57 protein-coding genes and 1 pseudogene (2 of these 58 running past the window's edge) are annotated in these 54500 nt (G+C 73.6%); 27 read left to right on the top strand and 31 right to left on the bottom strand.

Annotated features, from left to right (window positions below; genetic code table 11):
* The 5 genes from ABGB11_RS11735 to ABGB11_RS11715 all read left to right on the top strand — a co-directional run.
* On the top strand, positions 1 to 126 hold the end of the coding sequence (locus ABGB11_RS11735; RefSeq protein WP_347631766.1) for a gamma carbonic anhydrase family protein. 396 nt of this gene lie to the left of the window's left edge; only the last 126 of its 522 coding nucleotides appear in the window; the start codon falls outside the window, past its left edge; it ends in the stop codon at positions 124 to 126.
* A 75-nt stretch (positions 127 to 201) separates the two neighbouring features.
* On the top strand, positions 202 to 1059 hold the full coding sequence (locus ABGB11_RS11730) for an amidohydrolase family protein (RefSeq protein WP_347631764.1): 858 nt from the start codon (positions 202 to 204) through the stop codon (positions 1057 to 1059).
* Positions 1060 to 1086: 27 nt separating this feature from the next.
* Complete coding sequence (locus ABGB11_RS11725) at positions 1087 to 1404, top strand: DUF2470 domain-containing protein (protein WP_347631762.1); 318 nt, start codon at positions 1087 to 1089, stop codon at positions 1402 to 1404.
* Between the two features lie 14 nt (positions 1405 to 1418).
* Positions 1419 to 2075, top strand: coding sequence for a biliverdin-producing heme oxygenase (locus ABGB11_RS11720; RefSeq protein ID WP_347631760.1), 657 nt, complete (start codon positions 1419 to 1421; stop codon positions 2073 to 2075).
* Between the two features lie 130 nt (positions 2076 to 2205).
* Entirely contained in the window at positions 2206 to 2391 is a 186-nt protein-coding gene (locus tag ABGB11_RS11715) for a hypothetical protein (RefSeq protein WP_075022437.1), read from the top strand.
* 12 nt (positions 2392 to 2403) lie between these two features.
* Here ABGB11_RS11715 and ABGB11_RS11710 read toward each other — a convergent pair whose 3' ends face one another.
* The 3 genes from ABGB11_RS11710 to ABGB11_RS11700 form a co-directional block, all read right to left on the bottom strand.
* Entirely contained in the window at positions 2404 to 3822 is a 1419-nt protein-coding gene (locus ABGB11_RS11710) for an RNB domain-containing ribonuclease (RefSeq protein ID WP_347631758.1), read from the bottom strand.
* A gap of 120 nt (positions 3823 to 3942) precedes the next feature.
* Complete coding sequence (locus ABGB11_RS11705; RefSeq protein ID WP_347631756.1) at positions 3943 to 4668, bottom strand: Crp/Fnr family transcriptional regulator; 726 nt, start codon at positions 4666 to 4668, stop codon at positions 3943 to 3945.
* Positions 4669 to 4876: 208 nt separating this feature from the next.
* On the bottom strand, positions 4877 to 5797 hold the full coding sequence (locus ABGB11_RS11700; RefSeq protein WP_347631754.1) for a 5'-3' exonuclease: 921 nt from the start codon (positions 5795 to 5797) through the stop codon (positions 4877 to 4879).
* A gap of 116 nt (positions 5798 to 5913) precedes the next feature.
* Here ABGB11_RS11700 and ABGB11_RS11695 point away from each other — a divergent pair, with 116 nt between their 5' ends.
* The 5 genes from ABGB11_RS11695 (at position 5914) to ABGB11_RS11675 (ending at position 12179) form a co-directional block, all read left to right on the top strand.
* Positions 5914 to 7023, top strand: a complete 1110-nt coding sequence (locus ABGB11_RS11695) for a Xaa-Pro peptidase family protein (RefSeq protein ID WP_347631753.1) — start codon at positions 5914 to 5916, stop codon at positions 7021 to 7023.
* 247 nt (positions 7024 to 7270) lie between these two features.
* Positions 7271 to 8500, top strand: coding sequence for a sn-glycerol-3-phosphate ABC transporter ATP-binding protein UgpC (gene ugpC / locus ABGB11_RS11690; protein WP_347631751.1), 1230 nt, complete (start codon positions 7271 to 7273; stop codon positions 8498 to 8500).
* Positions 8497 to 9813: an extracellular solute-binding protein gene (locus ABGB11_RS11685; RefSeq protein WP_347631750.1), complete on the top strand. Its 1317-nt coding sequence runs from the start codon at positions 8497 to 8499 to the stop codon at positions 9811 to 9813. Before ugpC (ABGB11_RS11690) ends, ABGB11_RS11685 begins: the two co-directional genes overlap by 4 nt.
* A gap of 24 nt (positions 9814 to 9837) precedes the next feature.
* On the top strand, positions 9838 to 11226 hold the full coding sequence (locus ABGB11_RS11680; RefSeq protein WP_347631748.1) for a sugar ABC transporter permease: 1389 nt from the start codon (positions 9838 to 9840) through the stop codon (positions 11224 to 11226).
* A complete protein-coding gene (locus ABGB11_RS11675) occupies positions 11223 to 12179 on the top strand; it encodes a carbohydrate ABC transporter permease (RefSeq protein WP_347631747.1) in 957 nt (318 codons plus the stop codon). The genes ABGB11_RS11680 and ABGB11_RS11675 overlap by 4 nt, the downstream gene beginning before the upstream one ends.
* 73 nt (positions 12180 to 12252) lie before the next feature.
* Here ABGB11_RS11675 and ugpC (ABGB11_RS11670) read toward each other — a convergent pair whose 3' ends face one another.
* Entirely contained in the window at positions 12253 to 13500 is a 1248-nt protein-coding gene (gene ugpC, locus ABGB11_RS11670; RefSeq protein ID WP_347631745.1) for a sn-glycerol-3-phosphate ABC transporter ATP-binding protein UgpC, read from the bottom strand.
* 149 nt (positions 13501 to 13649) lie between these two features.
* Between ugpC (ABGB11_RS11670) and ABGB11_RS11665 the strand changes: the two genes are divergently transcribed.
* Positions 13650 to 14672 carry a LacI family DNA-binding transcriptional regulator gene (locus tag ABGB11_RS11665; RefSeq protein WP_347631744.1) on the top strand — a complete coding sequence of 341 codons (1023 nt, stop codon included), beginning with the start codon at positions 13650 to 13652 and terminating at the stop codon, positions 14670 to 14672.
* A gap of 72 nt (positions 14673 to 14744) precedes the next feature.
* Positions 14745 to 15185 (top strand): Lrp/AsnC family transcriptional regulator, encoded by a 441-nt coding sequence (locus ABGB11_RS11660; protein ID WP_024935923.1) that lies wholly within the window; start codon positions 14745 to 14747, stop codon positions 15183 to 15185.
* Here ABGB11_RS11660 and ABGB11_RS11655 read toward each other — a convergent pair.
* The 7 genes from ABGB11_RS11655 to ABGB11_RS11625 form a co-directional block, all read right to left on the bottom strand.
* A complete protein-coding gene (locus ABGB11_RS11655; RefSeq protein ID WP_347631743.1) occupies positions 15182 to 16108 on the bottom strand; it encodes a TIGR03619 family F420-dependent LLM class oxidoreductase in 927 nt (308 codons plus the stop codon). The genes ABGB11_RS11660 and ABGB11_RS11655 overlap by 4 nt on opposite strands.
* A gap of 61 nt (positions 16109 to 16169) precedes the next feature.
* Positions 16170 to 16943 (bottom strand): metallophosphoesterase, encoded by a 774-nt coding sequence (locus ABGB11_RS11650; RefSeq protein ID WP_347631741.1) that lies wholly within the window; start codon positions 16941 to 16943, stop codon positions 16170 to 16172.
* Between the two features lie 67 nt (positions 16944 to 17010).
* The gene (locus ABGB11_RS11645) at positions 17011 to 17550 is read right to left on the bottom strand and encodes a DUF1707 and FHA domain-containing protein (protein WP_347631740.1); all 540 of its coding nucleotides are present in this window, start codon (positions 17548 to 17550) and stop codon (positions 17011 to 17013) included.
* A 145-nt stretch (positions 17551 to 17695) separates the two neighbouring features.
* Positions 17696 to 18901 carry an acyl-CoA dehydrogenase family protein gene (locus ABGB11_RS11640; protein ID WP_347631738.1) on the bottom strand — a complete coding sequence of 402 codons (1206 nt, stop codon included), beginning with the start codon at positions 18899 to 18901 and terminating at the stop codon, positions 17696 to 17698.
* A gap of 67 nt (positions 18902 to 18968) precedes the next feature.
* Positions 18969 to 20060, bottom strand: a complete 1092-nt coding sequence (locus tag ABGB11_RS11635) for a DUF3616 domain-containing protein (RefSeq protein ID WP_347631736.1) — start codon at positions 20058 to 20060, stop codon at positions 18969 to 18971.
* A 64-nt stretch (positions 20061 to 20124) separates the two neighbouring features.
* Positions 20125 to 21270 carry a cytochrome P450 gene (locus ABGB11_RS11630; RefSeq protein WP_347631734.1) on the bottom strand — a complete coding sequence of 382 codons (1146 nt, stop codon included), beginning with the start codon at positions 21268 to 21270 and terminating at the stop codon, positions 20125 to 20127.
* 64 nt (positions 21271 to 21334) lie between these two features.
* Positions 21335 to 22714 carry a lysine 2,3-aminomutase gene (locus ABGB11_RS11625; RefSeq protein ID WP_347631732.1) on the bottom strand — a complete coding sequence of 460 codons (1380 nt, stop codon included), beginning with the start codon at positions 22712 to 22714 and terminating at the stop codon, positions 21335 to 21337.
* Between the two features lie 142 nt (positions 22715 to 22856).
* Between ABGB11_RS11625 and ABGB11_RS11620 the strand changes: the two genes are divergently transcribed.
* Both ABGB11_RS11620 and ABGB11_RS11615 read left to right on the top strand, forming a co-directional pair.
* Positions 22857 to 23903, top strand: a complete 1047-nt coding sequence (locus tag ABGB11_RS11620; RefSeq protein ID WP_347631730.1) for an L-erythro-3,5-diaminohexanoate dehydrogenase — start codon at positions 22857 to 22859, stop codon at positions 23901 to 23903.
* Positions 23904 to 23953: 50 nt separating this feature from the next.
* Complete coding sequence (locus ABGB11_RS11615) at positions 23954 to 25285, top strand: DUF2252 domain-containing protein (protein ID WP_347631728.1); 1332 nt, start codon at positions 23954 to 23956, stop codon at positions 25283 to 25285.
* Between the two features lie 25 nt (positions 25286 to 25310).
* Here ABGB11_RS11615 and ABGB11_RS11610 read toward each other — a convergent pair whose 3' ends face one another.
* Positions 25311 to 26921 carry a PP2C family protein-serine/threonine phosphatase gene (locus tag ABGB11_RS11610; protein WP_347631726.1) on the bottom strand — a complete coding sequence of 537 codons (1611 nt, stop codon included), beginning with the start codon at positions 26919 to 26921 and terminating at the stop codon, positions 25311 to 25313.
* Between the two features lie 97 nt (positions 26922 to 27018).
* Between ABGB11_RS11610 and ABGB11_RS11605 the strand changes: the two genes are divergently transcribed.
* Positions 27019 to 27819 (top strand): SAM-dependent methyltransferase, encoded by an 801-nt coding sequence (locus ABGB11_RS11605; protein WP_347631724.1) that lies wholly within the window; start codon positions 27019 to 27021, stop codon positions 27817 to 27819.
* Between the two features lie 6 nt (positions 27820 to 27825).
* Here the strand turns inward: ABGB11_RS11605 and ABGB11_RS11600 are convergent, their stop codons facing one another.
* Together ABGB11_RS11600 and ABGB11_RS11595 are read right to left on the bottom strand one after the other, a co-directional pair.
* On the bottom strand, positions 27826 to 28401 hold the full coding sequence (locus ABGB11_RS11600) for a hypothetical protein (protein WP_347631722.1): 576 nt from the start codon (positions 28399 to 28401) through the stop codon (positions 27826 to 27828).
* Positions 28402 to 28403: 2 nt separating this feature from the next.
* Positions 28404 to 29171, bottom strand: coding sequence for a hypothetical protein (locus tag ABGB11_RS11595; protein ID WP_347631720.1), 768 nt, complete (start codon positions 29169 to 29171; stop codon positions 28404 to 28406).
* A 281-nt stretch (positions 29172 to 29452) separates the two neighbouring features.
* Here ABGB11_RS11595 and ABGB11_RS11590 point away from each other — a divergent pair, with 281 nt between their 5' ends.
* From ABGB11_RS11590 to ABGB11_RS11565, 6 genes are all read left to right on the top strand, one after another.
* Positions 29453 to 31069, top strand: a complete 1617-nt coding sequence (locus ABGB11_RS11590) for a lysine 5,6-aminomutase subunit alpha (protein WP_347631718.1) — start codon at positions 29453 to 29455, stop codon at positions 31067 to 31069.
* Positions 31066 to 31902, top strand: coding sequence for an OAM dimerization domain-containing protein (locus ABGB11_RS11585; RefSeq protein WP_347631716.1), 837 nt, complete (start codon positions 31066 to 31068; stop codon positions 31900 to 31902). The genes ABGB11_RS11590 and ABGB11_RS11585 overlap by 4 nt, the downstream gene beginning before the upstream one ends.
* Complete coding sequence (locus ABGB11_RS11580; protein WP_347631714.1) at positions 31895 to 32335, top strand: hotdog fold domain-containing protein; 441 nt, start codon at positions 31895 to 31897, stop codon at positions 32333 to 32335. The genes ABGB11_RS11585 and ABGB11_RS11580 overlap by 8 nt, the downstream gene beginning before the upstream one ends.
* A gap of 504 nt (positions 32336 to 32839) precedes the next feature.
* The gene (lnt, locus tag ABGB11_RS11575) at positions 32840 to 34555 is read left to right on the top strand and encodes an apolipoprotein N-acyltransferase (RefSeq protein ID WP_347631712.1); all 1716 of its coding nucleotides are present in this window, start codon (positions 32840 to 32842) and stop codon (positions 34553 to 34555) included.
* 5 nt (positions 34556 to 34560) lie between these two features.
* Positions 34561 to 35307 (top strand): polyprenol monophosphomannose synthase, encoded by a 747-nt coding sequence (locus tag ABGB11_RS11570; protein WP_347631710.1) that lies wholly within the window; start codon positions 34561 to 34563, stop codon positions 35305 to 35307.
* A gap of 85 nt (positions 35308 to 35392) precedes the next feature.
* Positions 35393 to 35926, top strand: coding sequence for an FxsA family protein (locus ABGB11_RS11565; protein WP_347631708.1), 534 nt, complete (start codon positions 35393 to 35395; stop codon positions 35924 to 35926).
* A gap of 6 nt (positions 35927 to 35932) precedes the next feature.
* Here ABGB11_RS11565 and ABGB11_RS11560 read toward each other — a convergent pair whose 3' ends face one another.
* From ABGB11_RS11560 to ABGB11_RS11550, 3 genes are read right to left on the bottom strand one after another with little or no spacing between them, the layout of a single operon-like run.
* Positions 35933 to 36742: an ABC transporter permease subunit gene (locus ABGB11_RS11560; protein WP_347631706.1), complete on the bottom strand. Its 810-nt coding sequence runs from the start codon at positions 36740 to 36742 to the stop codon at positions 35933 to 35935.
* Positions 36743 to 36759: 17 nt separating this feature from the next.
* Entirely contained in the window at positions 36760 to 38199 is a 1440-nt protein-coding gene (locus tag ABGB11_RS11555) for an ABC transporter permease subunit (protein WP_347631704.1), read from the bottom strand.
* Entirely contained in the window at positions 38196 to 39125 is a 930-nt protein-coding gene (locus tag ABGB11_RS11550; RefSeq protein WP_347631702.1) for an ATP-binding cassette domain-containing protein, read from the bottom strand. The genes ABGB11_RS11555 and ABGB11_RS11550 overlap by 4 nt, the downstream gene beginning before the upstream one ends.
* Positions 39126 to 39259: 134 nt before the next feature.
* On the opposite strand from ABGB11_RS11550, the gene ABGB11_RS11545 reads away from it, so the two are divergent.
* Together ABGB11_RS11545 and ABGB11_RS11540 are read left to right on the top strand one after the other, a co-directional pair.
* Complete coding sequence (locus tag ABGB11_RS11545) at positions 39260 to 40294, top strand: histidine kinase (protein WP_347631700.1); 1035 nt, start codon at positions 39260 to 39262, stop codon at positions 40292 to 40294.
* Entirely contained in the window at positions 40291 to 40953 is a 663-nt protein-coding gene (locus ABGB11_RS11540; RefSeq protein ID WP_347631698.1) for a response regulator transcription factor, read from the top strand. The genes ABGB11_RS11545 and ABGB11_RS11540 overlap by 4 nt, the downstream gene beginning before the upstream one ends.
* 72 nt (positions 40954 to 41025) lie before the next feature.
* On the opposite strand, the gene ABGB11_RS11535 is transcribed toward ABGB11_RS11540, so the two are convergent.
* From ABGB11_RS11535 to ABGB11_RS11525, 3 genes are all read right to left on the bottom strand, one after another.
* Positions 41026 to 41370: an RNA polymerase-binding protein RbpA gene (locus ABGB11_RS11535; protein ID WP_347631968.1), complete on the bottom strand. Its 345-nt coding sequence runs from the start codon at positions 41368 to 41370 to the stop codon at positions 41026 to 41028.
* A 129-nt stretch (positions 41371 to 41499) separates the two neighbouring features.
* A complete protein-coding gene (locus tag ABGB11_RS11530; RefSeq protein WP_347631696.1) occupies positions 41500 to 42105 on the bottom strand; it encodes an ATP-dependent Clp protease proteolytic subunit in 606 nt (201 codons plus the stop codon).
* On the bottom strand, positions 42102 to 42665 hold the full coding sequence (locus ABGB11_RS11525) for an ATP-dependent Clp protease proteolytic subunit (RefSeq protein WP_347631966.1): 564 nt from the start codon (positions 42663 to 42665) through the stop codon (positions 42102 to 42104). The genes ABGB11_RS11530 and ABGB11_RS11525 overlap by 4 nt, the downstream gene beginning before the upstream one ends.
* 195 nt (positions 42666 to 42860) lie before the next feature.
* On the opposite strand from ABGB11_RS11525, the gene ABGB11_RS11520 reads away from it, so the two are divergent.
* A complete protein-coding gene (locus tag ABGB11_RS11520) occupies positions 42861 to 43148 on the top strand; it encodes a type II toxin-antitoxin system Phd/YefM family antitoxin (RefSeq protein WP_347631694.1) in 288 nt (95 codons plus the stop codon).
* 88 nt (positions 43149 to 43236) lie between these two features.
* Here ABGB11_RS11520 and ABGB11_RS11515 read toward each other — a convergent pair whose 3' ends face one another.
* A complete protein-coding gene (locus ABGB11_RS11515) occupies positions 43237 to 44109 on the bottom strand; it encodes a hypothetical protein (RefSeq protein WP_347631692.1) in 873 nt (290 codons plus the stop codon).
* 230 nt (positions 44110 to 44339) lie between these two features.
* On the bottom strand, positions 44340 to 45149 hold the full coding sequence (locus ABGB11_RS11510; RefSeq protein ID WP_347631690.1) for a glycerophosphodiester phosphodiesterase: 810 nt from the start codon (positions 45147 to 45149) through the stop codon (positions 44340 to 44342).
* Positions 45150 to 45265: 116 nt separating this feature from the next.
* Here ABGB11_RS11510 and ABGB11_RS11505 point away from each other — a divergent pair, with 116 nt between their 5' ends.
* Entirely contained in the window at positions 45266 to 45487 is a 222-nt protein-coding gene (locus ABGB11_RS11505) for an EF-hand domain-containing protein (protein ID WP_347631688.1), read from the top strand.
* Positions 45488 to 45522: 35 nt separating this feature from the next.
* Here the strand turns inward: ABGB11_RS11505 and ABGB11_RS11500 are convergent, their stop codons facing one another.
* From ABGB11_RS11500 to ABGB11_RS11475, 6 genes are all read right to left on the bottom strand, one after another.
* Complete coding sequence (locus ABGB11_RS11500; RefSeq protein ID WP_347631686.1) at positions 45523 to 47367, bottom strand: class I SAM-dependent methyltransferase; 1845 nt, start codon at positions 47365 to 47367, stop codon at positions 45523 to 45525.
* A 145-nt stretch (positions 47368 to 47512) separates the two neighbouring features.
* The gene (locus ABGB11_RS11495) at positions 47513 to 48298 is read right to left on the bottom strand and encodes a rod shape-determining protein (RefSeq protein ID WP_347631684.1); all 786 of its coding nucleotides are present in this window, start codon (positions 48296 to 48298) and stop codon (positions 47513 to 47515) included.
* A gap of 5 nt (positions 48299 to 48303) precedes the next feature.
* A complete protein-coding gene (locus ABGB11_RS11490; protein ID WP_347631682.1) occupies positions 48304 to 48642 on the bottom strand; it encodes a TraR/DksA C4-type zinc finger protein in 339 nt (112 codons plus the stop codon).
* Between the two features lie 115 nt (positions 48643 to 48757).
* Positions 48758 to 49309: a TrmH family RNA methyltransferase gene (locus ABGB11_RS11485; protein ID WP_347631680.1), complete on the bottom strand. Its 552-nt coding sequence runs from the start codon at positions 49307 to 49309 to the stop codon at positions 48758 to 48760.
* Positions 49306 to 49920 (bottom strand): methyltransferase, encoded by a 615-nt coding sequence (locus ABGB11_RS11480; protein ID WP_347631678.1) that lies wholly within the window; start codon positions 49918 to 49920, stop codon positions 49306 to 49308. The genes ABGB11_RS11485 and ABGB11_RS11480 overlap by 4 nt, the downstream gene beginning before the upstream one ends.
* 39 nt (positions 49921 to 49959) lie before the next feature.
* Positions 49960 to 50298, bottom strand: a complete 339-nt coding sequence (locus ABGB11_RS11475; protein WP_347631964.1) for a QsdR family transcriptional regulator — start codon at positions 50296 to 50298, stop codon at positions 49960 to 49962.
* Here ABGB11_RS11475 and ABGB11_RS11470 point away from each other — a divergent pair.
* Positions 50298 to 50756: pseudogene (locus ABGB11_RS11470) on the top strand (serine hydrolase); the annotation flags it as partial. The gene ABGB11_RS11475 and the pseudogene ABGB11_RS11470 overlap by 1 nt on opposite strands.
* Positions 50757 to 51044: 288 nt before the next feature.
* On the opposite strand, the gene ABGB11_RS11465 reads toward ABGB11_RS11470, so the two are convergent.
* The 3 genes from ABGB11_RS11465 to ABGB11_RS11455 are packed head-to-tail and all read right to left on the bottom strand — an operon-like array spanning position 51045 to position 54096.
* The gene (locus tag ABGB11_RS11465; RefSeq protein WP_347631676.1) at positions 51045 to 51992 is read right to left on the bottom strand and encodes a VWA domain-containing protein; all 948 of its coding nucleotides are present in this window, start codon (positions 51990 to 51992) and stop codon (positions 51045 to 51047) included.
* On the bottom strand, positions 51989 to 53083 hold the full coding sequence (locus tag ABGB11_RS11460) for a DUF58 domain-containing protein (RefSeq protein ID WP_347631674.1): 1095 nt from the start codon (positions 53081 to 53083) through the stop codon (positions 51989 to 51991). Before ABGB11_RS11460 ends, ABGB11_RS11465 begins: the two co-directional genes overlap by 4 nt.
* On the bottom strand, positions 53080 to 54096 hold the full coding sequence (locus ABGB11_RS11455) for an AAA family ATPase (RefSeq protein WP_347631672.1): 1017 nt from the start codon (positions 54094 to 54096) through the stop codon (positions 53080 to 53082). Before ABGB11_RS11455 ends, ABGB11_RS11460 begins: the two co-directional genes overlap by 4 nt.
* 204 nt (positions 54097 to 54300) lie before the next feature.
* Here ABGB11_RS11455 and ABGB11_RS11450 point away from each other — a divergent pair, with 204 nt between their 5' ends.
* On the top strand, positions 54301 to 54500 hold the 5' portion of the coding sequence (locus ABGB11_RS11450; protein WP_347631670.1) for a hypothetical protein. It continues 556 nt past the right edge of the window; the window shows 200 of its 756 coding nt (coding positions 1-200); its start codon is at positions 54301 to 54303; the stop codon falls past the right edge of the window.

Here is a 54500-nt window from a genome sequence, read left to right as displayed (position 1 = left end):
GCCCTCGGCATCCCCGCCCGCGCCCGCCCCGGCGGGATCGACGAGACATGGCACGCCGAGGCCGTCGCCATGTACGTCGGGAACGGCCGCCGCTACGCCGCCGAACTGACCCTGATCCAGCCCTGACACGGATCCAGCCCTGACACGGACCCGGTCCCGACACCGGCCCGGCCCGGCCCGGCCCCGAGACGGAAGGCGCTCATGCTCGACGGACGCCCGCTGGTCGACGCGCACGTGCACGCCGCCCGGCTGCCGACGCTGCCGCCGGCCTGGCGGCAGTGGGCCGAGGAGTTCGGGTCCTCGCACCCCTGGCAGGACCTCTACGACGCCGACGGCACCCTCGTGCCCGAGCGGGTCGACGCCTACTTCGAGGGCGAGGGCGTCGACATCGCCCTGCTGCTGTGCGAGTACAGCCCGAAGACCACCGGCACGCAGCCCATCGAGGACCTGGTGCCGCTCCTCAAGCACAACCCGCGGCGCTTCAAGCCCATCGCCAACGTCAACCCCCACCTGCACTACCCGATCGGCGACGAGGTCGAGCGGCAGCCGCGGTTCGGCGCCGCCGCGCTGAAGCTGCACCCGGTCCACGGGGGGTTCAGCGTCGCCGACCCGGAGCTCTACCCCGCCTACGAGGTGTGCCGCGACGCGGGCCTGCCCGTCGTCGTGCACTGCGGCACCAGCTCGTTCCCCGGCTCCGCCAACCGGTACGCCGACCCCACGCCGGTCGACGACGTGCTGCGGCTGTTCCCCGGCCTGACGTTCATCCTCGCGCACGGGGGGCGCGGCTGGTGGTACGACGCCGCCGCGTTCCTCGCGCTGTCCCGCGAGAACGTCTGGATCGAGCTGTCCGGGCTGCCGCCGCGCCGGCTCCCCGAGTACTACGCCCGCCACGACCTGGAGCGCCTGGCCCGCAAGTTCGTCTACGGCACCGACTGGCCCGGCGTCCCCGGCGTCGCCCGCAACGCCCGCGCCGTCGCCGCCCTCGGCCTCGCCGAGGAGACCCTGGCCCTCGTCCTCGGCGGCAACGCCCTCCGGGTCTACAAAGGCCTGTCGGTTTAGCCTCCGCCCACCGGAAAGGACACGCCCATGACCGACGCGGACCCCTTCGGCGACGACGTCGTGGAGCAGATCAAGCGGCACATGAACGACGACCACGCCGCCGACTGCCTCACGATCTGCCGCGCGCTCGGCGGCCGGTCCGGCGCGACCGCGGCCCGGATGACCGGAATGGACGCCGCCGGCATCGAGTTCGCCGTCACCGACGGCGGCGCCGAGCACCCCGTCCGGATCCCCTTCGCCGAGCGGCTCACCGAACGGCCGCAGGTGCGCCGCGAGGTGGTCCGCATGACCCATGAGGCGCGTGCGGCGCTCGGCGCCCCACTGGACGTTCCCGACGGAGCGTAGGTAACGTATCCGACATGGCGTCGGTAAACGCGTCGTTCTCCGCGCGGCTGCGGGCCGCCACCTGGAGCGACCACGGGGACAACGAGACCTCGGCCTACATGAGCGCCCTGGTCGAGGGCCGGCTCGGCGGCGACGAGTACGCCGCCCTGGTGGCCCAGCTGTACCCCGTCTACGACCTGCTGGAGCGAGCGGCCGACCGGATGGCCTCCGACCCGGTCGCCGGCCCGTTCGACCTTCCCGGCCTGCGCCGCCGCGACGCGCTGGAGGCCGACCTGGCCCACTTCTACGGGCCGCGCTGGCGCGCCCGTGTCAGGCCGAACGCGGCGACGGCCCGCTACTGCGACCGCCTCCGCGAGGTGTGCTTCGACTGGCCGGGCGGGTTCGTCGCGCACCACTACACCCGCTACCTGGGCGACCTGTCCGGCGGGCAGTACATCGGCGTCCAGGTGCGCAAGACCCTGGAGCTGTCGGCCGGCGAGGACGGCGTGCGCTTCTACCGCTTCCCCGGCAAGCCCAAGGCCTACAAGGACCGCTACCGCGCGCTGCTGGACGCCGCCCCCTGGGACGCCGCCGAGCAGGACCGCGTCATCCGCGAGGTCAAGGCCGCCTACCGGCTCAACGCCGCCGTCACCGCCGAACTCGGAGAGCACCTGCGCCTCGACGCCGCGTAGCGTCCCGGGGCGGCCGCCAGAGCGGAAAACGGGCGACCGAAACGCGCCGGCGGTTTGCGGGACGGGCCCGCGGAGATCCGGTAGGCAGCCGAGGGGCCCGTACCGGGGCCCCCGACCCACGGAGGCCCCCATGCTCGCGATCGTCGCCGCGATCGTCTTCGCCCTCGCCCTGCTCTTCGACCTGGCCGACTACGCGTCCGACGCCATCAACAACGGGACGCTGACCGTCCTCGGCCTGCTGCTCATCGCGCTGCACTTCGCCGGTGTCGGGACGAGCACGAACTGGCGCCCGCGCCGCTCCGGCCGCCGCCGCTGACCCGCCCCGCGGTCACGCCGCAGGGGAGAACAGGACGCGGCGCCGCGCCGGATCCGCCTCCTCCAGTCGCACCTTGACCTGCTCGCCGAGCGGCAGCCCCGCCCCCTCGCAGCGGCCGAACACCGGCGGCGCCACCAGTTGGACGCGCCCGCCGGAGCCGTCGGCGCTGACGTCCACCACCACCGCGTCGAACACCTCGCCGACGTGGTCGCGCAGCAGCAGCGCCTCCACCAGGTCGACGCACGCGTGGTCGACGTCGGCGCCCCGCCGCAGCGCCCGCTGCATCACCTCCGGCAGGTCCGGCAGCGCCTCCCGCGCCCAGCCCGGCACGGATCGTCCCGCCGCCAGCGCCAGGCAGACCTCGGTGGCGTACCGGTCCGCCAGCCGCCGGATCGGCGCCGTGACGTGCGCGTACGGCGCCGCGACCGCGGCGTGCACGGCCTGCTCGGGCGGCGCCCCGTCGAACGCGGTGTAGCCGGCGCCGCGCATCAGCGCCGCCGCGTCGTGCAGGAACGCCGCGTGCCGGGGCAGCGAAGGGTCGAGCGCGCGGACGATGTCCCCGTACGAGGCGTCCCCCGGCCAGGCGACGCCGAGCGCGCGGGCCGCCAGCCGCAGCCGCCCGACCGCCTCGGCGGGCGCGGGCGGCATCGTGCGCAGCAGCCCCACGCCGCCGTCCAGCATCAGCCGGGCCGCGGCCCGCCCGGTCAGCAGCGAGATCTGCGCGTTCCACGCCTCGGTCGCGAGGTCGCCGCGCAGCTTCAGCGTCCATCCGCCGCCGGCGTGCACGACCTCCTGCTCGGGCAGCGGCAGGCTCACCCCGCCGCGCGCCGCCTCCGCCGCGATCAGCCGCTCTCCGATCTCGCCGAGCAGCGCGATCCGCGCGTCGCCGTCGTCGTGCCGGGCGGTGGCGTAGTCGAGCCGGTCGCGGCTGCGGACGATCGCCCGCCGCACGTCCACGCCGGTGATCCGGCCCCCGTCGTCGATGTCGATCGTCCACGCCACGGCAGGGCGGTCCCGGCCCGGCAGCAGGCTCGCGCTGCCCTCCGACAGGGGGCGCGGATGCAGCGGCGAGTTCGCGTCCGGCAGGTAGAGCGTGACGCCGCGGGCGCGGGCCTCGGCGTCCAGCGCGCCGCCCGGCCGGACGAACCCGGCCACGTCCGCGATCGCGTACCGCACCCGGTGACCCGACCCTCGCCGCTCCAGGTGCATCGCCTGGTCCAGATCCATCGAGCCGGGCGGGTCCAGGGTGAAGAACGGCACGCCGCGCAGGTCGGCGCGGCCGTCGGCCGGCACGCCGGCCCCCGCGGCCTCGGCGAGGGCGGCGGGCGGGAACGCGCCGGGCACCGAGTACTCGGCGCGGATCCGGTCGAGCCCCGCACGGACCTCGGCGTCGGCCTCGGCGGTACGCAGTCGCAGCGGTCGGCGCGGCACAGAACCGAGCGTACGGGACGAACGCGCCGCCCTAATCCGAATCTACAATGTAAAGGCGTGCGCCCGGTGTGCACTCCACCCGCCCTCCGGCGCCGCGCGGACGGGCCCGATCCTGCGGGTTCACTCCTCGGAGCTCTGCGCGAACTCCCGCAAGCGCGGCGGATCCTCCACGGTGATCTTGCGCCAGCCGGTGCTGACCAGGCCCTCCCGCCGCAGCGTGGCCAGGGCCCGCGCCACGGTCTCGCGGGAGGCGTCCATCCAGCTGCCGAGCTCCTCCTGCGACAGCGGCGGGCCGATGGCGATCGCGCCGTCCGGCCCCGGCGGGGCGTGCCGGGCCGACAGCTCGGCGAGCCCGTCCAGCAGCAGCGCCAGCCGCCGCGCGCCCTGCGCCGACACGTGCGCCTGCAGCCTGCGGTCCGCGTCGTCGAGCCGCTGCACGAACGTGCCGCTGACCAGCAGCCACACGCGCGGATGGGCGTCCAGGAAGGCGGTGAACCGGGCCGCGGGGACCACCAGCGCCCGGACGTGGTCGAGCGCCTGCACGGTCGCCGACCGCTCCCGGCGGCCGAGCACCGCGCTCTCGCAGACCAGGTCGCCGGGCCCGCGCACGGCGAGCACCACCACGCGCCCGTCCTCGCCGGCGGAGGTGACCTTCGCCCAGCCCGACTCGATGATGATGATGTGGTCGGAATCGTCGCCCTGGTAGCACAGGGGCACCCGCGGGGCGTAGGTCCGCGACCGGCCGGCCGCGCGCAGCGCCGCGCGCTCCGGTACGTCCAGTGCGTCCCAGAATCCGCCGCCGGGGCTCGCGGCAGGACCGCCGCGGGGAATGGTCCGCTCACTCACGGCACGTCCGTCTCCGGTCCGGGGGTTCGGATGAACCGGCACCCGCGGCAGTTGGGGGGAGTGGGGCGGTGAGGCCCAGTGCCGCGGGTACCGGTCGCCTGCATGTGCCTATGAGAACCCCTCACTGTTCCGCATGCTGCACGCCGGGGAACGCGCTGTCTGCGTCTTCTGACACTTTTAGCGCAAATTGCAGCGAAATCCCGGGCGGTCAGCGGGCGAGGGCGTTCAGCAGGCGGTTGACGGGGCTGGAAAGGTTCCAGCGGTCGGCGAGCTCCACGAGGGCCGCGGCGTCGCGCGGCTCGGCGGGCAGCCGGTCGTCCAGCCCCGCCAGCTCGGGGGCGTCGATGTCGGTGACGACCCGGACCACCGTCTCGGCCGCGGCGAGGTACTCGCGGGCCGCCTCCATCCGCCGGCGGGCGCCCGCCGGGAACCCCTCGTCGGTGCCCGCGTCGAGCGCCGCGAGGATGCCGCCCACCGACCCGAACCGGGTGACCAGCGCCGCGGCGGTCTTGTCGCCGACGCCCGGCACCCCGGGCAGCCCGTCGCTCGGGTCGCCCCGCAGGGTGGCGTAGTCGCCGTAGCCGCGGCCCGGGATGCCGTACTTGGCCGCGACCTCCTTCTCGCCCATCACCTGCAGGTTCCGGATGCCCCGCGCCGTGTACAGGACGGCGACGGGACCGGCGTCGTCGACGAGCTGGAACAGGTCGCGGTCGCCGGTCACGATGTCGACCGGCCCTTCGGCCGCGCCCCGCACCGCCAGCGTCCCGATCACGTCGTCGGCCTCGTAGCCGGGGACGCCCGCGCGCGCCAGCCCGAACGCGTCCAGCACCTGGTCGATGATCGGCAGCTGCGCCTCCAGCGCGTCCGGCGTCTGGTCACCGCCGTCGTCGGCGACGCGGTGCGCCTTGTAGGACGGCAGCGCGGCCACCCGGAACGCGGGCCGCCAGTCGGCGTCCATGCAGCACACCAGGCGGTCGGGCCGCCGGTCCTGGACGAGCCGCGCGATCATGTCGATGAGGCCGCGCACCGCGTTCACCGGCGTCCCGTCGGGCGCCTTCACCGACTCGGGCACCCCGAAGAAGGCGCGGAAGTACAGCGACGGCGTGTCCAGCAGCATCAGCCCAGCCATGACGCACATGCTGCCACGCCGGTCCGACGCCGCGCCGCTCCGCCGCTCCTGCGATCCTGGAACCAGGCCATCGGACAGGGCCGGTCATCGGACAGGACAGAGGAACGGAGACGGGTGTGACGACGGAGTTGTATCCGCGGGAGCGTGTCGGGCTGGTACAGGAGGCGGTGGCGAAGGCGGGCCTCGGGGCCGTGCTGCTGACGCCCGGGCCCGACCTGCGCTACGTCACCGGCTACGACGCGAAGCAGCTGGAGCGGCTGACCTGCCTGGCGGTGCCCGCGGAGGGCGAGCCGTTCCTGGTCGTCCCGCGGCTGGAGGTCCCCGCTGCGCAGGCGTCGCCGGCCGGTGCGCTCGGGATCGAGCTGGTGCCCTGGGACGAGACCGAGGACCCCTACGCCCTGACGGCCTCCCGGCTGCCGCGCGGCCCGGTGAAGGTGGCCGTCGCGGACCGGATGTGGGCGGTGATGGCGCTGCGGTTCCGCGCCGCGCTGCCGGAGGCCGAGCAGGTCGCCGCGGGGCCGGTGCTGCGCGGCCTGCGGATCCGCAAGTCCGCCGCCGAGGTGGCGGCGCTGCGCGAGGCCGGCGCGGCGATCGACCGGGTGCACCGCCGCGTGCCGGACCTGCTGAGGGCCGGGCGCACCGAGCGGGAGGTCGGCCGCGACATCGCCGACGCGATCATCGCCGAGGGGCACGCCCAGGTCGACTTCGTGATCGTCGGGTCCGGACCGAACGGCGCGAACCCGCACGCCGAGCTCTCCGACCGCGTCATCCGGCCCGGCGAGCCCGTCGTGGTCGACATCGGCGGGACGATGCCGAGCGGCTACTGCTCGGACTCGACGCGCAACTACTGCGTGGGCGAGCCGCCCGCCGAGTACCTGGCGTACTACCGGGTGCTGGAGGAGGCGCAGCGGGCGTCGTCGGAGGCCGTCCGCCCGGGGGCCACGCCCGAGGCGGTGGACGCGGCGGGCCGCGACATCATCGCCGCCGCCGGCCACGGCGAGCACTTCTTCCACCGCACCGGGCACGGCATCGGGCTGGAGTCGCACGAGGACCCCTACATCGTCGCCGGCAACCGCGAGCCGCTGGAGCCCGGCATGGCGTTCTCGATCGAGCCGGGCATCTACCCCGGCCCGCACGGCGCCCGCATCGAGGACATCGTCGTCTGCACCGAGGACGGCCACGAGCCGCTGAACGTCACCGAGCGCGGCCTGGTCATCGTGGACTGACCTCCGCGGGGGAGAGCGGATCCCGCACGAGGGCGCGGACGGTTTTCGTTCCGCGCCCTCGCCGTGTTTTCGGACGTCGCAAAATGACCTGGAAACGGGTCGGTAACGATCTACGTACCAAATCCGTCAGCCCGCACCCTGCGTGTTGCGGTCCGGGCGGTCTGCCCTGTACCTCCTTATTGCACTGTTACGCGGGGGTTAATTCGTGTTCCTCCGCATCGACGTGCCGTGACGAAGAGGAGACGCCGTGGCAGAGGTCGACCTGATCGGCGTCGGGAAGGTTTATCCCGACGGCACGCGGGCCGTGACCGACCTGAACCTGCACATCGACGACGGGGAGTTCCTCGTCCTGGTCGGCCCGTCGGGCTGCGGCAAGACCACCGCCCTGCGGATGGTCGCCGGGCTGGAGGAGATCTCCGAGGGCGAGGTCACGATCGGCGGCCGGGTCGTCAACCGGGTGCCCGCCCGCGACCGCGACGTCGCGATGGTCTTCCAGAGCTACGCGCTCTACCCGCACCTGTCGGTCCGCGACAACATCGGGTTCGGGCTGTCGCTGCGCAAGCTGCCCAAGGCCGAGATCAGGGAGAAGGTGGACCGCGCCGCCGACATCCTCGGCCTCACCGAGCACCTGTCGCGCAAGCCCCGCAACCTGTCGGGCGGGCAGCGGCAGCGCGTCGCGATGGGCCGCGCGATCGTCCGCGAGCCGCAGGCGTTCCTCATGGACGAGCCGCTGTCCAACCTCGACGCCAAGCTGCGGGTCCAGATGCGCGCCGAGATCGCCCGCATCCAGCGCGACCTCGGCGTCACCACGATCTACGTCACCCACGACCAGACCGAGGCGATGACGCTCGGCGACCGCGTCGCGGTGATGAAGAAGGGCGAGCTGCAGCAGGTCGCCCCGCCGCAGGAGCTCTACGACCGGCCGGCGAACCTGTTCGTCGCCGGCTTCATCGGCTCCCCGGCCATGAACCTGATCCAGGGCACGCTGTCCGGCGACGCGGAGAACCCGCGCCTGGAGATCGGCGGCCAGACCCTGGCGCTGCCGGCCGCGGTGCTGACCGAGCGCCCGGCCCTCGCCTCCCGCCTCGGGAGCGACGTCGTCGTCGGCATCCGCCCCGAGGACATGGAGGACTCCGAGCTGGTGGACACCCCCGACGGGGCCGCGCTGACCTCCACCGCCGACCTCGTGGAGGCGATGGGCTCGGACGTGCTGGTCCACTTCGCGGTCGAGGCGTCCCAGGTCGTCACCGAGGACACCAAGGAACTCGCGCGCGACGCGGGCACCGACGTGCTGGGGCACCTGGAGAGCCCCCGCACGGACCTGGTCGCGCGGTTCAGCCCGCGCACCCGCGTGAAGGTGGGCGACCCGGTGACGATCCACGTCGACACCGGCCGCCTGCACTTCTTCGATATCGAGTCCGGCGCGTCGATCTGGGGATCCGACGACACCGGTCAGCTCAGGGAGGATGAGGAATGAGGCTCAGCAAGCTGACAGGAGTCGCCGTAACAGCGGCGATGCTCCTGTCCGCGGCCGCCGCGTGCGGCGGCGACGACGGCGACGAAGGCTCCGAGCCCGCCGGCGGGGGAGCGCTGAAGGGCACCACCATCGAGGTCGCGGCCAAGTGGACCGGCCCGGAGGAGACCAACTTCCGCAAGGTGCTGCAGGCGTTCGAGAAGAAGACCGGCGCGAAGGTCAACTACGCCTCCACCGGTGAGAACACCGACGCCTACCTCGGCCCGCGCATCGAGGCCAAGAACCCGCCGGACGTGGCGATCCTGCCGCAGCCCGGCCTGATGCAGCAGTACGCCGAGAAGGGGTCGCTCAAGCCCCTCGGCGACGACGTGGTGGCCGAGGTCGGCAAGAATTTCGCCCCGTACTGGAAGGAGCTCGGCTCCTCCGACGGCAAGACCTACGGCGTGATGGTCAAGGCCGCCTACAAGTCGATCCTGTGGTACCGGCCGCAGGTGTTCGACGACGCCGGCGTCCAGCCGCCCGCCACGTGGGCCGACCTGACCAAGGCCGCGGGCACCCTGCAGGACGCGGGCACCACGCCGATCACCCTGGCCGCCGGCCCGCAGGACTCCTGGACGCTGACCGACTGGTTCGAGAACGTCTACCTGTCGCAGGCCGGGCCCGAGAACTACGACAAGCTCGCCAAGCACGAGATCAAGTGGACCGACCCGACGGTCGGCAAGGCGCTGCAGACGCTCGCCGAGATCTGGGGCAAGCCCGACTTCCTGAACGGCGGCGTCGCCACCGCGACCAAGACCAAGTTCGACGAGTCGGTCACCCAGGTCTTCGGTCAGGACAAGGCCGCCATGGTCTACGGCGGCGACTTCGCCGCCGCCAACATCGCCACCACCAAGGCCAAGGTCGGCACCGACGCCAAGGTGTTCGCGTTCCCGCAGGCCGGCGACACCGCCCCGGCGATCCTCGGCGGCGACGTCGCGGTCGCGCTGAAGGACGGCAAGGGCGCCCAGGAGCTGATGAAGTTCCTCGCCTCCCCCGAGGCGGGCAAGGTGTGGGCCGGGCTCGGCGGCTACCTGACGCCGAACAAGAACGTCCCCTCCAGCGCCTACTCCGACCCGATCGCCAAGCAGCTGATCGAGCAGCTGCAGAAGTCCGGCGACGCGGCCCGCTACGACATGTCCGACCTGGCGCCCGCCGCGTTCGGCGCGACGCCCGGCAAGGGCGAGTGGGAGGCGCTGCGCCAGTTCGTGCAGAACCCCACGGACGTCAAGGGCACGCAGGCCAAGCTGGAGGCCGAGGCCGCCAAGGCCTACAAGTAGGGCCGACGAGTAGGGAATCCCTGGATGAAGGCTCCGAATGAGGAGGTGCCGCCGGCCGCGACGGCCGGCGGCGCCGCCGCCGCCGGCCCGCCGGCCGCGGCGTCCCCGGCCCGCCCCGGCCGCGAGCGGCTGAACCCGCCGTCGTGGCTGGCCATGCTGTTCCTGCTGCCGGCGCTCGTGCTGCTCGGCTTCCTCGTGGTTTACCCGATCGTGTACTCGGTGATCCGCAGCCTGTTCGACGCCTCGGGCGACACCTTCGTCGGCGTCGACAACTACACCGGGGTCTTCAAGGGACACGACAACCTCGTCGCGGTGCGCAACACCGCGATCTGGGTCGTGGTCGCGCCCACCGTGGTGACCATCATCGGCCTGCTGTTCGCCGTGCTCACCGAGCGGATCCGGTGGGCCACGGTGTTCAAGCTCGTGGTGTTCATGCCGATGGCGATCTCGTTCCTCGCCTCCGGCGTGATCTTCCGGCTGGTGTACCAGCAGGACCCCGACAAGGGCATCGCCAACGCCGCGATGGTCGCGATCCACGACACGTTCGCCAAGGACACGACCTACCCCGGCGCGGGACCGCGCAGCGGCGGCAACGCCGTCGTCCGGCAGGACGAGGACGGCTCCGTCGGCTCGGTGCGGTCGTACTCGGCGGGCCAGACCGCGCTCCTCCCGCTGCTGAAGGTCAAGCCCGAGTACCTGCCGGAGGACGCCAAGCCCGCCGCGCAGCCGCCCGCGGCCAAGCCGGGGCAGCTCACCGGCACGGTCTGGTTCGACTTCACCAAGGGCGGCGGCGGCCAGCAGAACGTCCCGAACGCCGGCGAGTCCGGCCTGCCCGGGATCAAGGTCGAGGTCGTGCAGAACGGCAAGGTGGTCGCCAAGGCCACCACGGGCGCCGACGGCACCTTCACGATGAAGGACGTGCCGGACGGAACGTTCATGATCCGGCTGCCCAAGGACAACTTCACCGCCGCCTACCGCGGCGCGGAGTGGCTCGGCGGCACGCTCATCACCCCGGCGATCATCGGGTCGTACCTGTGGGTGTGGTCCGGGTTCGCGATGGTGCTGATCGCCGCCGGGCTCGCCGCCATCCCGCGGGACGCGCTGGAGGCGGCCCGCGTCGACGGCGCCACCGAGTGGCAGGTGTTCCGGCGGGTGACGATCCCGCTGCTCGCGCCCGTCCTGATGGTCGTGCTGGTGACGCTGGTCATCAACGTCCTGAAGGTGTTCGACCTCGTCTACATCATCGGCGGCGGCGATCCCGACGCCAGCGTCCTGGCGCTGCAGATGTGGACCGAGTCGTTCGGCGGCGGCAACGACCAGGGCGCCGGCAGCGCCATTGCCGTGCTGCTGTTCGTGCTCGTGCTGCCCGCCATGCTGTTCAACATCCGGCGACTTCGGCAGGAGCGCTCATGAGCACCGCGGAGAAGGAGGCCGGGGCGCCGTCCCCGGCGTCCGGCGGGAACGGGGGCAAGGGCGGCAACGGCGCGGCGGGCGCGCCCCGGCGCGGCGTGGCCGCCCGGATCGTCGGCAGGCTCGGCGGCGGCGCCGCCCAGTCGCTGCTCGTCCTGATCGCGCTGTTCTGGCTGGTGCCGACCCTCGGCCTGCTGGTCGCCTCGCTGCGCTCCAACGAGGACAACAGCGCGGGCGGCTGGTGGCAGGTCTTCACCAAGCCGACGCAGCTGACCGCCGAGTCCTACAGCGCGCTGCTGGACAAGAGCGACTTCGTCGACTCGTTCTGGAACACCGTGCTGATCACCGTTCCGGCGACGGTGCTGGTGGTCGCGATCGCCGCGCTGGCCGCCTACGCGTTCGCGTGGATGGAGTTCCCGGGCCGGGACTGGCTGTTCATGGTCGTCGTCGCGCTGCTGGTCGTGCCCGTCCAGGTGGCGCTGATCCCGGTCGCCAAGCTGTACGGCAAGATCGATTTCGGCGGGTTCCAGATGTTCGGGTCGGTCACCGGCGTGGTGCTGTTCCACGTCGCGTTCGGCCTGCCGTTCGCCATCTTCCTGCTCCGCAACTTCTTCGCGGCGATCCCCCGGGACCTGCTGGAGGCGGCGCGGATGGACGGCGGCTCGGAATGGACGATCTTCCGCAGGGTGATCTTCCCGCTGGGCGGGCCGGCGATCGCCTCGCTCGGCATCTTCCAGTTCCTGTGGGTGTGGAACGACCTGCTGGTCGCGCTGGTGTTCGCCGACACCGAGGCGCAGCCGATGACCAAGTGGCTGCAGTCGCAGATGCGGCAGTTCACCGGCAACATCGACATCCTCGCGCCCGGCGCGTTCCTGTCGCTGATCGTCCCGCTGGCCGTGTTCTTCGCCTTCCAGCGCTACTTCGTCCAGGGCGTCCTCGCCGGCTCGGTGAAGTAGCCCAGGACCCCCAGGACGCCGAAACGGTGCCCACGGCCTTCTCCAGGCCGTGGGCACCGCCCGTTTCAGCGGGTCAGCCGGACTTGCGCAGCCCGGCGGCGCCCTGCCGGCCGGCGGTGTCGGGGTGCCCGATGGCCAGGCCGCTCGACGGGTCGAAGAAGTGCAGCCGGCGGGTGTCGACGGCGAGGTTCACGTCCTGGCCCGGCCGCACGTGCGAGCGGGAGTTGACGCGGGCCGTCCACAGCGCCTTGTTGTCGATCAGCGGGATCGCCATCTCGCCCTCGCCCTCGGCGGCGTCCTCGGCGAGGTCGGCGGTGTCCTTGTGCTCCACCGGCGGCGCGTCGATCGTGAAGATCACGTTGATCTCGCTGCCGAGCTCCTCGGTGACGCTGCTGCGCACCGCCATCGGCGCCCACTCGGAGTCGGCGTGCGCGGCGTCCTCGAAGTCCGACGGGCGGATGCCGAGGATCACCTGGCGGCCGAGGTAGTCCGACAGGCCCGGCCTGCCGTCCAGCACCGCGGCCGGCACCGGCAGGGCGTACCCGGCGAACGACACCTGCGGGCCGCCGTCGCCCGAGGTCAGGTCGGCCAGGACGAAGTTCATCGCCGGCGAGCCGATGAACCCGGCCACGAACAGGTTGACGGGGTTGTCGAAGAGCCGCTGCGGCGTGTCGACCTGCTGCAGCTTGCCCTCCCGCAGCACGCACACCCGGGACCCGAGCGTCATGGCCTCGATCTGGTCGTGGGTGACGTAGACGGTGGTGACGCCGAGCCGCTCGTGCAGCTGGCTGAGCGAGGCGCGCATGGACACGCGGAGCTTGGCGTCCAGGTTCGACAGCGGCTCGTCCATCAGGAACGCCTGCGGCTGGCGGACGATCGCGCGGCCCATCGCGACGCGCTGCCGCTGCCCGCCCGACAGCGCGGCCGGCTTGCGGGACAGGTACTGCTCCAGGCCGAGCATCTTGGCGGCCTCGTGGACCTTCCGCTTGATCTCCGACTTCGGCGTGCCGCGCAGCTTGAGGCCGAACGCCAGGTTCTGCTCGACCGTCATGTGCGGGTAGAGGGCGTAGTTCTGGAACACCATCGCGATGTCGCGGTCCTTCGGCGCCAGGTCGTTGACGACCTGGTCGCCGATGGAGATCTTCCCGCCGCTGATCTCCTCCAGGCCGGCGATCATCCGCAGCGCGGTGGACTTGCCGCAGCCGGACGGCCCGACCAGCACCATGAACTCGCCGTCGCGGACCTCCAGGTCGAGGCCGTCCACGGCCTTCACGCCGCCGCTGTACACCTTGTCGACCCGGTCGAGCACGATCTTGGCCATCCGGCACCCCTTGTTGGAAACGTTTCCCTTACGCTCTGCCGAGCAGGGCTCTTACTGCATTGGCTGGAGTAAACATCATGGAATCGTTTCCAGGGGAGAGGGGGCCGTGAGAAGATGATCGGGACGCGCCAGGGAAGGACGGTCCGGGGATGACGGCACGGCGGCCCGCGACGATCAAGGACGTGGCCGCGGCGGCGGGCGTCGGCATCGCCACGGTGTCGCGGGTGTTCTCCGGGACGGGCTCGGTCAGCGCCGCCACCCGCGAGCGCGTGCTGGCCGCCGCCGCCGGGCTGGACTACCGCCCGAGCGCCCTCGGCCGGGGGCTGAAGCTGCGCCGCACCGGCGGCATCGGCCTGGTCGTCCCCGACGTCACCGACCCGTTCTGCGCCGAGCTCGTCGCGGGCGTCCTGACCTGCGCCCGCAGCCTCGGCGAGCACGTCATCGTGGACGCCGCGCACGGCGACCCGGCCCGCGAGGCCGAGATCGTCGAGCGGCTCGTCGAGCAGCGGGTCGACGGGATCATCGCTCTCCCCGCCGGGGACGCGGCCGACTGGGCCGCCGCCGCCCGCGTCTGCTCCAGCGTCGTGTTCGCCGACCGCGTGCTGCCGGGGCTGCCGGACATCCCGTCCGTCCTCGCCGACGACGCGGGCGGCGTCCGGTCCCTCACCGAGTACCTGGCCGGCCTCGGCCACCGCCGCATCGGGTTCCTCGGCGGCGCCCCGGGGCGCCCGTCCGGGGTGCGGGAGCGCGCGTTCCGCGAGACGCTCGCCCAGCTCGGCGTCCCGGTGGAGGAGGATCTGGTCGTCGCCGCCCGCCCCGCTCGCGACGCCGCCTACGCGGCCGCCGCCGGGCTGCTGCAGCGCCGTGCGGACGTCACCGCCGTGCTGGCCGCCGGCCACCTGCTCGGCGAGGCCGCCGTCCTCGTCGCCCGCGAGCTGGACCTGCGGGTCCCCGCCGACGTGTCGATCGCGATGGTCGGCGACGTCGCCTGGGCCGAGCTGTGCGATCCACCGCTCACCGCCGTCGCCCGGCCCGGCCACGACATCGGCTACCGCGCCTGCGAGCTGCTGCTGCGCGAGCCCGCGCGGCGGGGGAGGGGCGGGCCCGTCCTGCTGCCGGCCGAGCTCGTCGTGCGCGGCAGCTGCGGCCCGCTCCGCCCCGGGCGCCGCTGAAAAACGGCGGATCACCCCGGTCCGTGGCCCGAGCGGGCCCACGCACCCGCCGCGGCACGCTAGATTTCCCGCGTGGAGGAGATCGATCGTCAGATCATCGCGCTGCTGGCCGACGACGGGCGGATGAGTTTCACCGACCTGGCCAAGGAGACCGGGCTGTCGGTGTCGGCGGTGCACCAGCGCGTCCGCCGGCTGCAGAAGCGGGGGATCATCACGGGGTTCGCCGCCCAGCTGGACACCCAGCGGATCGGGCTGCCGCTGACGGCGTTCGTGTCGATCAAGCCGACCGACCCGGCCGCCCCGGACGACGCCCCAGAGCGGCTGGCGCATCTCCAGGCGATCGAGGCCTGCCACTCGGTGGCCGGCGAGGAGAGTTACATCCTGAAGGTGCGGGTCGCGTCCCCGAACGAGCTCGAGGACCTGCTCCAGCAGATCCGCGCCGCCGCGAACGTCGCGACGCGGACGACGGTCGTCCTCAGCACCCCCTGGGAGGCGCGCCGCCCGCCCCTCTAGCCGGCGCCCCCGGCGGGCGCGAACGCGTCCAGCGCCTCCAGGGCGCGGCCGAGGGAGGCGCGCGGGCCCGCCTCCGGTCCCGTCACCTCCGGGTCGAAGTTGAGATCGACGAACAGCTCGGTGACGCCCTGCTCGGCGAGCGCCGAGAAGTCCTCGCGGATCTCCTCGGGGGAGCCGGTCAGCGGCTTGCGGCCGGCCTGCCCGGCGGGACGGACCCGCACCGCGCCCCGGCACACGAACCGCAGCGCGCCCGGGTCGCGCCCGGCCCGTTCGGCGGCCTCCCGGACGACGCCGATGGAGCGGCCGATCGCGGTGAGGTCGGTGCGGCTGGAGCTGACCCAGCCGTCCGCCAGCCGCCCGGCGCGGCGCAGCGCCGGCGCGGCCGCGCCGCCCAGCAGGATCGGCGGCCCGGGGGACTGCAGCGGCCGCGGGTCCATCGTGACCGGCGGGATGTCGTAGAACTCGCCGTGGAACCGCACCGGCTCCCCGGGCCCGCCGCTCCACAAGGTGCGCAGCGCGCCGATGAACTCCTCGGCGCGAGCGCCGCGCCGCTCCATGGGTGCGCCGGTCGCGGCGAACTCCTCGGGCATCCAGCCGTTGCCGAGGCCGAGGTCGAGCCGCCCGCCGCTGACGTGGTCGAGGGTGGCGGCCAGCTTGGCGAGGACCGGCGGGGCGTAGAACGGCATGTTGACGATGGCGACGCCGAGCCGCGCCCGGGTGGTGTGCCCCGCGAGATAGGCGAGCGTGATCAGCGGGTCGGGGACGTTGCGGTAGTTGAGGTCGTCCGAGCCGGCGGGGTTGAGGAGGCGCTGCAGCGTCCACAGCGAGCGGTAGCCGAGCTCCTCGGCGCGCCGCGCGACGGTCACCTGGTTGGCGGGAGTGGACCACGCACCCGACACCGGAACGGCGAACCCGATCTCCACACTGCCTCCTCGTCCAGACCGGACCTTACAACGTCAAGGGCGGGTGCCGGTCCAGCGAACCCTACGCGACCGACCGCTCCAGCCTCATCGCCGCCACGTCGAGCACGCCCCAGTTGCCGTCCACGCCGTCGCAGTCGAACCCGGTCACCCGGACCCGCCCGTGGGGCATCGCGACGTCCCTGGTGTAGGCCCTGTGCAGATGCCCGTGGAACAGGTGGCCGGGCTTGACCGCGTCGACCACGGTCTGCAGGAGTTCGCGGTGGGCGTCGGATCGCTTCCGGTCCTCGCCGTCCCAGAAGCTCGGCAGAGGCGCGAACTCGTGGACGACGCGGGCGGGGCAGTCGTGGGTGAGCATCACGTCGGCGGGCCCGCCGGCGATCGCGCGCCGGGCCTGCTCCGCGGTGATCTCCTCCTCGGGCCACCACGACCTGCCTTCCACGCGGACGGCGCGGTCGAGGGAGACGGCCCCTCCGAGGGCCAGCCAGGTCCGGCCGTGCCAGGTCCAGCGGTGGCCGCGGCGGAGGTGGAGGACGCGGTCGCTCGCCCTCCCGTGCCCATGGCCCGCATCGGGCAGCTCCGCGAGGCGGGGGTGGTCCTCGTGGTTGCCGTCGACGAACCACAGCATCCCGTCCACGCGGGCCAGGTCGAGGTCGAGGCCGCGGAGGTAGGCCCACCCCTGCGGTCCGGGCCATATCCCGAAGTCGCCCGCGTGGAGGACGATGCGGGGGGACTCGTCCGGGAGCAGTTCGGGGAGGCGCCGGATGACGCCGCGCGCCCAGGCGGCGTTGCCGTGCCAGTCGCCGGCCAGCAGGACGTGCGTCGGATCTTGCGGCATGGACTCCATCTTCGCGGTTCGGCCGGCCGCGGAGCGCATCGCCGGCGGTGGGAGCGGGCGGCGCCGGTCAGGGGGCGGTGACGATGAAGATGGAGTTGCCGAACCCGACCTCGTCGCCGGGCCGGACGCGGGCCGGGCCGGTCAGCCGCCAGCCGTTCACGCGGGTGCCGTTCATCGACCCGAGGTCGGAGATCATCCAGCCCTCGTCGGCCCGGTAGATCTCGGCGTGGAAGCGCGAGACGGTCAGGTCGGTGAGGATGAACTGACAGCCGGGGGCGCGGCCGACGACGATCCGGCCGAGCTCGCGCGGCGGCAGCATGAACCGCGGCAGCCGCGGCCCGCGCCACGCGGCCTCGATCCGCGCGGTCACCTGGGACACCTGGGAGATCAGGCCGGTCAGCCGGTTGACGACGCGCCCGGGAGGAGGCAGGTCGTGCACGATGTCGGCCAGTTCGGCCTGGCTGCGCGCCTGCAGCACCTGGTCGACACGGCGCTCGAACGTCTCGTGGGACATGCGCCCCTCGGCCACGCGGTCGCTGAGCACGCGCAGCACCCGGTCCCGTTCCGTGTCGGACGCTCTCACCGGGAATGAGGGCTGTCCGTCCATAGTCGTGAGTATCCAGTCCCCATCGTCGGCTGTCCAGAAAGCCCGAAGGCCCTGGGGGACGGGCGATCGCCCTCACCCGCCCCCCACCTGTTCGATGCGCGGGACCGCCCGGAAGTTCGGCGCCGTGGCCGATGCGGCGGGAGCGTCAGCGGGAGAGGAGGTCGCGGGCGATGTGGGTCACCTGGATCTCGTCGGTGCCGGCGTAGATCTGGAACGACTTGGCGTCGCGGGCGAGCTGCTCCACCCGGTACTCGCTCATGTAGCCGTTGCCGCCGAACAGCTGCACGGCCTCCTGCGCGACCTCGCTGGCGGCCTGCGCGGCGTACAGCTTCATCGCCGACGCCTCGGCGAGGGTCGGGGCGCGGCCCGCGCGCTGCATCTCGATGTGCCGGAACACCAGGTTCTGGACGTTCAGCCGCGCGACCTCCATCTTGGCCAGCTTCAGCTGGATGAGCTGGAAGTCGCCGATGCGCCGCCCCCACAGCTCGCGCGTCTTGGCGTACTCGACCGACAGCCGCAGGCACTCCTCGATGACGCCGAGCGCCATGGCGGCGACACCCGCGCGCTCGGTGACGAAGTTCTGCCTGGCGGACTCCTTACCGCCCTGCGCGCCGGAGCTGAGGAGCCGGTCGGCGCCCGCGCGGACGTCGTTCAGGAACAGCTCGCCGGTGGGGGAGGAGTGCAGCCCCATCTTGCGCAGCGGCCTGCTCTGCTCAAGGCCCTCCATGCCGCGGTCGAGGACGAAGGTGAGGATCTCGCGGTCGCGCGGGTCCCGCCCGTCGTCGAGCTTGCAGTAGAAGACGATGGTGTCGGCGTAGGGGCCGTTGGTGATGAAGGTCTTGGCGCCGTTGATGACGTACTCGTCGCCGACCTTCCTGGCGGTGGCCTGCATGCCGCCGAACGCGTCCGACCCGGAGTTCGGCTCGGTGATCGCCCAGGCGCCGACCTTCTCCATGGTGAGCAGGGGCAGGGCCCAGCGCTCCTTCTGCTCGGGCGTGCCCCGCTTCATGATGGTCCCGGCGGCGAGGCCGAGGCCGACGCCCATCGCCGAGACCAGGCCGGGGGCCACCTTGCACAGCTCGATGATCGGCAGCATGGTCATCGCCGCGCCGCCGCCCTGCCCGCCCTCCTCGCCGCCGGCGGCGCCGCCTTCGCGCTCCTTGGCGATCCTGGCGCGGAAGGACGAGCGGGCCATCTCGTCCATCCCGAACGTCTTGTAGAGGCCGCGGAGCAGGTCGTAGGGCGGGAGCTCGCCCGACTCCAGCGCGTCCAGGTTGGGCCGGACCTCGGCGTCGATCCAGCCGCGCACCGCGTCCCGGATCATCAGGTCTTCCTCGGACCACTCGATCATGCTCTGCCTGCCCCTCCGAACTCCTGCGGTTGCAGGGCCCATCCAAGCAGACGATGCAAGCGAGCGCTTATTCGGGTTCGGTCCCCGGCCACGGCCGGCCGAGGGAGACGACGTCCGCGAGCACGCCGCCGTCCGGGGTGAGGCGCTCGGGGGACGGGCTGTCGTAGACGACGAGCATGCGGGTGCCCGGCTCGTCCAGCACGGCGATGCCCTCGGCGTGGTCGTCGCCGTAGCCGTGGGGGAGGTCGCCGAGCACCTCCAGTTCGGCGGAGGTGACGATCTCGCCGGCGTCGGCCTTGGCCGCGCCCCGCCACCGCACGAGCCGCACCGGGCCGTCCAGGTCCATGCTCGGGCCGGTGAGGACCAGCAGGTCGTCGCCGTGCGGGCACAGGTCGCGGATGCCGAGGCCGCCGAGGTCCAGGAAGTGCGTCCGGTAGCGGTCCCCGCCGTCCCCGAAGGGCAGCGCCACCAGCCGCCGCGGGTCGTCGGGGTGGGTGCCCGGCCGGATCTCCACCAGCACCGCCCAGCCGCGCAGCACCGGCCCGCGCAGGCCGATGTAGAGCCGGTCGCCGTGCGCGGCGAGGCCCTCGATGTCGATGCCGTTGTCCTTGCTCGGGATGGGCAGGAACGGAGCGAGGTGCGGGTCGTCCTGGAGCAGGTCGGTGAGGGAGTCGCCGTCGAGGCCGAGGACGGCCGCGGTGCGGTCCCCGTCCCGGCGGACGACGCCGGGCAGCCCGTCCTCGCCGGTGACCAGCGGGAGCCGGGCGAGGATGAAGCGGTTGTCCTCGCGGACGACGGTGGCGAGCCGCCGGCGCGCCTTCGCGTCGCTGTGCCCCGGCTTGATCTTCTTGCGCTTGAGGCTGTGCGAGCCGATCGCCCACAGCCAGCCGTCGGCGCGGGCGAGCCCCTCGATGTCGGCCTCCTCGTCCGGGCCGGCGGGCAGCGGGACGAGGTCGGCGAGCGCGATCGTGGTCTGGCCGCCGTACCCGGTGACGCGGCCGCCGTCGACGGTGGCCGTCAGCCGCTCGATGGTCGCGGTCTCGTCGCCCGCGACCCACAGGCAGCGTCCGTCCTGGCGGACGGCGGACAGGTTGGTGTGCGTCTCGGCCTCACGGCTCTCCACCCCGAAGCGCAGCTCGACCCGGCGTTCCACGATCATTGGGAGATGGTCCCATAACGGCGCGGCCGGAGGGGACGCCGGGGACGGTCCTCGACCGGCCCCGTCAGGCGTCCCACAGGACGTCCAGCCGGGGCGGCTTCCGGAACACCAGGCCGCGGGGCCGCGCGGGGCGGGACGGGTCGGGCCGCAGCCCGGGAAGCCGGTCCAGGAGCGCGGCCAGCGCGGTGCGTGCCTCCAGCCGGGCCAGCGGGGCGCCGAAGCAGAAGTGCGGGCCGTGCGCGAAGGCCAGGTGCTCGCCGGTGTTGTGCCGCCGCACGTCGAACCGGTCGGGGTCGGCGAACACGGCGGGGTCGCGGTTGGCGCCCGCGATCGACACGCGGACGAGGTCGCCCGCGCGGATCATGGCCTCACCGAGGCCGGTGTCGCGGGTGGCGTACCGGTCGACGACCGAGGCCGACGGCTCCAGCCGCAGCGACTCCTCGATCGCGGCGGGGAGCAGGTCGCGGTCGTCCAGGACGAGCCGCAGCTGGCCGGGGTGCTGCAGCAGGTGCATGGCGGCGTTGGCGATCATCCCCTCGGTGGTGTCGATGCCGCCGAACATCAGGATCGCCGCGTTCGCGACGACCTCGGCGGTGGTGAGGTCGCCGCGGGCGGCCTCGGCGAGCAGCGACCCGGGGCGGGACGCGGCGATCGCCTCCTCGACCGCGGCGCGCAGCAGCCCGTACGCCTCGCCGGCGCGGCCGGGGGCGGTGCCGCCCGCGGTGATGGCGGACACGGCCTCGACGAAGGCGCCGTACCAGGAGCGGACGGTCGCCGCGTCCACCCCGTACAGCCCGAGGGCCTCGGTGACGACGCTGACGGCGAGCGGCCCGGCGAGGTCGCCGCGCAGCTCCGCCGCGCCCGCCGGCGCGATCCCGCCGACGAGCCGGCCGACCTCGGCCTCGACGAACGCGGTGAACCGCTCGCGGGTCCGCGCGGGGCGGAACGGGCGGGAGAACGCGTCGCGGTGCCGGGCGTGGACGGGGCCGTCCAGCGACAGCATGCTCGGCCCGACGACCTGCGCGGTGGAGAAGCGCGGGTCGTCGACCGTGAACGCGGCCGAGTCGCGCATGACCGCCAGCGCGAGGTCGCGGGACGTCACGAGCCAGCCGCCGAGGGCGGGGACGAACGCGACGGGCTCCTTGTCCCGCAGGCGGGCCAGATGGGGGTGCGGATCGTCCTCCAGCTGGGCGATCGTCAGGGAGCTCACCGGTCCGACCCTACGCGCCACATTCCGGATCTACAATGTAAAGGCGCCGGGCCGGCCGGCCCGCTCAGGCGACGCCGGAACGTTCCCGCCACCACCGCCGCCCCTCGGTCGGGAGCGTGTAGATCGGGTCGTGGTACTCGTACTGCCTGGTCAGCGCGTCGGGGTCGGACTGCTCCAGGCCGGTGCGGTAGTTCTTCGTCCAGTAGGAGATGCCGCGCTCGCGGTCGTAGGCGGCGAGCTGGTGAACCCACCGCTTGCCGACGTAGGGGACGTCGCAGACGATCCGCGGGGTGGCGAAGCCGGGCAGGTAGCCCATGATGGCGTGCTGGAGCTCCTGCGCCTCCCAGACGGCGAGCCGCCAGTGCTCGCTGTTGGGGATCATGTCGCACATGTAGAGGTAGTAGGGCATGATCCCGGCCTCGTCGAGCAGCGCGAACGACAGGTCGAGCAGCGCGGCGGGGGAGTCGTTCACGCCGCGCAGCAGCACGCCCTGGTTGCGGACGTCGCGGATGCCGGTGTCCAGCATCGCGCGGGCGGCCTTCGCGACGAGCGGCGTCACCGACTGGGCGGCGTTGACGTGGGTGTGGATCGCGATATGCACGCCGCGGCCGTGAGCCTTGGCGGCCAGGCGCTCCATCCCGGCGCGGACGTCGTCCTGCAGCCAGTGCTGGGGCAGGCCCATGAGCGCCTTGCTGGCCAGCCGGATGTCGCGGATGTTGTCGATGTCGAGCAGCGCGTCGACGAACGACTCCAGCCGCGCCCACGGCATGTTGGCGACGTCGCCGCCGGAGACGACCACGTCCCGGACGCCGGGGGAGCGGCGCAGGTAGTCGAGCATGGCGCCGAGCCGGTCCGGGGGCTTGATCGTGAACTTGTGCTTGTCGACGGCCGGCGTGGAGTTGCCGACGAGGTCCATACGGGTGCAGTGCCCGCAGTACTGGGGGCAGGTCGGCAGGATCTCGGCCAGCACCTTGGTGGGGTAGCGGTGGGTGAGGCCCTCGACCGCCCACATCTCCGCCTCGTGCAGCGAGTCGCGGGAGGCGTGCGGGTGGGACGGCCAGTCGGTGCGCCGGTCGCTGAGGACGGGGAGCATGTAGCGGCGGACGGGGTCGGCGTAGAAGGCCTCGGTCGAGGAGGAGTCCATCGTGTTGAGCATCTGCGGGGGCAGCAGCATCGACATCGTGGCGCGCTCGGCCTGGTCGCGCTCCAGGTCGGCGTAGAACGACTCGTCCAGCAGGTCGCCCATGACCTGGCGGAGCTGCCGCAGGTTCTTCACGCAGTGGGCGCGCTGCCACTGCGCCGACTCCCATTCGGCCTCCGTCACGTCCCGCCACCCGGGCAGGCGCCGCCAGTCGGGCTCCTCCAGAGGCCGCCGCCGGTAGACGTACGGCTGGCGTGCGGTCTCTTCGGACAGGACGGCGTCCGGGTGCAGGGCAGTGGTCATCGTCGACCGCCTCCTCGCCTCACATTGATCGCGCAAAAGTCTTGTGTACTGCCGACGTTACGGGAAGACTTTCGATGAAACCAGTGGTGCCCTGTATATCTTGCGCGACCTCGGCGCGCTTCACGGGAGAGGCGGGACGGCGATGACCGACGGCGGGACGGCCACGGCGGTGGGGCTGCACCGGGTCCTGGACCCGCCCGGCGTCCTGCCGCAGGCCGCGCGGAGGCTGGACACCGACCCGCGGATCCGGCCCGACGAGGTCCGCATCGGCGTCGAGCGCCTCAACCTGGACGCGGCGTCCTACCGCCAGCTGCACACCGCGCACGCCGGCGACCCGGACGCGATCCGGGCCGAGGTGCTGCGGATCATCGGGGAGCGCGGCAAGATGCACAACCCGGTGACCGGGTCGGGCGGCATGCTCGTCGGCGTGGTCGAGGAGGCCGGGCCGCAGTCGCCGCTCGGGCTGAGGCCCGGCGACCGCGTCGCCACGCTGGTGTCCCTCACCCTCACACCGCTCACCGTCACCGACGGCCTGGCCCGCTGGGACGGGCTGTCGGAGCAGGTCCCCGCGCGCGGGCACGCGATCCTGTTCGCCCGGTCCATCGCCGCGGTCCTCCCGGACGACCTGCCGGTGCCGCTGGCCCTCGCCGTCATGGACGTGTGCGGCGCGCCCGCCCTCACCCACCGCGTCGTGTCCGCCCAGAAGGGCGCGCCCTCGGTGGCGGTGCTCGGCGCCGCGGGCAAGAGCGGGTGCCTGTCGCTGGCGGCCGCGCGCCGCGCCGGCGCGTCCCGCGTGATCGGACTCGTGCCGACGGCCGGGGAGGAGCAGCGGCTGGCCGCCGCGGGCCTCGCCGACGCCGTCGTCCGCGCCGACGCGCGCGACCCGGTCGCCGTCGCCGAGGCCATCGGGGAGCCGGTCGACGTCACCGTGGTCTGCGTGGACGTCCCCGGCTGCGAGCACGGCGCGATCCTCGCCACCGCCCCCGGCGGCACCGTCGTGTTCTTCTCGATGGCGACCTCGTTCCCCGCCGCCGCGCTCGGCGCCGAGGGGCTGGCCGCCGACGTCACCATGCTCATCGGCAACGGCTACGTCCCCGGGCACGCCCGGACCGCCCTGGAACTGGTGCGGTCCGACCCCGCCGTGCGCGCGCTGTTCACCTCCCGGACGGGTGCGGATTCGGCAGAATGACCGGGAACGCCCCACAGCGGCGGGGCCACCCGATCATCGAGGGAGAGAGCATGGCGAGCATCACCGAGGACCTGCGCGGACGGGACCCGAAGGAGCGCCGGGCGCAGATCGTCGACGTCCTGGTCGACGCGTTCTCGGACCTGATGGAGCGCAGTCCCGCCGAGTTCCGCCGCCGCTTCCGCAAGATGGCCTCGGATCCGTTCGCGTTCTACCGGGGCAGCGCCTGCCTGTTCTACGCCGACATCGTCCACGACGACGACCCGTGGGCCGACGAGCGCACCTCCCGCGTGTGGATCCAGGGCGACCTGCACGCGCAGAACTTCGGCACCTACATGAACGACGACGGCGTGTTCGTCTTCGACGTCAACGACTACGACGAGGCCTACGTCGGCCACTTCACCTGGGACGTCAAGCGGCTGGTGGCGAGCCTGGCGCTGCTGGCCTGGCAGAAGGCGATCTCCGACGCCGACATCCGCCGGCTGATCGAGGCCTACGTGCGCGCCTACGTCGACCAGGTCCGCAGGTTCGCCGCGCACGAGGGCGACGAGAAGTTCGCGCTGACGCTCGACACCACCGACGGCTACGTGCGGGACGTGCTGGTCGCGGCGATGGGCGGCACGCGCATCGGGCTGCTGTCGGGCATGACGGTCGTGGAGGGGCCCGACCGCCGGTTCCGCGACCGCCCCGGCGTGCGGCGCCTGGACGCAGCCGAGCGCGCCGAGGTCGAGACCGCCTACCAGGAGTACCTCACGACCATCCCGTCGGAGAAGCGGTTCGGCAGCCTCACCTACCAGGTCAAGGACATCGTCGGCGCGTCCGGGTTCGGCATCGGCTCGGCCGGGCTGTCGGCCTACAACATCCTGGTGGAGGGCAGCACCCAGGCCCTGGAGAACGACGTCATCCTGTCGATGAAGCAGGGCAACGTCGCCGCGCCGAGCCGCGTCGTCGACGACCCCCGCATCCGCGACTACTTCCAGCACCACGGGCACCGCACGGCGGTGTCCCGGCGCGCGCTGCAGGCCAACAGCGACCCGTGGCTCGGCCACACCCAGATCGACGGAATCGGGTACGTCGTGCAGGAGCTGTCGCCCTACGAGGAGGACCTGGACTGGGGCGGCCTCACCGAGCCGGAGGACATGCTGTCGGTGCTGGACGACCTCGGCCGCGCCACCGCCAAGGTGCACTGCGTGTCCGACACCGACTCCGACCACACCCTGGTCGGGTTCCAGGTGGAGGACGCGATCAACGAGGCGATCGGCCCGGACGAGTCCGCGTTCGTCGAGGCGATGGTCGAGTTCGGCACCCGCTACGCCGAGATCGTCCGCGACGACCACACGCTGTTCGTGGACGCCTTCCGCAACCACGAGATCCCCGGCCTGTAGCGGCGGGCCCGGCCGGGCGGCCGGGTCAGGGGGCCGCCGCGTGGTCGGACGCGGCGCGGATCAGCAGAAGCGCGATGTCGTCGTGGCCCTGCTGGTCCGCCAGCAGGGCCAGCACGCCGTCGGCGGTCTCCTCCAGGGTGCCGTTCTGCGAGGCGACCAGTGCGGACGCGAGGCGGGCGATGCCCTCGTCGACGTTGCGCATCCGGCTCTCCACGAGTCCGTCGGTGTACAGGGCGAGGGTGGCGCCCGGCGGGAGCACCGCGGGGACCTGCTCGTACGCCGGCGGGTGCTCGGGGTCCGACACCCCGAGCGGCAGCCCGTTCGGGACGGCGAAGTGCCGCGCGGACCCGTCCGGCAGGGCCAGCAGCGGCGGCGGGTGCCCGGCGCGCGCCACCTCGCAGCGCAGCGTCACCGGGTCGCACACCAGGCACAGGCAGGTGGCGAACTGGGCGGCGTCGAGGCCCTGGGCGATGGCGTCGAGCCGCTCCAGGACCTCGCCGGGCGGGAACTCGCAGCTGGCGAGGGTGTGCGCCGCGACCCGCAGCTGCCCCATCGCGGCGGCGGCGGTGACGCCGTGCCCGACCGAGTCGCCGATCACCACGGCGATCCTGTCGCCGGTCAGCGGCACCACGTCGAACCAGTCGCCGCCGACGCCGCTGCGGGCCGGCAGGTAGCGGTGCGCGATCTCCAGGCCGGGCGGGGCGGTGACCCCGGACGGCAGCAGCCCGGCCTTCAGCGCCGTCGCGGTGCGGTGCTCGCGCCGGTACAGGCAGGCGTTGTCGACGCAGGTCGCGGCGCGGGTGGCGAGCTCGGCGGCCAGCGCGGCGTCGGCGGCGGAGAACGGCGGCCGGCCGCGCTTGCGGCTGAACACCGCGAAGCCGAGCGACCGGCCCCGCGCGAGCAGCGGCACCGCCAGCAGGGAGACGTGGTCGAGGAGCCCGTCGATGATGCGGCCGGTGCGGTGGGCGAGGGTGTCCTGGACGGCGTCCCCGCCGAACTCGACCATGGCGCCGGCGGCCAGGCAGCGGGCGTAGGGCGTGGTCGGCGGGTAGACGATGACCTCGTTGACCGGGAACTCGCGGGCCCAGCCGCGCGGGTCGTCCTCGGCGAACGCGATGGCCAGCCGCCGCACGACCGCCGAGCCGTCGGCCTCGGTGGCGGGCTGGTCGTCGTCGGCGAGGAGCCGTTCGAGCACGTAGATGGCGCCGGCGTCGGCGAACCGGGGGACGGTGACGGCGACGATCTCGCGCGCGGTCAGGTGCAGGTCGAGGGTGGAGCCGATGCGGCGGCCCGCCTCGTTGAGCAGGTCCAGGCCGCCCGTCCACGGCGGGGCGACCGTCAGCAGCACCTGGACGCGGCCGTCGCCGCCGGTCATCGGCTCCAGCGCGGCCGGCAGGCCCTCGGCGGTGAGCGGCAGCGTCCCGGACCAGGGGCGGCCGGATCCGGCCGTCTTCAGCGCGACCAGCAGCGGCTCGGCGGCGTCGGGAAGGCCGAGCAGGGCGGGTAGCGGCGCCCCGGCCGCGGTGCGGGCGTCGTGGCCGAACAGGCGCTCGGCCCCCTCGCTCCACCCGGTGACCGTGCCCTCGGGGGTGAGCAGGACGGTCGCGGTGCCGTGCGGTCCGGGTCTGTCGGGCATCGGTCCTCACTGTCCCGTAAGCGGGGGGCCGCCGGGGCGTCTCGCGTTACGCTGAGGTCCCCGCGGACGGCACCCCCTCGGCCGAAGGAGACGATGAATGGACTCCGAGTGGATTCCACCCGAGGTCGACAGTCAGAGACCAAGCGTCGCACGGGTGTACGACTTTCTGCTCGGCGGAGACCACAATTTCGCATCGGATCGTGACCTCGCGACGGGCCTGCTGCGGGTCGAGCCGCAGGCGCGGGAGCTGGCGCACGCCAACCGGGCCTTCCTGCGCCGCGCCGTCCGCACGCTGGCCGGCGCCGGGGTCTCCCAGTTCATCGACATCGGGTCGGGCATCCCGACGCAGGGCAACGTGCACGAGGTCGCGCAGGACGGGAACCCGGACGCCCGCGTGGTGTACGTCGACAACGACGACGTCGCGGTGGCGCACAGCCGGTCGATCCTGGCGGGCAACGAGCGCGCGGCGGTGATCCAGGCCGACATGCGCGACCCGGGCGCGATCCTCGCCGACCCGAAGCTGAAGGGCCTGATCGACCTGTCCGAGCCGGTGGCGTTCCTGCTCGTCGCCGCGCTCCATCTGATCAAGCACGAGGAGGATCCGGCGGGAATCGTCGCGACGCTGCGCGACGCCGCGGCGCCCGGCAGCCACCTGGTGATCTCCCACCTCACCGACGAGGCACAGCCGGGGAAGACCGCGGCGATCGGCAAGCTCTACAACCGCGCCACGTCCCCGGCCGTGCCCCGCTCGCACGCGGAGATCCTGCGCTTCTTCGACGGCTGGGACCTGCTCGACCCCGGCCTGGTGTACGTGCCGCTGTGGCGTCCGGACGAGGGCGAGGCGGTGCGGGACCCCGAGCGGTTCCTGGTGTTCGGCGGGGTCGGCCGCCGGCCCTGACCCGCCTCAGCGGGCGAACGCGATGGCCGTTCCCGCGCTGATGACGACCGCGAGCACCACCAGGACCAGCGAGGTGCTGAGCGGGTTGCGGCGCCGCGGCGCCTCCTTCTGCGCGCGCGGTGCCGTGTACGCCGGTTCCTGGGACGTCTGCGCGGGCGGCGCCGGTTCGGGGGGCGCCGGTTCGGGCGCCGGGGGCTCGGGCCGCGTCCGGGGCGGCGGCGCGGGAGCGGCGGGTGCCGCGGTGCGCGGGCGGGGCGGCGGTGCCGGCGGGCCGGCGGTCTCGGGCGGCGGCTCCTCTTCGGGTTCCTCCGGTTCGTCGGGTTCTTCGGGTTCGTCGGGGATCTGCGGCGGCTCGGGCGGGGGGACCTCCTCGGGCGGCGGCGCGGGCGGGCCGGGCGGGGGCGGGGCCGGCGCGCAGCCGGACGCGCCGTGCGAGCCGAGCTCGACGTCGATGCACACGCTGATCGAGGGCGGCGGCGGTTCCGGCTCGGCCAGCGCGCCGGACGGGAGGGCCAGCGCGCCGGCCACCGCGGCGGGCAGGACCGCCGGCAGCGTGCGGGTCGGGGCGGAGGGCAGGCGCACGGTCAGCGACCCCCCGCGATGCGCTGCAGGTCCGCCTGCAGGCTGGTGAAGGCCTCCGGCCCGACGGCGAGCGCCCCGTCGAACACGTGCGCGATGTCGAACGTCAGGTACGTGCCCGCCGCGAGCAGCCCCGCCATGAGCGCCAGCGGTACCAGCGTCATGCCGCGCGGCCGGGCGCCCGCCAGGAACGGCAGGAGCATGACCACGATCCCGGTGAGCACGGTGACGGCGGTGAGCGCGGCGGGCGGCGTCGCGCGGGCGTCGGCGGCGCGCTGCCGCCGGGCCGCGGAGATCTCGCCGAGGTGCTCCAGCACGCCGTTGCGGGCGTCCTTCAGCTCGTCGTCGTCGGCCTTGACCGCGATCACGTCGCGGCGCAGCCGGTCCAGCTCCGCCCAGCCGCGGGAGCTGAGCCGCCCCTGCGCCATGAGCCGCCACTCGGGGCCGCGGACGATCGCGACGTACTGGCTCAGCCCCTCCTGGACGCGCCGGGCCTCGGGCGCGGGCAGCCGGGACGCGGCCCAGTACGTCTCGGCGATGGCCTGGCTCTCGGCGTAGGTGTTGGCGCGGGCGGCGTCCGCCGACGTCCAGGGCACCACGACGGCGATGGCGAAGGCCAGCAGGAACAGCGCCGACAGCATCGCGCCGGTGTGCGCGGAGGTGGGGCCGTCGGGGTCGGGGTCGTCCACGCCCGCCCGCGCGCGCCGCACCAGCCGGCTCGCGACGATGACCACGCCGGCCGCGCACGCGGCGGCCGCAAGATAAACCAACATGCCCCTCCTGGAAGCGGGACTCGTCATTACCTGGGGTGAGCGTAGCTTTACCCAGCGTGCCTACCGGTGAGTTCGCCGATTGCCGTCACCGAAGGGTGAGGCGGCCGCCCCGCCAGGGAAGATGGGACTGGTCGCCGGTGGTGGAGGAGCCGAGGAAGATGTGCTGCCAGTTCTTGTGAAATACGGTGTTCATACCGGAAGATCTCTCGTAGAGAACTCGGTATGAAGGACGATTGTTCGGGCCCGGCCTGAGAGGGGCGGCTGCGTGAGGGGAGACGGCAATGGCGCCGCAGGGAAAGCTGGACCTCGACCCGGAGGTGGTGCGCACCGCCCGGCGGCTCGCCGCCCGCGCCGCGGAGCCCATCATCCGGATGGCCCGCTCCCACACCACCGTCTCCGTCGAGCGCGCCCTGCTGCGCCTGGCGGGCCTCACCGGGGCCGACGATGAGGGGCGCCCCTGGGTCAACCACCTCGCCGACGCCGTCCGCGACCAGGTCGGCCTGGAGCACGGGGTGGCCCTGCCCGTCTGGGACGCCCTGCTGACCGGCCCGCACACCGGCCTCGGCGACCTCGCCCGTGCCGCCGCCCGCGGGAAGGCGTCGTTCCGGCTGCCCTCCGGCACCGACGCCGCGCACGCCCGCGAGGCCGCCACCGCCGCCGCCCGCGCCGGCATCGCGCGCATCGACCGGCGCCGCGCCGAACGCGACCGGCTGCTGGCCGAGCTGCCCGCCCCCGACATGGCGCCGACGCCGCGGCCGCTGGTGTACCTCATCGTCGCGACCGGCGACATCTACGAAGACATCCCGCAGGCGCAGGCCGCCGCCCGGGAGGGCGCCGACGTCGTCGCGGTGATCCGCTCCACCGGCCAGTCGCTGCTGGACTTCGTCCCCGAGGGCGCCACCCGCGAGGGCTACGCCGGAACCTACGCCACCCGGGAGAACTTCCGGCTCATGCGCGCCGCGCTGGACGACGTCTCCCGCGAGCTCGGCCGGTACGTGCGGCTGACGAACTACGCCTCCGGGCTGTGCATGCCGGAGATCGCGACGCTCGCCGGGCTGGAGCGCCTGGACATGATGCTCAACGACTGCATGTACGGCATCATCTTCCGCGACATCAACCCGCGCCGGACGTTCATCGACCAGCGGTTCTCCCGGCAGATCCACGCCCGCGCAGGCATCGTCATCAACACCGGCGAGGACAACTACCTCACCACCGCCGACGCGGTCGACGCCGCGCACACCGTCACCGTCAGCCAGCTGCTCAACGAGCGGTTCGGGCACGAGGCGGGGCTCTCGGACGCCCAGCTCGGCCTCGGCCACGCCTTCGAGATCAACCCGGCGATCCCCGAGTCGTTCCGGCTGGAGCTGGCGCACGCCCAGCTCGTCCGGGAGCTGTTCCCCGGCGCGCCGCTGAAGTACATGCCGCCGACCAAGCACATGACCGGCAACATCTTCGCCGGCTACCTGCTGGACGCCTTCTTCAACCTCGCCGGCGTGATGACCGGGCAGTCGATCATCCTGATCGGGATGATGACCGAGGGCATCCACACCCCCTGGCTGTCGGACCGCGACCTCGCGCTGGAGAACGTCCGCTACGTCCGCGACGCCTGCGGGAACCTCGCCGAGGACTTCGTGCCCCGCCCGGGCGGGATGGTCGTCCAGCGCGCCAAGCAGGTCCTGTCGGAGTCGGTGGAGCTGCTGGACCGCATCGCCGGCGACGGGCTGCTGAACGCCATCGCCGAGGGGACGTTCGGCGTCACCCGCCGCCCCGCCGACGGGGGCAAGGGCCTGGACGGCGTCGTCCCCCGCGCCGACGGCTACGTCAACCCCGCCATCGAGATCCTCGACACCGAGGACCCGCACGCCGCCCGTACCGCTGAGCAGGAGGTGCCCGCATGACGGTCGAGACCCCCGGAACAGGCACCGGGACCGAGGCCCCGGCCGAGCCCGCCGACACCCGCCAGGTGATCCGGCCCTACGGCGACACCACCGGCGACGGCATGGTGCAGATGTCGTTCACGCTGCCCGTCCCCGCCGGCAAGCGGGCCGACGCCGCCGCGCTGCAGCTGGCGGGGAAGATGGGCCTGGACCCCGCCAGCGTCGTCCACGCCAAGCCGATGGGCCCCGACTTCACCTTCTTCATCGTGTACGGGAAGGTGCGGCACCTCATCGACTACGCCTCCATCCCCGTCCCGGAGGAGCGCGCCTACCCGCTGCTGTCGTCCCAGGAGGTGAACCTGGCGATCCGCAGGACGCTGAACCGGCGGCTGGTCGTCGTCGGCGCCTGCATCGGCACCGACGCCCACACCGTCGGCATCGACGCGATCCTCAACGTCAAGGGCTTCGCGGGGGAGAAGGGCCTGGAGTACTACCGGGAGATCCAGGTCGTGAACATGGGCGCCCAGGTGACGGTGGAGGAGCTGGTCGAGCGCGCCAAGGCCGAGAACGCCGACGCCGTCCTGGTCTCCCAGGTCGTCACCCAGCGCAACGCCCACCTGCACAACACCAAGCAGATGGCCGCCGCGTTCCACGCCGAGTACCCCACCGCCGTCGCCGGCGGGATGGGACGGCCGCTGCTGGTCGTCGGCGGCCCCCGCTTCGACACCGTCACCGAGGCCGACCTCGGCGTCGACCGCATCTTCGGCAAGGGCACCACGCCCGCCGAGGTCGCCAGCTACCTCGTCCACGCCCTGCTGCCCGCCCGGAACGGAGAAGAGGACGACGATGAGTGACCCGCGCGAGGGGACGACCGTCACCCACCGCCGCTACATCCCCTACTCGCACGCCCACTACGCCGGCGACCTGGTCGACGGCGCCTACGTCCTCGGGCTGTTCGGGGACGCCGCGACCGAGCTGTGCATCCGCACCGACGGCGACGAGGGCCTGTTCGCCTCCTACTCCGACGTGCAGTTCCGCGCGCCCGTCCGGGCCGGGGACGTCCTGGAGACCACCGCCGTCCTCACCCGCGCCGGCACCCGCAGCCGCGTCATGGACTTCGAGGCGCGCGTGGTGTGCCGGGGACGGCCCGGCAAGGGGGAGTCGGCCGCGGAGGTGCTGCCCGAGCCGATCGTGGCCGTCACCGCGTCCGGCACTGTCGTGGTGTCCGCGCCGGGCGGCTGCCCCGCGCCCGCGCGCCGCCCGCGCGGGAAAAGACACAACCTGTGATCATGGTGCTGAGCTGGGAAAACAGGGAGTCGCCGCAGAACATGCGGCGGTTGACAAGGTGGCGGAAGCCGGTAGTTTTGCTGCAGTCCAGCACGGGACTCACCGATCGGCCGCCCGAGGCGCCGCCGGGCACCGCGCCGCGACGGGGACGGGGATCACGCGAGTGGTCGGCATCGTGCCCGCCCGAGCCAGCGCGGTGAGCCGGGGCCGTGCCCCGGCGGAGCCGTCCGATCGCGCGGGGGGTTGGACCCGGGAAGGGCCCGGACATCCAGTAGAAAACGGAGCATCGCTCTCACCGCCTGTGGGACGACTCCGGCCCGACGGATGTCGCGGGCCCTCCTCCGTGTCCGGCCCGTGTCCGTCCTGCGCCCGTCCCGCACTCCGGTCCCGTTCCGCCGAGCGTGAACCGCCCGCGCGCCCGCCGGGTTCCGCGCCGCCCGTGGTCGCCGACGGCCGCCGCGCCCGGTAGCGTTCCCGCAAGGGAACGAGCGAACGAGGTGGGACGTGGCCCAGGAGACCCTTCCGGACCGGTCGCCGGCCAAGGGCGCGGACGAGGACCCCGGCGGCGCGCCGCGGCGGGGGCCGGGCCGCCTGCGCCGCGGCCTGCGCACCGGCGGCCGGGCCGGCTGGCCCCGCACCCTGCTGGCCGTGGCCGCCGGGCTGCTCCTGTGGCTGGCGTTCCCGCCCGCCGACCTCACCCCCCTCGCGCCCGCGGGCGTCGCGCTGCTCACCCTCGCGCTGCGCGGCCTGCCCGCCCGCACCGGCGCCTGGCTCGGCTTCGTCGGCGGCGCCGCGTTCTTCATCCCCGTCCTGGAGGGCATCTCGGCGGTCGGGCCGGACGGGTGGATCATCCTCAGCCTCGTCCAGGCCGCCTACTACCTGCCGCTCGGCGCGGGCGCCGCGGCCGTCGCCCGGCTGCCCGCCTGGCCGGTGTGGACGGCCGCGCTGTGGGTCGGGGAGGAGCTGATCCGCGGCCGTGTCCCGTTCGGCGGGTTCCCCTGGGCGCGGCTGGCGTTCAGCCAGACCGCCACGCCGCTGACCCCGTACGCGTCCTACGGCGGCGCCCCCCTGGTCACGTTCCTGACCGCCCTGGTCGGCGCCCTGCTCGCCTGCGCCGCCGTGGCCGCCCACCGCGCCCTCCGGGCCCACCGCGCCCGCGCCGCCGCGGCGCAGGACGCCGATGAGGGCGCCGCGCCGCCGCCGCGGGCGGCGCGTGCGCTGGTGCCCGCCGTGGTCTGCCTGGCCGCGGTGGCCGCCGTCGTCGGCGGAGGGCTGCTGATCCCCACTCCCGCCACCGGGCGCCCGGTGACCGTCGCGGTCATCCAGGGCAACGTGCCGCGCGCCGGCCTGGACTTCCTCGGCCAGCGCAGGGCCGTCCTGAACAACCACGTCAATGTCACCCACGAGCTCGCCGCCAAGGTCAGGGCCGGGCAGGTCGCCCGGCCCGAGTTGGTGGTGTGGCCGGAGAACGCCAGCGACCTCGACCCCTACACCGAACCCGAGGCCTACAACGCCATCGACGCCGCCGTGAAGGACGTCGGCGTGCCCGTCCTCGTCGGCGCCCTCACCGACACCCCCGACGGCGAGAAGGTCGAGAACCGCGGCATCGTCTGGGACCCCGTCAGCGGCCCCGGCGACTACTACGTCAAGCGGCACCCCGTCCCGTTCGGGGAGTACCTGCCGTTCCGCGACATCCTCACCAAGCTCATCACCCGGTTCGAGCGGATCCCGCGCGACTTCGCCAAGGGCACCCGCTCCGGCGTGATGAGGCTCGGCCCGGTGCGCGTCGGCGACGTGATCTGCTTCGAGGTGGCCTACGACAAGGAGGTCCGCGACGTCGCGCGCGGCGACGTCCTCGTCGTGCAGACCAACAACGCCACCTACGGCCGCACCAGCCTTCCTCCGCAACAGATCGCCATGTCGCGGCTGCGGGCGGTCGAACATGGCCGTACGATCTTGGTTGCCGCGACGAGCGGGATCAGCGCCATCGTCGCGCCGGACGGCAGGGTGGTCGACCGGTCCCGGGAGTTCGTGCCCGACATCCAGGTCGCCACCGTCCCGGCGCGCACCTCGCGGACCCTGTCGGACCGGCTGGGCGAGAAACCCGAATGGGCGCTCGCGCTGCTCGGGCTCGGCGCCGTCGGCGCGGCGGCGTGGACGGCCCGCAGGGGGGCCCGGGGGACCGCCCCGAACACGGCATCGGAGAACGAGGGGAAATGACGCCGATGGAGATCCCAGCCGGGCTCGGCCGGGTGCTCGTGATCATCCCGACCTACAACGAGCGGGACAACATCGAGCGCATCGCCGGGCGCGTGCGCGAGGCCGTCCCCGCGGCGGACATCCTCGTCGTCGACGACGCTAGCCCCGACGGCACCGGCGAGGTCGCCGACACGATGGCGGCCGGCGACGAGCAGGTCAAGGTGCTGCACCGGGAGGGCAAGGAGGGGCTCGGCCCCGCCTACATCGCCGGGTTCCGGTGGGCCGCCGAGCACGGCTACGACGTCATGGTCGAGATGGACGCCGACGGCTCCCACCAGCCCGAGGAGCTGCCGCGGCTGCTGTCGGCGCTGGAGGACGCCGACCTGGTCATCGGCGCCCGCTGGGTCCCCGGCGGGAAGGTGCGCAACTGGCCGAAGCGGCGCGAGGCGCTGTCGCGGGGCGCCAACACCTACGCCCGCCTGATGCTCGGCATCCACCTGCACGACGCCACCGCCGGCTACCGCGCGTTCCGCGCCGCGACCCTGGACAAGATCGGCCTGGACGAGGTCGACTCGCGCGGCTACTGCTTCCAGATCGACCTGGCGCTGCGGGCGGTGCGGCAGGGCCTGCGCGTGGTGGAGGTGCCGATCACCTTCGTCGAGCGCGAACTCGGCACCAGCAAGATGAGCCGGGACGTGATGGCCGAGGCCGCGCTGCGCATCACCCAGTGGGGCGTGTCCGACCGCGTCGGCAAGAACCGCCCGCCCCGCTGATCGCACCCCGCCGGCCGCGCGGGAAACGTTCGGGGCGCCCGCGCGTTGTAAAGGGTGAGGCTTTCGACGACCCGAAGATGGAGCCATGCTGCCGCTGCTGATCGTGCTGGCGTTCCTGCTGCTGCCGGTCCTGGAGATCTTCGTGCTGATCCAGGTCGGCGGGGCGATCGGCGCGTGGCCCACGGTCGGGCTGCTGGTCGCCGAGACCGTCCTCGGCGTGTGGATCGTCCGCCGGGAGGGCCGCCGCGCGTGGCGGGCCCTGCAGGAGACCGCCACGCGGGGCGTGCTGCCCGACCGCGAACTCGCCGACGCGGCGCTGGTCATGGCGGGCGGGATGCTGCTGCTGTTCCCCGGGTTCGTCACCGACGTGCTCGGCTTCGCGTTCGTGCTGCCCTTCACCCGTCCCCTCGTCCGGCGCGCCCTGTCGGCGTTCGCGGCGCGGCGGATGCGGGCCGCCGAGAAACGCGCCGCGACGATGTTCCCGCCCGGGGTGCCGCCGGGCGGCGGAGGCTACGACGCGTTCGGCCGTCAGGGGCCCGAGCGGGTCGAGACCCCGCCGGGACCGGTGGTCCGCGGCGAGGTCATCGACGAGGACGACGACACCACCTCCCGCGCCTGACCCCGGTCAGGCGTCACGGGCGGCGAGCACCGCGCCGCCCGCCAGCAGAGCCGCCGCCGCGTAGGCGGCGAGCACGCCGAGCCCCTCCCACGGCCCGATCGGCAGCCGGTCCAGGCCGCGCGTCGCCTGCACGGCCAGCCCCGCGGTCATCGGCGCGATCTTCTCCAGCCGTTCCTCCCACACCGGGTCGCCGGCCAGCCGGGTCACGACCGGGACGATCCACAGCAGCGCCAGCACCGCCGTGATCGCCGCCGCCTGCTCGCGCAGCACCGTCCCCACGCCGAGGGCGAGTAGCGCGACCAGCACCAGGTAGAGGACGGTCCCGAGGGCGGCACGGGCCGTCGGGCCGTCCGCCGGCGACAGCGGCGCGTAGCCCGCGGCGGCGGTGAACCCGTTGCCGGGCAGGATGGCGCGGCCCGCCGCCAGCGCCGCCAGCACCCCGGCGGTGCCGGCGGCGGCGACGGAGCCCGCGACCACGGCGGCCTTGGCGGCCAGCACGGTGGTCCGGCGCGGGACCGCGGCCAGCGTCGGTGCGATCGTGCCGGTGGCGTACTCGCCACCGACCGCGAGCACGCCGAGCACGACCGCGGCGACCTGCCCCACCTGGACGCCCGACAGCGCCAGCTTCGGCGTGTCCTCCGCGCAGGCGGCGGGCGCCGGGCAGTGCGAGGTGTCCACCGTCCCGGTCACCGCGGCGCCGACGGCGGCGAGCAGCACCGCCAGCGCGGGCAGCAGCCACACCATGCCGGGCAGCGTCCGCAGCTTCGTCCACTCGGCGTGCGCCGCGTGCACGGCCGCCCACGGTCCCCCGCCCATCACGGCTTCCCGGCCCATCACGCGTCCCGACGCCGCACGAGCCACACCGCCGCCGCCAGCGCCGCCGCCGTATACGCGCACAGCACCCCGAACCCCGCCCACGGATCGATCGCGCGGTCGAACCGCACGACGGTCTCCTGGATCGCGAACCCCGCCGCCGGGGTGAGGCGCTCCAGCCACCGCGCCGCCGACAGCGGCAGCCCGGTCGCCACGATCTGCGGGGCGAGCAGGAGCAGCAGCACGATCGTGATCGCCGGTGCGCTGCGCCGCACGATCACCGCGACCGCCAGCGAGAACACCGCCACCACGCCGAGCAGGGCGGCCGTGCCGAGGACGGCGCGCAGCACGGCGGCGTCCGACAGCGGCGGCGGTGCCAGCCCGTGCGACCGCTGCACCGGCCGGGCCAGCAGCATCGCGCCGAACGCCGCGGCCAGCCCGGCCGCCAGCGACGCCAGGCCCGCCACGGCCGCCTTGGCGGCCAGGGCCCGGCCCCGCCGCGGCGACGCCGCGAACGTCGTGCGCAGCATGCCGCGCCGGTACTCGGCCGTCACGAACAGCACCGCCAGCGCGACGACCGCCGCCTGCCCGATCAGCACGCCGGTGAGGGTGAACTCGGTGACGTCGTCGGCGAACGGGTTGGGGCCGACGTCGCCGATCCCCCTGAGCGTGAACACCCCGCCGGTCTCGGCCGAGCCGTCCAGGGAGGGGTCGGCGCCGGGCCCGCCCGGCGCGCCGCGGTCGCGCCACGGCTCGCCCGGCCGCGCCGGTGACACCGACACGTGGTCGAAGGTGGCGCGGGTGGAGCCGGGCTCCCCCGAGATGCTCTCGCCGCCGAACTGCCGCTCCACGCGGACGTCGTCGGGCGCGGCCACGACCATGCCCGCCAGCGCCTCCCGCGGCAGCCCCTCCAGCCGGACCGATCCGACGCGGCGCCATTCGCGCCCGTCCGCCGACTCGTGGCCGGTGACGGTCGTTCCCGACCGGGTCAGCTTCAGCCAGCGCGGCAGGCCGCCCGTCCCGCCGCCGGCGCCGCCGGCCTCGTAGCCGCTCTGCAGCCGGACGCCGTGCCCGGGGGTGACGACCAGCGCCGCGTAGTCCTCGTGCGGCTTCGCGCTCCCCCTGATCATCAGACCGGCCTTCGCCCACCGGCCGCCGCCCTCCTGGGAGGTGACCCGGGCGACGACCGTGCCGTTGCCGGTCATGGTCCGGTAGGTGAGGTGCCCGAGGTCGACGGTCTGCATCCGGGCGGGGTCCGCCGGGCCGGTCCCGGTCCCGCTCGTCTCGGTGCCCGCGGCCGACAGCAGCGCGACCAGGACCGTCAGGGCCACCGCCGCCAGCAGGGTGAGCATCCACCGCGGAACGGTCCGCAGCTTGGTCCACTCGGACATCAGCAGCCGCCCGAACCCGTCGCGGGCCTCGGCCTGGACGGTGCTGCGGTAGGGCGCGGGGGCGGTCACGCGTCCCCCCTTGCCGTCGCGGCCTTGAACTCCGCCGCGTCCCTGGTCAGGTCCATGTAGGCCTCCTCGAGCGACGCCCGGTGCGCGGACACGCCGCTGAACGCCACGTCGCCGCCGGTGAGCAGGGCGATGATCCGCTCGGACGGCAGGCCCGCCACCGTGACGGTGTCCCGGCCGGTGGCCGCCACGGTGGCGCCGGCCCGCGCCAGGACGGTCATGGCCTCCTGCCGTTCGGTGGTGCGCAGCTCGACCCTGCCGCCGGACGCGGCGTCCAGCAGGTCCGCGACGCTGGTGTCGGCGATCAGCCGGCCCCGCCCGATCACCACCAGGTGGTCGGCGCCGCCCTCCAACTCGCCCATCAGATGGCTGGACACCAGGACGGCCCGCCCCTCGGCGGCCAGCGACCGCAGCAGCCCCCGGATCCAGGTGATGCCCTCGGGGTCCAGCCCGTTGACGGGCTCGTCGAACATCAGCACCGGCGGGTCGCCGAGCAGCGCCGCGGCGATCCCGAGGCGCTGGCGCATGCCGAGGGAGAACCCGCCCGCGCGGCGCCGCGCGGCGCCCGCCAGCCCGGTCAGCCCGATCACCTCGTCCACCCGGCGGACCGGCAGGCCGTTGGCGTGCGCCAGCCACAGCAGGTGGTCGCGGGCGCGGCGGGCCGGGTGCACCGCGGAGGCGTCCAGCATCGCCCCGAGCCGGCACAGCGGCGTGCGCAGCGACCGGTAGGGCCGGCCGCCCACCAGGGCGGTGCCGCCGTCGGGCCGGTCCAGCCCCATGATCATCCGTAGCGTGCTGGACTTGCCGGCCCCGTTCGGGCCGACGAACCCGGTGACCCGCCCGGGCCCGGCCGTGAACGACAGGCCGTCCACGGCGACGGTGGGCCCGTACCTCTTGCGCAGGTCCCGCACTTCGATGGTCGCATCCATGACCGGGAGGCTACGGACCGCCGCGGCGCGCGGTCATCACGCCGCGGAGCCGTCTTCGGGGCCAGAGCCCGGGGGACGGGCGTCCCTCTGAGGAGGGACGCCGCGGAGCGCCGTTCCCCGCCACAATGGCGTCCGTGGAGGACAGCGTCGACCGTGCCGGGAGGCTGGTCTGGCTCGTTGCCGGGGGCTGCCTCGCCGCGGCCGCGGTCGCCGAGGCCGTCTACCGCGCCCGCGGCTCCGGAGTGATCCTGCCGCTGGCCATCGTGGTGGACGTGTGCGCGACGCTCCCGCTGGTCCTCGTCCGGGACCGGGGCGCCCTGGCCGCCGCCACGATCACCGTGGCCGCGGCGGCGGCGTGCGCCCTGCACGGCGGGGTCGCGGTCGCCGCGCTCACCGCGCTGGCGGCCGTGTGGGCGGTGCTGGGGCGGCGCCGGATCCTGCGCCGCCGCGCGGAGGCGGCCGTGCGGGACGCGTCCCGCCGGGCGTTCGAGACCACGCTCCAGGAGCACACCGCCCGGGGCGAGCGCGCCCGCATCGCCCGCGAGCTGCACGACGTCGTCGCCCACCACATCTCGATGATCTCGGTGCAGGCCGAGACGGCGCGGCTCGCCGTCCCCGGCATGCCGGACGAGGGCGCGCGGCGGCTGCTGGCCATCGGCGACACCGCCCGCACCGCCCTCACCGAGATGCGGCGGCTGCTCGGCGTGCTGCGCGAGGACGCCGGCGCCGAGCCCACCCGCCGCCCGCAGCCGGGCCTGCGGCAGCTCCTCGACCTGGTCGACGACACCCGCGACTCGGGTGCGGCGGGCGTCCGGCTGATCGTCCGCGGGGACGTCGCGGCCCTCGACCCGGGCCTGGAGCTGGCCGCGTACCGGATCGTCCAGGAGGCCCTCACCAACGCCCGCAGGCACGCGCCGGGCGCGGCCGTCGACGTGGAGTTCGACTACGCCGCGGACGCGCTGCGGGTCACCGTCCGCGACAACGGGCCGGGCCGCGGCGGCGGTCCCGCGGGGCACGGGCTGCTCGGCATGCGCGAGCGCGCGGCCGCCGCCGGCGGGGACGTCCGCACCGGTCCGGGGCCGCTCGGCGGCTTCCTGGTCGAGGCGACCCTGCCCCTGGACGGGCCACTGGACGGGCCACTGGACGGACCGCTGGGGGAGGGGCGGTGAGCGTCCGCGTGGTGGTGGCCGACGACCAGGAGGTCGTCCGCGCCGGGTTCAGCGCCCTGCTCGGCACCCAGCCCGACCTGGCCGTGGTGGCGACCGCCGCCGACGGGGCCGCCGCGATCCGCGTCTGCGCCGAGCACCGGCCGGACGTCGTGCTGATGGACGTGCGGATGCCCGCCATGGACGGCATCGAGGCCACCCGCCGCATCACCGCCGGGGCGGACCCGCCGCGGATCCTGATACTGACCACGTTCGACCTGGACGAGCACGTCTATGACGCGCTGGTCGCCGGGGCCAGCGGGTTCCTGCTGAAGGACGTCACCGCAGAGCGGCTGTTCGACGCCGTCCGCGTCGTCGCCGCCGGGGACGCGCTGCTCGCGCCGGCCGTGACCCGGCGCCTCATCGGTGAGTTCGCGCGGCTCCGGCCCCGTCCGCCCGCCCTGCACGTTCTGGACGCGCTGACGCCGCGCGAGACCGACGTGCTGCGCCTGGTCGCGTCGGGCCTGTCCAACGCCGAGATCGCCGGCCGCCTGGTCGTGGGGGAGGAGACGGTCAAGACGCACGTCAGCCGGATCCTTCGCAAGCTCGGGCTGCGCGACCGTGTCCAGGCCGTCGTCCTCGCCTACGAGAGCGGCCTGGTCCTGCCGCGGTCGGGCCGCTGACGGCCGCCGGGCATGGTTCGGGCCCGTACCGTCACCCGGTACGGGCCCGAACCGTCAAAACCTGTCAGCCTCTCAAGCGGACTTCCTGCGTCCCGCCCGCAGGATCTCCAGGCGCTCGGCCAGAACCTCCTCAAGGTCTTCCAGGGTCCTGCGCTCCATGAGCATGTCCCAGTGGGTCCGCGGCGCCTTGCCCTTCTTGGCCTGCGGAAGCTCCCCGTCCACCCGCAGGGCCGTGGCGCCGCAGTTGCGGCATTCCCAGGTCATCGGCACCTCGGCCTCGGCTGCGAGCGTCACGGTGAACCGGTGGCCCTTCGTGCAGGTGTAGTCCACCTCTTGCCTTGGGGCCAGATCGGTGTTGCGATCGTTCTCGTAGCTCGTCGCTCCGAGTCGGGTGCCGCGAAGTGCGCGCTCGGCCATCGTCACGTGCCTCCCAGACGGCTTGCGGTCTTGCCCTGACCAACGCTGAATACCGTGACAAGATTCCCCCGCCCGGGGTGATCCAACCCTGCCGTTTCCGGCCGTGCCGTACAGCTCCGCGGAGGCACCTCAGTTACGGGACGTGAGCACCGCGTCGATCAGCCCGTAGTCCTTGGCCTCCTCGGCGGTGAAGTACCGATCGCGGTTCAGGTCCCGGCGGACGGTCTCGGGCGTCCGCCCGGTCGCCTCCGCCAGGATCGCCTCGGTCTGCGCGCGCAGCCGCAGCACCTCCCGCGCCTGGATGTCCAGGTCGGTGGCGTAGCCGCGGGACACCTCGATCGCGGGCTCGTGCAGCAGGATCCGGGCGCCGCGCAGCGCCTGGCGCCGTCCGGGGGAGCCGGCGGCCAGCAGGACCGCCGCCGCCGACCCGGCCTGCCCGACGCAGGTCGTCTCGACCTCGGGCCGGACGTAGCGCATGGTGTCGCAGATCGCCAGCATCGAGGTCAGCGACCCGCCCGGCGAGTTGATGTAGAGGGAGATGGGCCGGTCGGGGTCCATCCCCTCCAGCGCGAGCATCTGCGCCGTGACGTCGTTGGCGCTGGTGTCGTCTACCGGCGCCCCGAGGAAGACGATCCGTTCTTCGAACAGCTTGCTGTAGGGGTCGGTGTCCTTGCGCCCGTAGTTCGTCTGCTCCTCGAACTGGGGGACGAGGGAGCGCCTTTCCGCGCGTGTCATGTGCCCACCCGGTCGGTGCTGTCGATGACATGGTCGACGAAACCGTAATCGCGCGCCTCCTCCGCGGTGAACCACGCGTCCCGGTCGCTGTCGGCCTCGATCTGCTCCAGCGGCTGCCCGGTGTGGAACGCCGTCCGCTCCGCCAGGGTCCGCTTGAGGTAGAGGGACTGCTCGGCCTGGATCTTGATGTCGGAGGCGGTGCCGCCGATGCCGCCGTGCGGCTGGTGCATCATCACCCGCGCGTGCCGGAGCGCGTACCGCTTGCCCCGCGTCCCGGCGCACAGCAGCGTCTGTCCCATGGACGCGGCCATGCCCATCGCGACGGTGGATATGTCGTTCGGAACGAACTGCATCATGTCGTAGATCGCCATCCCGGCGTCCACGACCCCGCCGGGGGAGTTGATGTAGATCGTGATGTCGCGCCGGGCGTCCTGGGCGGCGAGCAGCAGGAGCTGGGCGTTGATCTGGTTGGCGGTCTGGTCGTCGATCTCGGTGCCGAGGAACACGATCCGCTGCGCCAGGAGCCGCTCGTACAGCTGCGCGTCCGCGAGGCGCGGCATCTCCGTCACGCTGGCCCGCGACCTGCCGGCGAACGTCTCCGGCCTCCGGCCGCCGTCTTCCCGCCTCGGTTCGACGTTCACCGTGCTCCTCCCTGATCATCTGTACATTTCGTACGCTACGTACGTAGGGACTCTAGACCCGCGGGACGCGGGCGGCCAGAGGAAGATCGGGTATTTCGCTATACGATGAATCACGTGGATGTTCCGGTAACCGAAGCACGTGCCCAGTTCGCGGACCTGGTGAACCGGGTCGCCTACACCGGCGAGCCCGTGAAGCTGACCCGGCGCGGCCGGGTGATGGCCGCCCTGGTCTCCCCGGAGGACCTGGAGCTCCTGGAGACGATCCGGTCCCAGCGCCTCGACCTGCAGGTCGGCGGGACGGTTCCGCCGGGGCAGCCGTCCCGGCCCGCCGAGCGGCCGCAGCAGCCCGCGCAGCCGATGCGCATCGCGGCCGAGTATCGCCCGCCCGGCTTCAGGCCCTGACACCCGGCCGCGTGCGCACGAGGGCCGCCGCCGATGCGGCGGCGCTCAGGGCGTTCGCGGCGTCAGGTCGAGCGGGACGACCGATGGCTCACGGGAACAGGTATTCGGGAACGGCTCCGTTGAACCAGTCCCAGAAAGACTCATTTTCACCGATGCCATCTATGCCGACCGTTCCGACCCGCGGGGTGCCATCGGGATCGCGGTCGTCCATGGTCAGGAAGTAGTTCTCCCCTGAGGGAGGGCAGGTTCCGAACAGGACACAGCCGTTGAACTCGCCGTTCAAAGCACGCGGGAACTCGCTCTCGGGGGCATACTCGGCGGGGTCCTCCCCCTCGAACATGCGGAGGATCCACGCGGCAAGCGTCGTGGTGAGGCGGTCCGACCACAGGTTGAAGCCGTCCGATTCGAGGGAGGCATGTACCGCGGCGAGATCGCGGACGCCTGGCGGAAGCGGCTCACCTATCGCCGGAACAGCCTCCGGGCCCAGGGCGGTCGGAACCGTCCCCCACAGGACGCGCATTCGGGCATCAAAATGCTCGTACCGCGGCAGATCGCGGAGATGCTGCGCAAACGGCGCGTCATGCATAGCCAGGTATAGATATCCGAGCAGATACCGCCCCTCTATCTCGACCAGCGCCAGCCCCAGCAACTCCTTCCGCAGCGCGGCGAGAAATGCCGGACAACGCTCAGCGACCGGCGCCCATACATGCTCTACGGCGCTCCACAGGTCCGCGTCAGCCGAAACGCCCCACGGATTGTCCGCAGCCAAGGGCAGCACGGTCTCACTACCGCGCAGCAACAACCCCCGCAACTCGGCGCCCTCCGCCGGAACGTCAGAATCCGACCACCCGCGCGCAATGAGCCTCAACTCCCGGTCGCGGCTCAACATCTGCTCGATGGCCGGCGCGTCCTCGCCGGCCAAGGCCGCCCGCCACAGACTTTTCTCCTCGTCAACTTCCATGATCACGACCCTAGCCCCACGTCCACGGCCGCAGCCGGAAACGACGACTCCCGGACGGATCGAGGGCCGGACCGCGGCCGGCTGCGAGCCGTCGCGGCGGACGCGGGCCTGCGTGGACGTGCCGTCAGGAGTCCAGGCCGATCCGGTCGCGGAGCTGCCGAGCTTTGTCGCCGCGCTCATCACCGGGGCTGCGCGCCGAACCGGACCACCTCGCCGCGCGAGCGCCACGGTCAGGTCGTGGCGGGCGGTCGGTCCTGCGGCCAGAGGTCGCGGGCGGACATGATGCGGCGGAGGGTGACCAGCTCGTCGGTCATTATGCCGTCGATGCCGAGGTCGAGGAGGCGCTCCATGGCGGCGGGGTCGTTGACCGTCCAGGCGTGGACCTGCAGCCCGAGCCGGTGGGCGTGGTCGACGAACGCGGCGGTGACGAAGGGGACGGGGCCGAGGCCGTAGGGCACCTGGGCGCAGGCGACGCCGGTGGCGGCGAGGCGGACGAGCTTGGCGGCGGGCCCGCCGTAGGACCTGGCGCGCAGCGCCATCAGCCCGCGCGGGCCGAGCGCCATGCACACCTCGCGGTCGGTGAACATCGGCAGGCGGGCGCGCATCTGCGCCAGCCGGCGGGTGGAGAACGAGGTGATGCACACCCGGTGCCAGGCGTTGGTGCGGTGCAGGGTCTCGGCGAGCGGGCCGATGACGGGGGCGTCCTTGAGGTCGATGTTGACGCGGGCGTCCGGGAAGGAGCCGAGGACGTCCTCCAGGCGGGGGATGGGCTCGGCGCCGTCGATGCGGGCCTTGGCGACCTCGGTGAAGGGCATCCGGGCGATGGCGCCGGTGCGGTCGGTGACGCGGTCCAGCGTGCGGTCGTGGAAGGCGACGACCACGCCGTCGGCGGTGGCGTGCGCGTCGGTCTCCAGGTAGCGGTAGCCGAGATCGACGGCGCGCTGGAACGCCGCCATGGAGTTCTCCGGGCGCCCGGCGCCGCCGCGGTGGGCGAAGGGGATCGGGCCGGGATGGTCGAGGAATTCGAACGAGCGCCGCACCCGACCGATTATGGCGGACCCCGCGCCCCGGTCTGACCTTACTACGTAAAGGCCTCGGGCGGTGAGGCGTCGATGCTAGCGTCAGCGCCTCAATCAATCGGCGAAGGAGCACCCGCATGGCGGACGTGGACGAGTACCGGGCGACGTTCGAGTTGGTGGACGTGGACGGCGACGGCTACATCTCGACCGAGGAGCTGAAGAACCTCATGGCCAAGCTCGGGCAGGACGTCACCGACACCCGTGCCGTGGAGGTGGTGGTGGCCGCCGACGCCAACCGGGACGGCAGGATCTCCCTGGAGGAGTTCGCCGAGCTGATGGAGCGGACCGCGTCTTCGTGACGTCGGCGGCCCGGTGACGTCGGCGGCCGGGCCGGTCAACCCGTCCGGCGGAGCATGAGGGCGTTGTCGGTGCGGGTCATGGTGCGCCCGTCCGGCGCGGTCTGGACGCGCTCGTGCTCGCCGCTGCGCAGGACCTCCCATGCGCCGTCGGGGAGCCGCAGGGACAGCCTGACCTCCTCCGGTGTCGGCAGGTGCACGCCGCCGTGGGCGTCGGGGTCCCAGGGCGGGGGACCGGCGTGGCCGACGATGAGCAGGATCCCGCCGGGCGCGACGGCCGCGGCGGCCGACCGCAGGATCTCCTCGCGCGGCATGTCGGCGGGGGAGTGCAGGAACTGCGCCGAGACCAGGTCGTAGGTCCCCTCGGGGAACGACTCGGCGAGGTCGTGCAGCTGCCAGTCGACGCGGTCCGCGACGCCGGCCTCGGCGGCGTGCCGCGCGGCGCGTTCGAGCGCGACGCCGGAGATGTCGGCGGCGGTGACGCGCCAGCCCCGCCGCGCCAGCCAGATCGCGTCGGCCCCCTCGCCGCAGCCGAGGTCCAGGGCGGTGCCGGGCTCCAGCCCGGCGGCCTCCTCGACGAGGACGGCGTTGGGCTCGCCGCTCCACAGGTGATGGTGCTCGGAGTATCGGCCGTCCCAGTACTCCCGGTGGGTGGTGGTGTCGTCCATGCTCCGATCGTGCGCCGCCCCGGCCGGTTTCGGCGAATGATGTTGCTGTTTCGGCAACGCCAGTAGCAGCGCCGGGACGAGGAGGGCGGGGGTCGCGGCAAGGACGTAGCACGCCGGCAGCGGGAAGGCGTCCAGGGCCGCTCCGGTGGCGGCGGCCCCGCCCGCCGCGCCGAGGTTGAGCGCGGTGTTCACCCAGGCGATGGCGCGGGTGCGGGCGCCGGGCGGTGCCGCTTCGTCGGCCAGGAGGTAGGCGGTGGTCAGGGCGGGGCCGACGAACAGCCCGGCGGCGCACGCCAGCGCGGCCAGGACCGCGGTGGACGGCGCCAGGCCCGCGGCGGCGAGGGCGAGCCCGAGCGGGACGAGGAGGACGGCGAGGCGGCCCCGTCCGGGGGCGGGCAGGCCGAGCGCGCCGTAGCCCAGGCCGCCGAGGGTGCTCCCGGCGGCGACGGCGGCCTCGACCCACGCGACGGCGCCGGGCTGGTGGTGGCGGTCGGTGAAGGCGATGGCGAGCAGCCCGGTCGAGCCGAGGACGACGCCGGTCGCCGCCGCGGCCACCGCCGGAGCGGCCGGGAACACCCGCGGTCGCGGCCCCCGGCGCGCCGGGGCGGCCGGCGGCGCCGGCAGCGGGGCCGCCGGTGAGGTGACGAGTCCGGCGGTGCCGGCGGCGATCAGGACGGCGCTGACCAGGATCCCGAGAGAGGGGGCGGCCGTAGCGGCCAGCAGCCCCGCCAGGAGCGGCCCGGCGACGAACACCAGTTCCTCGGAGACGGTGTCGAGGCTGTACGCCCGGCGGAGGAGCGGGCCGGGCGGCAGGAGGCCGCTCCAGAGCGTCCGCATCACCACGCCGACCGGCGGAGCGGTGACACCTGCGGCCATGGCCAGCACGGCGAGGAGCGGGAGGGGCGCCCCCGGCTGCCAGGTGAGCGCGGCCAGGGCGGTGAGGATGAGGGCGTAGGCGGCGGTTATCGGGGAGAGGACGCGGCGCATGCCGTACCGGTCGATGAGCGCGGCGCGCAGCGGTGACAGGAGCGAGACGGTGAGGCCCTCCAGGGCCACGAGTGCGCCCGCCTGGGCGTAGGAGCCGGTCGAGGAGGTGAACGCCAGGGTCAGGGACAGGAAGACCGTCCCGTAGGACAGGCGTCCGAGAAAGGCGAGGGCGAAGGTGCGGGATGCGTGCGGTGTGCGCAGGACAGCCGCGTATGACGACGATGTCACGGGGGGGAGTTCCTCAGAAAGGCCCACGAAGAGGCGGATTGCGGGGACACCGAAGGTCGCCGTCACAGGTGCGACGGCGGGGGCGTCCTACGCAAAGATGAGGAACTGCACGGGCTGATCATAGCGCGTGGCGGCGCGGCCCGGGTCAGGCGTCGGCGAGGCGCCAGGCGTCCGGGGAGCGGCAGGCGTGGGCGAGGCCGCGGACGGTGGCGCGGGCCGGGTCGCGGGCGATGGTGACGGTGAGTCCCATCTCGGCGGTGAGGCGGCCGGGCAGGGAGGGCAGCCGGGCGCCGCCGCCGGTGAGCACGAGCCCGCCCTCGCGGGCGGTGCGCCGCAGCGGTGCGGGCAGGTCGTCCAGCAGGTGCCGGACGCATGCGGTGAGCCGTTCGCGGACGTGCTCGGGCAGCCGCGGCAGGGGGTCGCCGGGCCGGTGTTCCGGCAGGTACTGGATGGACCGGACGGAGTGGACGCGGCCCTTGATGACGACGGCGGTCTCGACGATGCCGGCGCCGATGTCCACGACGAGGCGGGGGCGCGGGTCGCCGAGGCCGATCCCGGCGCCCACGGCGGCGGCGAGCGGGGCCTGCAGGGTCCGGACGGGGCAGCCGGCGGCCGCGCGGACGGCGCCGGTCGCGCGGCCGAGCTGGATCCTGCTCGCGGCGGAGGGCACCGCGAGCAGGATCTGCCGCAGGGCGAGGCCGGGGCCTGCCTCCAGCAGGACGAGCCGGGTGAGGCGGGTGCAGGCCCGGGCGTCGGTGACCATGCCGTGCTCGATGGGGCGGGCGGTGGCCGTCCGGACGTCCCCGCCGGCGGCCTGGAGGGGGCCGGCGGTGGTGGCGGGACGGTCGATGATCATGTCCAGGGCGGGCAGGACCGCGCGGACGCGGCTGCTGCCGAGGTCGAGGCCGGCGCTCGGTTCCGCGGCGGGCATGGCGGTCAGCGCCGCCGCTGCTGGCAGCCGACGCAGCGGCGCGCGTAGGGGATGATCTCCAGGCGGCCTTCGGGGACGGTGCCGCCGCAGTCCTCGCAGCGGCCGTAGGTGCCGTCGGCGAGGCGGGTGAGGGCGGCGTCGATCTCCTGTAGAGCGTCCTGGAGGGTGTCGCGGCGGGCGTGGGCGCCCTCGTCGGGTTCGGGTCCCCGCTGGTGCTCCAGGACGGCCAGCTGCGCGACGCGGGTGCGGCGCTCCTGCTCCAGCAGGTCGCGTGCCCGCCGGGCCGCCGCTCCGCCGGGCGGGTATCCGCCGGGCGCACCGTTGACCGCGCTGTTGACCGTCATCGCTGTTGGCTCCCTTCGACCGTGGGGGATGGCGAACCCCCACCATGGGCGAAGGGAGCGCTTTCGGCCATGGGTGGCGGCACCCATCTGCGAAGGGGGCGCGGGTGCAGCCGGGTCAGGTGCTCCACTCGCGGCGGCGGGCCTCGGCGAGGGCGATGGCGGTGGCGACGGCGACGTTGAGGGAGCCGACGCGCCCGATCTGCGGGATGTAGGTGACGGCGTCGGCGGCGGCGAGCAGGGCGGGGGAGCAGCCGTGGTCCTCGCCGCCGACGGCGAGGCAGACGTCGCCGTCGAGGGGCGCCGCGTGCAGGGGGACGGCGTCGGTGGTGAGTTCGACGGCGACGAGTCGCAGGCCTTCTTTTCGGACGGCGGCGGCGGCCTCGGCGGGGGTGCCGGCGTGCTCCCAGGTGACGAGCCGTTCGGTGCCGAGGGCGGTCTTGGCGACGTTGCGCTGGGTGAGGGGGGTGGCGTTGCCGGCGAGCCAGAGGTGCTCGACGCCGAAGACGGCGGCGCTGCGGACGATCGAGCCGATGTTGAAGGGTTGGGTGACCGATTCGACGAGCAGGCCGAGGCGGGCGCCGGTGCGGCGGCGCCAGTCGCGGTTGAGGCGCTTGACGTCGGTGGGGCGCAGCTGGCGGCGTCCCTGCGCGGGGTCGGGGGTGGTCATCGGGTGGGGCCTTCCGTGCGGGATGCGACGCGCAGGACGCGGTAGGCGGACCGGGAGGCGATCCGCTCGGTGGGGAAGCCCTGGCCGTCGAGCCACCGCTGGAGGGAGTCGGAGCCGAGGTGCTTCTGGACGACGAGGTGGGCGAGGCCGCCGGGGGTGAGGCGGGGGAGCCAGGAGAGGAGGAGGTCGTGCAGGGCGGCCTTGCCGATGCGGATCGGGGGGTTGGACCAGATCGCGGCGAAGCGCAGCGCGGGGTCGGCGCTACCCGCCAAGCAGAACCTTACATTGTCAAGGCCGGCGGCTTTGGCGTTGCTCTCAGCCGCATCCAATGCACGTTGGTTCACATCTACTCCCAGAACTCTCGCCTGGGGCGAGCGCTTGGCCATGGTGAGGGCGATGGGGCCGTACCCGCAGCCGAGGTCGAGGAGGTCGCCGGTGGCCGGCGGATCGGGGACGGTCTCCAGCAGGACGCGGGTGCCGGGGTCGACGCGCTCGGGGGAGAACATGCCGCTGTCGGTGGCGAGCCGCAGGTGCAGGTCGGGCAGGACGAGGTCGACGGTGCGGCGATGGCTCGCGGCGTCCGGGCGTTCGGCGAAGTAGTGATCCCCCACGTCCGCCGACCGTATCAGCGGCGGCGCCCGGATGCGGAGTCAGCGCAGGAGGGCCCGCAGGACGGTGCCGGCCCGCTCGGCGTCGGGCTCTTCGCCGGTGATGACGCGCATATGGATGTACGACTCGGTGATGCGCACTGCCGCGTAGGCGAGGTCGTCCAGTGGCACCTCGTCCGAGACCAGCCCGGCCGCGCGGTCTTCGGCGATGAGGTCGCGGACCAGGGCGAGGTAGCGGCGCTCGTATTCGCCGGAGGCGCTGGTCAGCAGGGTGAGCGCGAGTTCCGGTTCGTCGCTCAGGAGCCGCTGCATGCCGCTGTGGTCGTTGACGTCGCGGACGAACATGGTGAGCGCGGCAGCGGCGCGGGGCCCGTCGCCGATCTGCTCGCGGTAGGCGGTGGTGGGAGCCGGGGACGGCGTCGGGGTACCACGCGCAGAACCAGGGTCATCTGGTGGGGGAGCTGGTGCGGCGGGTGTCGGGCCGGTCGCTGCGGGAGTTCGTGGCGGCGGAGATCGCCGGTCCGCTGGGCGCGGACTTCCAGGTGGGGGCGGTGGAGGGCGACTGGGGGCGGATCGCGCCGGTCGTCCCGCCGCCGTCGGAGGGGGGCGGCGCGCCGGAGGAGGGGAGCGTGGCGTTCAAGGTGTTCACGGGGGCGGTGGCCGATCCGGAGGCGGCCAACACCGGGGCGTGGCGGCGTGCGGAGCTGGGGGCGCTGAACGGGCATGGGAACGCGCGGTCGGTGGCGCGGATCCTGTCGGCGGTGTCGCTGGGCGGGACGGTGGGCGGGGTGCGGGGTGCGGCTGCTGTCGGCGGGCGGGCTGGACCCGATCTTCGATGAGCAGAGCCACGGTGTCGATCTGGTGCTGGGCGTCCCGCTGCGGTTCGGGATCGGGTACGCGCTTCCGGAGGACGAGACGGTGCCGTACGTGCCGCGGGGTCGGGCGGCTGGGGCGGCTCGCTGGTCATCATGGATCTGGAGTCGCGGACGACGATCGCGTACATGATGAACCGGATGGCGCCGGGTGTGATCGGTTCGGACCGGTCGGAGGCGTACGTGCGCGCGGCGCTGGAGTGCCTGGCGTGAGCAGTGCCCGTCCTGTGCGGTGCCTGTCCTGAGTGAGGGGTGTCAGGGGAGGCGGGAGAACCAGGCGAGGGAGGCGCCGCCGGCGGCGAGGGCGAACAGCAGCGCGATGCCGGTGTAGCGGGCGGCGACGTCGCGGTGTTCGGTCTTGAAGCCGAGCGAGGTGCCGATGTTGCGGTAGACGTCGCGGAGCTGGCCGGCGTCGGCGGCCTCGTAGGCCTTGCCCTGGGTGCTCTCGGCGAGGGTTTTGAGGGTCTCCTTGTTGACCGAGACGCTGGTGGTCTCGCCTTCGATGTCGACGGTGCCGTAGGGGGTGCCGAAGGCGATGGTGGAGACGGGGATCTGCGCGGAGCGGGCGGCGTCGACGGCTTCCTGGACGGAGCGTCCGGTGGTGTTGTCGCCGTCGGAGAGCAGGACGATGTGGGCGGGTGGGGGGTCCTGGCGGGCTTCGGCGTCGAAGGAGCGGACGGCCTGCAGTGAGGTGAAGACGGCTTCGCCGATGGCGGTGCGTTTGGCGAGGGCGAGCTGGTCGAGGGAGGCGACGGCGGCGTCGCGGTCGGCGGAGGGGGCGGCGACGAGGTTGGCGTTGCCGGCGAAGGCGACGACGCCGACGTTGAAGCGGCCGGGGAGCTCGTCGATGAAGTTCTTGGCGGCGGTCTTGGCGGCGTCGAGGCGGCTGGGGGTGACGTCCCTGGCCATCATGGACAGGGAGACGTCGACGGCGACCATGATGGTGGCGCGGTCGCGGGGGACCTTGACGGAGCTGGCGGGGCGGGCGAACCCGATCATCATGAGGGTGATCATGATGAGGAAGAGGGTGGCGGCGACGTGGCGGCGCCAGCCGGGTCGTTTGGGGGCGACCTGGGAGAGCAGGGCGAGGTTGGTGAAGCGGACGGCGTAGCGGCGGCGGCGGAGTTGCAGCAGCGTGTAGGCGGCGGCGAGGAGCGGCAGGAGGCCGAGGAGCCACAGGCGTTCGGGTGACAGGAAGGTCATGGGCGCACTCCCGCGGTGGTGACGGACCGTCCTCCAGCCCCCGCCCGCCCCCGTTCATCGGACGAGCTCCGCTCGACGGGCCTGCCTGCGGCGCGGCGCTGGCGGAGGGCGAAGCGTGCGATGTCGGCGATCCAGTCGCGGTCGGTGCGCAGGACGAGGTGGTGGGCGCCGCTGCGGCGGAGGGCGGCGCGGGTGTGCTCGCGCTGGGCGGCGGCTGCTGCGGCGTACTGTTCGCGGACGCGGCGGCTGAGGACGATCTCGTGGACGGTGCCGGTCTCGGGGTCGGTCATCTCGACGAGGCCGACGTCGGGGAGGTCGAGTTCGCGGGGGTCGATGATCTCGATGGCGAGGACCTGGTGGCGGGCGGTGAGGCGGCGCAGGGGGCGTTCCCAGGCGGGTTGGCCGTGGGGTCCGTCGGGGGAGGTGTCGGCGCCGTCGGGGTGGAGGAAGTCGGAGATGACGACGCGCAGGCCGCGGCGGGTCTGGCCGCGGTCGAGGGCGGCGATGGCGGTGGCGAGGTCTTGTTGCGGGGTGGCGGTGGCGGTGCGGGCGGAGCCGCTGCCGGGGGTGGCGTCGTCGACGGAGCGGGCGTCGAGGGCTGCCTGGAGGAGGGCGTACATGGCGGCTTTGCCGGTGCGGGCGGGCCAGCGGCGCATGCCGTCGGGGTGCAGGAGGTAGGCGCCGGCGCGGTCGCCGAGGCGGAGGGTGAGGAAGCCGATGGCGGCGAGGGCGGCGACGGCGAGGTCGCGTTTGATCATGGTGCCGGTGCCGAAGTCCATGCTGGGGGTGAGGTCGACGAGGGTCCAGGCTTCGAGTTCGTGGTCGGCGATGAGGTCGCGGACGTGGGGGGTGGTGGTGCGGGCGGTGACGGCCCAGTCCATGTGGCGGACGTCGTCTTCGCCGGGCTGGTAGAGGCGGGCTTCGGCGAGTTCGGTGCCGGGGCCGGGCAGCAGGCCGAGGTGTTCGCCGTTGAGGAGGCCGTCGAGGCGGCGGGTGACCTGGAGTTCGAGGCGGCGCAGGGTGCGTTCGGGGGCGAGGTGGGCGAGTTTGCCGCTGCGCCGGCGGCGGGTGGTGGCGGGGCGGGGGTTCATGCGGTGGTCACCGCCGCCGCTCCGTGGTTCCACACGACGCGGGGCGGGGGGACGGCGGCGAGGATCTGGGCGATGACCTCGGCGGTGTCGACGCCGTCGGCGAGGGCGTCGAAGGTGAGGACGAGGCGGTGGGACATGACGTCGCGGGCGACGGCGCGGACGTCGTCGGGCAGGACGTAGTCGCGTCCGGAGATGAGGGCGAGGGCGCGGGCGGCGGAGGCGAGGCCGAGGGTGGCGCGGGGGCTGGCGCCGATGTCGATGACGCCGCGCAGGTCGGGGAGGCGGTACTGGTCGGGTTCGCGGGTGGCCATGACGAGGCGGACGATGTAGTCGGCGATGAGTTCGTGGACGGAGACCTCTTCGGCGGCGCGCTGGAGGCCGGCGAGGCCGTCGGTGTCGAGGATCTGGGCGGCTTCGGGTGGGTCGACGCTCATCCGCTGGAGGATCTGGAGTTCCTCGTGGGCGGCGGGGTGGTGGACGTCGATCTTCATGAGGAAGCGGTCGCGCTGGGCTTCGGGGAGGGGGTAGACGCCTTCGGACTCGATGGGGTTCTGGGTGGCGAGGACGATGAAGGGGTTGGGGAGGGGGTAGGTGTTGCCGCCGAGGGAGACCTGGCGTTCGGCCATGACCTCCAGGAGGGCGGACTGGACTTTGGCGGGGGCGCGGTTGATCTCGTCGGCGAGGACGAAGTTGACGAAGACGGGGCCGAGTTCGACGTCGAACTGCTCGGTGGAGGGGTGGTAGATGCGGGTGCCGACGATGTCGGAGGGGACGAGGTCGGGGGTGAACTGGAGGCGGGCGAAGGTGCCTCCGACGACCTGGGCGAGGGTGCCGACGGCGAGGGTCTTGGCGACGCCGGGGACGCCTTCGATGAGGCAGTGTCCGCGGGCGAGGAGTGCGACGATCATGCGTTCGACCATGTGCTCCTGGCCGACGATGACCTTCTTGACCTCGGCGAGGGTGTTCTGCAGGAGTGCCGCGGCCTCGTCGACGTCGGTGGCGGCGATGGTCATGTGGGTGTCCCTCACTGTCCCTCGGTTGCCCCGTTCTGGTGTGCCGGGTGACGCGTTTCGACCCTACGCGATCACTTGTACCCGTTCGTTCGGGATACGTGCGCGTCGCCGGTGATCGGTTGAGGGGCCGGGTGTGCCCGGTGTGTGCGGGGGGTGGGGCCGTCCTGGCCCTGATGGTAGGGCGTGGTTGTTAGTGTTGCGGCCATGTCGAGGCCGTTGCCGCCGGGGGATCCCGCTCAGCTGGGGCCGTTCCGTTTGTCGGCGCGTTTGTCGGAGTCCGCCGCCGGGATCGTGTTCCTGGGGGTGGACGGTGAGGGGCGGCGCGCGAGTGTGGCGGTGCTGAACCAGGGGGCCGCGGGGGATGCGGCGGCGCGGGACCGGTTCCGTGCCGCGATCAATGCGGC

The sequence above is a fragment of the Actinomadura sp. B10D3 genome (genome assembly GCF_039871695.1).
Taxonomy (GTDB): domain Bacteria; phylum Actinomycetota; class Actinomycetes; order Streptosporangiales; family Streptosporangiaceae; genus Spirillospora; species Spirillospora madurae.
The sequence above is the reverse complement of the archived record's forward strand: the minus strand, read 5'-3'. Positions and strand labels throughout refer to the sequence as shown.

What these genes read in the sequence shown, in the direction of transcription:
- ABGB11_RS11730 (WP_347631764.1), top strand. Translation starts at nt 202, where the DNA reads ATGCTCGACGGACGCCCGCTGGTCGACGCGCACGTGCACGCCGCCCGG.
- ABGB11_RS11725 (WP_347631762.1), top strand. Translation starts at nt 1,087, where the DNA reads ATGACCGACGCGGACCCCTTCGGCGACGACGTCGTGGAGCAGATCAAG.
- ABGB11_RS11720 (WP_347631760.1), top strand. Translation starts at nt 1,419, where the DNA reads ATGGCGTCGGTAAACGCGTCGTTCTCCGCGCGGCTGCGGGCCGCCACC.
- ABGB11_RS11715 (WP_075022437.1), top strand. Translation starts at nt 2,206, where the DNA reads ATGCTCGCGATCGTCGCCGCGATCGTCTTCGCCCTCGCCCTGCTCTTC.
- ABGB11_RS11700 (WP_347631754.1), bottom strand. Translation starts at nt 5,797, where the DNA reads ATGGCTGGGCTGATGCTGCTGGACACGCCGTCGCTGTACTTCCGCGCC.
- ABGB11_RS11685 (WP_347631750.1), top strand. Translation starts at nt 8,497, where the DNA reads ATGAGGCTCAGCAAGCTGACAGGAGTCGCCGTAACAGCGGCGATGCTC.
- ABGB11_RS11680 (WP_347631748.1), top strand. Translation starts at nt 9,838, where the DNA reads ATGAAGGCTCCGAATGAGGAGGTGCCGCCGGCCGCGACGGCCGGCGGC.
- ABGB11_RS11675 (WP_347631747.1), top strand. Translation starts at nt 11,223, where the DNA reads ATGAGCACCGCGGAGAAGGAGGCCGGGGCGCCGTCCCCGGCGTCCGGC.
- ugpC (WP_347631745.1), bottom strand. Translation starts at nt 13,500, where the DNA reads ATGGCCAAGATCGTGCTCGACCGGGTCGACAAGGTGTACAGCGGCGGC.
- ABGB11_RS11665 (WP_347631744.1), top strand. Translation starts at nt 13,650, where the DNA reads ATGACGGCACGGCGGCCCGCGACGATCAAGGACGTGGCCGCGGCGGCG.
- ABGB11_RS11650 (WP_347631741.1), bottom strand. Translation starts at nt 16,943, where the DNA reads ATGCCGCAAGATCCGACGCACGTCCTGCTGGCCGGCGACTGGCACGGC.
- ABGB11_RS11645 (WP_347631740.1), bottom strand. Translation starts at nt 17,550, where the DNA reads ATGGACGGACAGCCCTCATTCCCGGTGAGAGCGTCCGACACGGAACGG.
- ABGB11_RS11640 (WP_347631738.1), bottom strand. Translation starts at nt 18,901, where the DNA reads ATGATCGAGTGGTCCGAGGAAGACCTGATGATCCGGGACGCGGTGCGC.
- ABGB11_RS11635 (WP_347631736.1), bottom strand. Translation starts at nt 20,060, where the DNA reads ATGATCGTGGAACGCCGGGTCGAGCTGCGCTTCGGGGTGGAGAGCCGT.
- ABGB11_RS11625 (WP_347631732.1), bottom strand. Translation starts at nt 22,714, where the DNA reads ATGACCACTGCCCTGCACCCGGACGCCGTCCTGTCCGAAGAGACCGCA.
- ABGB11_RS11620 (WP_347631730.1), top strand. Translation starts at nt 22,857, where the DNA reads ATGACCGACGGCGGGACGGCCACGGCGGTGGGGCTGCACCGGGTCCTG.
- ABGB11_RS11615 (WP_347631728.1), top strand. Translation starts at nt 23,954, where the DNA reads ATGGCGAGCATCACCGAGGACCTGCGCGGACGGGACCCGAAGGAGCGC.
- ABGB11_RS11610 (WP_347631726.1), bottom strand. Translation starts at nt 26,921, where the DNA reads ATGCCCGACAGACCCGGACCGCACGGCACCGCGACCGTCCTGCTCACC.
- ABGB11_RS11605 (WP_347631724.1), top strand. Translation starts at nt 27,019, where the DNA reads ATGGACTCCGAGTGGATTCCACCCGAGGTCGACAGTCAGAGACCAAGC.
- ABGB11_RS11595 (WP_347631720.1), bottom strand. Translation starts at nt 29,171, where the DNA reads ATGTTGGTTTATCTTGCGGCCGCCGCGTGCGCGGCCGGCGTGGTCATC.
- ABGB11_RS11590 (WP_347631718.1), top strand. Translation starts at nt 29,453, where the DNA reads ATGGCGCCGCAGGGAAAGCTGGACCTCGACCCGGAGGTGGTGCGCACC.
- ABGB11_RS11585 (WP_347631716.1), top strand. Translation starts at nt 31,066, where the DNA reads ATGACGGTCGAGACCCCCGGAACAGGCACCGGGACCGAGGCCCCGGCC.
- ABGB11_RS11580 (WP_347631714.1), top strand. Translation starts at nt 31,895, where the DNA reads ATGAGTGACCCGCGCGAGGGGACGACCGTCACCCACCGCCGCTACATC.
- ABGB11_RS11570 (WP_347631710.1), top strand. Translation starts at nt 34,561, where the DNA reads ATGGAGATCCCAGCCGGGCTCGGCCGGGTGCTCGTGATCATCCCGACC.
- ABGB11_RS11565 (WP_347631708.1), top strand. Translation starts at nt 35,393, where the DNA reads ATGCTGCCGCTGCTGATCGTGCTGGCGTTCCTGCTGCTGCCGGTCCTG.
- ABGB11_RS11560 (WP_347631706.1), bottom strand. Translation starts at nt 36,742, where the DNA reads ATGGGCGGGGGACCGTGGGCGGCCGTGCACGCGGCGCACGCCGAGTGG.
- ABGB11_RS11550 (WP_347631702.1), bottom strand. Translation starts at nt 39,125, where the DNA reads ATGGATGCGACCATCGAAGTGCGGGACCTGCGCAAGAGGTACGGGCCC.
- ABGB11_RS11535 (WP_347631968.1), bottom strand. Translation starts at nt 41,370, where the DNA reads ATGGCCGAGCGCGCACTTCGCGGCACCCGACTCGGAGCGACGAGCTAC.
- ABGB11_RS11530 (WP_347631696.1), bottom strand. Translation starts at nt 42,105, where the DNA reads ATGACACGCGCGGAAAGGCGCTCCCTCGTCCCCCAGTTCGAGGAGCAG.
- ABGB11_RS11525 (WP_347631966.1), bottom strand. Translation starts at nt 42,665, where the DNA reads ATGCCGCGCCTCGCGGACGCGCAGCTGTACGAGCGGCTCCTGGCGCAG.
- ABGB11_RS11515 (WP_347631692.1), bottom strand. Translation starts at nt 44,109, where the DNA reads ATGGAAGTTGACGAGGAGAAAAGTCTGTGGCGGGCGGCCTTGGCCGGC.
- ABGB11_RS11505 (WP_347631688.1), top strand. Translation starts at nt 45,266, where the DNA reads ATGGCGGACGTGGACGAGTACCGGGCGACGTTCGAGTTGGTGGACGTG.
- ABGB11_RS11495 (WP_347631684.1), bottom strand. Translation starts at nt 48,298, where the DNA reads ATGCCCGCCGCGGAACCGAGCGCCGGCCTCGACCTCGGCAGCAGCCGC.
- ABGB11_RS11490 (WP_347631682.1), bottom strand. Translation starts at nt 48,642, where the DNA reads ATGACGGTCAACAGCGCGGTCAACGGTGCGCCCGGCGGATACCCGCCC.
- ABGB11_RS11485 (WP_347631680.1), bottom strand. Translation starts at nt 49,309, where the DNA reads ATGACCACCCCCGACCCCGCGCAGGGACGCCGCCAGCTGCGCCCCACC.
- ABGB11_RS11465 (WP_347631676.1), bottom strand. Translation starts at nt 51,992, where the DNA reads ATGACCTTCCTGTCACCCGAACGCCTGTGGCTCCTCGGCCTCCTGCCG.
- ABGB11_RS11460 (WP_347631674.1), bottom strand. Translation starts at nt 53,083, where the DNA reads ATGAACCCCCGCCCCGCCACCACCCGCCGCCGGCGCAGCGGCAAACTC.
- ABGB11_RS11455 (WP_347631672.1), bottom strand. Translation starts at nt 54,096, where the DNA reads ATGACCATCGCCGCCACCGACGTCGACGAGGCCGCGGCACTCCTGCAG.